48 protein-coding genes (1 of these 48 running past the window's edge) are annotated in these 57671 nt (G+C 71.3%); 27 read left to right on the top strand and 21 right to left on the bottom strand.

The features are described from left to right. A protein-coding gene (locus tag ABD481_RS37035) for a hypothetical protein (protein WP_344670528.1) crosses the window boundary here: on the top strand, positions 1 to 511 show its 3' portion. 203 nt of this gene lie to the left of the window's left edge; the window shows 511 of its 714 coding nt (coding positions 204–714); the start codon falls outside the window, past its left edge; it ends in the stop codon at positions 509 to 511. Positions 512 to 538: 27 nt separating this feature from the next. Here ABD481_RS37035 and ABD481_RS37030 read toward each other — a convergent pair whose 3' ends face one another. Continuing rightward, complete coding sequence (locus ABD481_RS37030; RefSeq protein ID WP_344670527.1) at positions 539 to 2032, bottom strand: threonine/serine exporter family protein; 1494 nt, start codon at positions 2030 to 2032, stop codon at positions 539 to 541. A 141-nt stretch (positions 2033 to 2173) separates the two neighbouring features. On the opposite strand from ABD481_RS37030, the gene aspT reads away from it, so the two are divergent. Then, on the top strand, positions 2174 to 3868 hold the full coding sequence (aspT, locus tag ABD481_RS37025; protein WP_344670547.1) for an aspartate-alanine antiporter: 1695 nt from the start codon (positions 2174 to 2176) through the stop codon (positions 3866 to 3868). 16 nt (positions 3869 to 3884) lie between these two features. On the opposite strand, the gene ABD481_RS37020 is transcribed toward aspT, so the two are convergent. Next, positions 3885 to 4598 carry a M50 family metallopeptidase gene (locus ABD481_RS37020; protein WP_344670526.1) on the bottom strand — a complete coding sequence of 238 codons (714 nt, stop codon included), beginning with the start codon at positions 4596 to 4598 and terminating at the stop codon, positions 3885 to 3887. A gap of 77 nt (positions 4599 to 4675) precedes the next feature. Here ABD481_RS37020 and ABD481_RS37015 point away from each other — a divergent pair, with 77 nt between their 5' ends. Beyond that, the gene (locus ABD481_RS37015) at positions 4676 to 5350 is read left to right on the top strand and encodes a rhomboid-like protein (RefSeq protein WP_344670525.1); all 675 of its coding nucleotides are present in this window, start codon (positions 4676 to 4678) and stop codon (positions 5348 to 5350) included. 10 nt (positions 5351 to 5360) lie between these two features. On the opposite strand, the gene ABD481_RS37010 is transcribed toward ABD481_RS37015, so the two are convergent. From ABD481_RS37010 to ABD481_RS36995, 4 genes are all read right to left on the bottom strand, one after another. Next, on the bottom strand, positions 5361 to 7370 hold the full coding sequence (locus tag ABD481_RS37010; protein WP_344670524.1) for a protein kinase domain-containing protein: 2010 nt from the start codon (positions 7368 to 7370) through the stop codon (positions 5361 to 5363). Positions 7371 to 7487: 117 nt separating this feature from the next. Then, complete coding sequence (locus tag ABD481_RS37005; protein ID WP_344670523.1) at positions 7488 to 8000, bottom strand: pyridoxamine 5'-phosphate oxidase family protein; 513 nt, start codon at positions 7998 to 8000, stop codon at positions 7488 to 7490. A 103-nt stretch (positions 8001 to 8103) separates the two neighbouring features. After that, the gene (locus ABD481_RS37000) at positions 8104 to 8763 is read right to left on the bottom strand and encodes a 4'-phosphopantetheinyl transferase family protein (RefSeq protein WP_344670522.1); all 660 of its coding nucleotides are present in this window, start codon (positions 8761 to 8763) and stop codon (positions 8104 to 8106) included. 69 nt (positions 8764 to 8832) lie between these two features. Next, on the bottom strand, positions 8833 to 10185 hold the full coding sequence (locus ABD481_RS36995; protein WP_344670521.1) for a chymotrypsin family serine protease: 1353 nt from the start codon (positions 10183 to 10185) through the stop codon (positions 8833 to 8835). Positions 10186 to 10338: 153 nt separating this feature from the next. On the opposite strand from ABD481_RS36995, the gene ABD481_RS36990 reads away from it, so the two are divergent. Continuing rightward, positions 10339 to 11523 (top strand): hypothetical protein, encoded by a 1185-nt coding sequence (locus ABD481_RS36990; protein WP_344670520.1) that lies wholly within the window; start codon positions 10339 to 10341, stop codon positions 11521 to 11523. 35 nt (positions 11524 to 11558) lie between these two features. On the opposite strand, the gene ABD481_RS36985 is transcribed toward ABD481_RS36990, so the two are convergent. From ABD481_RS36985 to ABD481_RS36975, 3 genes are read right to left on the bottom strand one after another with little or no spacing between them, the layout of a single operon-like run. After that, a complete protein-coding gene (locus ABD481_RS36985) occupies positions 11559 to 12560 on the bottom strand; it encodes an aldo/keto reductase family protein (protein WP_344670519.1) in 1002 nt (333 codons plus the stop codon). Positions 12561 to 12603: 43 nt separating this feature from the next. Continuing rightward, on the bottom strand, positions 12604 to 13236 hold the full coding sequence (locus tag ABD481_RS36980; RefSeq protein WP_344670518.1) for a response regulator: 633 nt from the start codon (positions 13234 to 13236) through the stop codon (positions 12604 to 12606). Continuing rightward, positions 13233 to 14534 carry a sensor histidine kinase gene (locus ABD481_RS36975; protein WP_344670517.1) on the bottom strand — a complete coding sequence of 434 codons (1302 nt, stop codon included), beginning with the start codon at positions 14532 to 14534 and terminating at the stop codon, positions 13233 to 13235. The genes ABD481_RS36980 and ABD481_RS36975 overlap by 4 nt, the downstream gene beginning before the upstream one ends. Before the next feature lie 86 nt (positions 14535 to 14620). On the opposite strand from ABD481_RS36975, the gene ABD481_RS36970 reads away from it, so the two are divergent. After that, a complete protein-coding gene (locus ABD481_RS36970) occupies positions 14621 to 15787 on the top strand; it encodes an ABC transporter permease (protein ID WP_425559383.1) in 1167 nt (388 codons plus the stop codon). After that, positions 15784 to 16539: an ABC transporter ATP-binding protein gene (locus ABD481_RS36965; RefSeq protein WP_344670516.1), complete on the top strand. Its 756-nt coding sequence runs from the start codon at positions 15784 to 15786 to the stop codon at positions 16537 to 16539. Before ABD481_RS36970 ends, ABD481_RS36965 begins: the two co-directional genes overlap by 4 nt. Here the strand turns inward: ABD481_RS36965 and ABD481_RS36960 are convergent. Then, on the bottom strand, positions 16469 to 17020 hold the full coding sequence (locus ABD481_RS36960) for a DUF3043 domain-containing protein (RefSeq protein ID WP_344670515.1): 552 nt from the start codon (positions 17018 to 17020) through the stop codon (positions 16469 to 16471). The genes ABD481_RS36965 and ABD481_RS36960 overlap by 71 nt on opposite strands. Before the next feature lie 182 nt (positions 17021 to 17202). Here ABD481_RS36960 and ABD481_RS36955 point away from each other — a divergent pair, with 182 nt between their 5' ends. From ABD481_RS36955 to ABD481_RS36935, 5 genes are all read left to right on the top strand, one after another. Beyond that, positions 17203 to 18018, top strand: a complete 816-nt coding sequence (locus tag ABD481_RS36955; RefSeq protein ID WP_425559382.1) for a PspA/IM30 family protein — start codon at positions 17203 to 17205, stop codon at positions 18016 to 18018. Beyond that, the gene (gene pspAA, locus ABD481_RS36950; protein WP_344670513.1) at positions 18015 to 18293 is read left to right on the top strand and encodes a PspA-associated protein PspAA; all 279 of its coding nucleotides are present in this window, start codon (positions 18015 to 18017) and stop codon (positions 18291 to 18293) included. Before ABD481_RS36955 ends, pspAA begins: the two co-directional genes overlap by 4 nt. A gap of 245 nt (positions 18294 to 18538) precedes the next feature. Continuing rightward, the gene (htpX, locus tag ABD481_RS36945) at positions 18539 to 19474 is read left to right on the top strand and encodes a zinc metalloprotease HtpX (protein ID WP_344670512.1); all 936 of its coding nucleotides are present in this window, start codon (positions 18539 to 18541) and stop codon (positions 19472 to 19474) included. 318 nt (positions 19475 to 19792) lie between these two features. After that, positions 19793 to 20362: a PspA-associated protein PspAB gene (gene pspAB, locus ABD481_RS36940; protein ID WP_344670511.1), complete on the top strand. Its 570-nt coding sequence runs from the start codon at positions 19793 to 19795 to the stop codon at positions 20360 to 20362. Between the two features lie 1346 nt (positions 20363 to 21708). Beyond that, on the top strand, positions 21709 to 22683 hold the full coding sequence (locus ABD481_RS36935) for an endonuclease/exonuclease/phosphatase family protein (RefSeq protein WP_344670510.1): 975 nt from the start codon (positions 21709 to 21711) through the stop codon (positions 22681 to 22683). Positions 22684 to 23517: 834 nt separating this feature from the next. Here the strand turns inward: ABD481_RS36935 and mihF are convergent. The 5 genes from mihF to ABD481_RS36910 form a co-directional block, all read right to left on the bottom strand. Further along, entirely contained in the window at positions 23518 to 23832 is a 315-nt protein-coding gene (gene mihF, locus ABD481_RS36930; RefSeq protein WP_012786078.1) for an integration host factor, actinobacterial type, read from the bottom strand. Between the two features lie 88 nt (positions 23833 to 23920). Continuing rightward, on the bottom strand, positions 23921 to 26287 hold the full coding sequence (locus ABD481_RS36925; protein WP_344670509.1) for a beta-propeller domain-containing protein: 2367 nt from the start codon (positions 26285 to 26287) through the stop codon (positions 23921 to 23923). 38 nt (positions 26288 to 26325) lie between these two features. Beyond that, on the bottom strand, positions 26326 to 27390 hold the full coding sequence (locus ABD481_RS36920) for an AEC family transporter (RefSeq protein WP_344670508.1): 1065 nt from the start codon (positions 27388 to 27390) through the stop codon (positions 26326 to 26328). A gap of 66 nt (positions 27391 to 27456) precedes the next feature. Continuing rightward, positions 27457 to 28944, bottom strand: a complete 1488-nt coding sequence (locus tag ABD481_RS36915; protein ID WP_344670507.1) for a YlbE family protein — start codon at positions 28942 to 28944, stop codon at positions 27457 to 27459. Between the two features lie 54 nt (positions 28945 to 28998). Beyond that, positions 28999 to 30573, bottom strand: a complete 1575-nt coding sequence (locus ABD481_RS36910; RefSeq protein WP_344670506.1) for an AllF/FdrA family protein — start codon at positions 30571 to 30573, stop codon at positions 28999 to 29001. 56 nt (positions 30574 to 30629) lie between these two features. Between ABD481_RS36910 and ABD481_RS36905 the strand changes: the two genes are divergently transcribed. The 13 genes from ABD481_RS36905 to ABD481_RS36845 all read left to right on the top strand — a co-directional run bounded on the left by ABD481_RS36905 (position 30630) and on the right by ABD481_RS36845 (position 47439). Beyond that, positions 30630 to 32789, top strand: coding sequence for a PucR family transcriptional regulator (locus tag ABD481_RS36905; protein ID WP_344670505.1), 2160 nt, complete (start codon positions 30630 to 30632; stop codon positions 32787 to 32789). A gap of 109 nt (positions 32790 to 32898) precedes the next feature. Then, positions 32899 to 34299: a uracil-xanthine permease family protein gene (locus tag ABD481_RS36900; protein ID WP_344670504.1), complete on the top strand. Its 1401-nt coding sequence runs from the start codon at positions 32899 to 32901 to the stop codon at positions 34297 to 34299. A gap of 92 nt (positions 34300 to 34391) precedes the next feature. Continuing rightward, positions 34392 to 35246, top strand: a complete 855-nt coding sequence (locus ABD481_RS36895) for an FAD binding domain-containing protein (protein WP_344670503.1) — start codon at positions 34392 to 34394, stop codon at positions 35244 to 35246. Next, complete coding sequence (locus ABD481_RS36890; protein ID WP_344670502.1) at positions 35243 to 35743, top strand: (2Fe-2S)-binding protein; 501 nt, start codon at positions 35243 to 35245, stop codon at positions 35741 to 35743. Before ABD481_RS36895 ends, ABD481_RS36890 begins: the two co-directional genes overlap by 4 nt. Then, positions 35736 to 38105, top strand: a complete 2370-nt coding sequence (gene cutA, locus ABD481_RS36885; RefSeq protein WP_344670501.1) for an aerobic carbon-monoxide dehydrogenase large subunit — start codon at positions 35736 to 35738, stop codon at positions 38103 to 38105. Before ABD481_RS36890 ends, cutA begins: the two co-directional genes overlap by 8 nt. Then, complete coding sequence (locus tag ABD481_RS36880) at positions 38102 to 38827, top strand: SRPBCC family protein (protein ID WP_344670500.1); 726 nt, start codon at positions 38102 to 38104, stop codon at positions 38825 to 38827. Before cutA ends, ABD481_RS36880 begins: the two co-directional genes overlap by 4 nt. Then, the gene (locus ABD481_RS36875) at positions 38827 to 39723 is read left to right on the top strand and encodes a carbon-nitrogen hydrolase family protein (RefSeq protein ID WP_344670499.1); all 897 of its coding nucleotides are present in this window, start codon (positions 38827 to 38829) and stop codon (positions 39721 to 39723) included. Before ABD481_RS36880 ends, ABD481_RS36875 begins: the two co-directional genes overlap by 1 nt. Continuing rightward, on the top strand, positions 39720 to 41792 hold the full coding sequence (locus ABD481_RS36870) for a hydantoinase/oxoprolinase family protein (RefSeq protein ID WP_344670498.1): 2073 nt from the start codon (positions 39720 to 39722) through the stop codon (positions 41790 to 41792). Before ABD481_RS36875 ends, ABD481_RS36870 begins: the two co-directional genes overlap by 4 nt. After that, a complete protein-coding gene (locus ABD481_RS36865) occupies positions 41786 to 43618 on the top strand; it encodes a hydantoinase B/oxoprolinase family protein (protein ID WP_344670497.1) in 1833 nt (610 codons plus the stop codon). Before ABD481_RS36870 ends, ABD481_RS36865 begins: the two co-directional genes overlap by 7 nt. 7 nt (positions 43619 to 43625) lie before the next feature. After that, positions 43626 to 44576 carry a carbamate kinase gene (locus tag ABD481_RS36860; RefSeq protein ID WP_344670496.1) on the top strand — a complete coding sequence of 317 codons (951 nt, stop codon included), beginning with the start codon at positions 43626 to 43628 and terminating at the stop codon, positions 44574 to 44576. Then, a complete protein-coding gene (gene bar / locus ABD481_RS36855; protein ID WP_344670495.1) occupies positions 44569 to 45675 on the top strand; it encodes a barbiturase in 1107 nt (368 codons plus the stop codon). Before ABD481_RS36860 ends, bar begins: the two co-directional genes overlap by 8 nt. Continuing rightward, positions 45668 to 46858, top strand: a complete 1191-nt coding sequence (locus ABD481_RS36850) for an XdhC family protein (RefSeq protein WP_344670494.1) — start codon at positions 45668 to 45670, stop codon at positions 46856 to 46858. Before bar ends, ABD481_RS36850 begins: the two co-directional genes overlap by 8 nt. Next, positions 46855 to 47439 (top strand): nucleotidyltransferase family protein, encoded by a 585-nt coding sequence (locus ABD481_RS36845; RefSeq protein WP_344670493.1) that lies wholly within the window; start codon positions 46855 to 46857, stop codon positions 47437 to 47439. The genes ABD481_RS36850 and ABD481_RS36845 overlap by 4 nt, the downstream gene beginning before the upstream one ends. A 14-nt stretch (positions 47440 to 47453) precedes the next feature. On the opposite strand, the gene ABD481_RS36840 is transcribed toward ABD481_RS36845, so the two are convergent. Beyond that, positions 47454 to 47993 (bottom strand): DUF1707 SHOCT-like domain-containing protein, encoded by a 540-nt coding sequence (locus ABD481_RS36840; protein WP_344670492.1) that lies wholly within the window; start codon positions 47991 to 47993, stop codon positions 47454 to 47456. 143 nt (positions 47994 to 48136) lie between these two features. Further along, positions 48137 to 49090 (bottom strand): ADP-ribosylglycohydrolase family protein, encoded by a 954-nt coding sequence (locus ABD481_RS36835; protein WP_344670491.1) that lies wholly within the window; start codon positions 49088 to 49090, stop codon positions 48137 to 48139. Positions 49091 to 49125: 35 nt separating this feature from the next. On the opposite strand from ABD481_RS36835, the gene ABD481_RS36830 reads away from it, so the two are divergent. Further along, entirely contained in the window at positions 49126 to 50304 is a 1179-nt protein-coding gene (locus ABD481_RS36830; RefSeq protein WP_344670490.1) for a M48 family metallopeptidase, read from the top strand. A 426-nt stretch (positions 50305 to 50730) separates the two neighbouring features. Here the strand turns inward: ABD481_RS36830 and ABD481_RS36825 are convergent, their stop codons facing one another. The 3 genes from ABD481_RS36825 to ABD481_RS36815 all read right to left on the bottom strand — a co-directional run bounded on the left by ABD481_RS36825 (position 50731) and on the right by ABD481_RS36815 (position 55435). Next, the gene (locus ABD481_RS36825) at positions 50731 to 51414 is read right to left on the bottom strand and encodes a nucleoside/nucleotide kinase family protein (protein ID WP_344670489.1); all 684 of its coding nucleotides are present in this window, start codon (positions 51412 to 51414) and stop codon (positions 50731 to 50733) included. Positions 51415 to 51502: 88 nt separating this feature from the next. Then, positions 51503 to 54085 (bottom strand): ABC transporter permease, encoded by a 2583-nt coding sequence (locus ABD481_RS36820; protein WP_344670488.1) that lies wholly within the window; start codon positions 54083 to 54085, stop codon positions 51503 to 51505. 144 nt (positions 54086 to 54229) lie between these two features. Further along, positions 54230 to 55435: a cation:proton antiporter gene (locus ABD481_RS36815; protein ID WP_344670487.1), complete on the bottom strand. Its 1206-nt coding sequence runs from the start codon at positions 55433 to 55435 to the stop codon at positions 54230 to 54232. Positions 55436 to 55596: 161 nt separating this feature from the next. Here ABD481_RS36815 and ABD481_RS36810 point away from each other — a divergent pair, with 161 nt between their 5' ends. Both ABD481_RS36810 and ABD481_RS36805 read left to right on the top strand, forming a co-directional pair. Next, positions 55597 to 56013 carry a DUF7144 family membrane protein gene (locus tag ABD481_RS36810; RefSeq protein WP_344670486.1) on the top strand — a complete coding sequence of 139 codons (417 nt, stop codon included), beginning with the start codon at positions 55597 to 55599 and terminating at the stop codon, positions 56011 to 56013. Positions 56014 to 56080: 67 nt separating this feature from the next. Further along, positions 56081 to 56551: a type II toxin-antitoxin system PemK/MazF family toxin gene (locus tag ABD481_RS36805; protein ID WP_344670485.1), complete on the top strand. Its 471-nt coding sequence runs from the start codon at positions 56081 to 56083 to the stop codon at positions 56549 to 56551. Between the two features lie 157 nt (positions 56552 to 56708). On the opposite strand, the gene ABD481_RS36800 is transcribed toward ABD481_RS36805, so the two are convergent. Further along, a partial coding sequence (locus ABD481_RS36800) for a LysM peptidoglycan-binding domain-containing protein (RefSeq protein WP_344670484.1) occupies positions 56709 to 57671 on the bottom strand: 963 nt, incomplete at its 5' end.

Raw genomic sequence — 57671 nt, 5'->3', positions numbered from 1 at the left:
CACAGTCCGGGTCGAGAACGACTCCGCGGCCTCCTACCCGCACCTGGAGGTCTTCCACCTGGTCCCGAACGGCTTCCAACTCGTCGACTCCAGCCCGAAGGCGACCCAGGAGGGCTCGAACGTCCGCTGGACCGCCGACGTCCCGGCCGGGCAGACCCTGGTCTTCACCGACCAGGTGATGGCCGGCACGGTCGAGGAGTCCGAACACCTCACCCCCCGCACCCGCGACGCCAAGCCCGCCGACCCCACCGGCGGCGGCCCCGGAACCAGCCCCGCGGCGGCCCGCCAATTCACCACCACCGCCTGCGCCCGCAGCTCGGCCTCCGGCCCGGCCCTGGCCTGCGCCACAGTCCGCGAACAGCTCACCGACGGCCCCGACGCCGCCTCGGCCACCGGCCCCGCCGCCAAGCACTGGCAGCCCGGCCTGCTCGGCATCGGCCTGATCGTGGCCCTGTTCGCAGCCTTCAGCGGCTTCTTCCGCAAGCGGCGGAACCGGATCGACGAGGGCTGAGGGGAAAGGGGCGCCGCCCCAACCCCCTCACTCCGCCGCGCCCGCCCCCGCCCCCTGCTCCGCCGGCAGCACCTCCAGCCGTGTGGTCCGCCGCAACGATGCCCCGGCGAGCACGCCGAGCGCGATCGCCGCCACCGTGACCAGCACGTTCAGCAGCGTCTGCCAGCCGGCCGGGCTGTGGTTCACCAGCAGCTGCTGCACTCCGGACAGGCCGTGGGCGCCGGGGACCAGCATCCAGAACGCGGGCAGGAAGAACACCTGGTCCGGGATGGCCGCGCGCTTGCCGATCCGGCTCGCGGTCAGCGGCAGTCCCATGCCGGCCACGAAGGCGCCCAGCACCTGCCCGCCGATCACCGTGCCGACCGTCTGCACCACGCGGGTCACCAGCAGCGCCGCGATCAGCCAGGTGACCGAGCGGCGCGGGGCGTCGCTGTTCAGCGTGAAGCCGATCGCCAGCAGCACCACCGCGGCCCAGCCGATCCAGGCGCCGAGTGTCTGCGGCGCCGGGCGGGCGACCGGCCGCGCGTGCACGGTGTCGGTGGCCACCAGGATGCCCAGCGCCAGCATCAGCAGCACGTTCGCGGCTCCGGCCAGCCGGGCCAGGCCGGACAGGGTGGACTCGGTCGCCAGCTCGATCGCGCCGAGGGTGAGCGCGGCGCCGGGCAGGAACCCGATCAGCGGCGGGATGAACAGGAAGTCCGGGTTCTCGTGCAGGACCGGCCCGGCGAAGCGCAGCGACAGCGCCGTCACCAGGATCGCGGCCGCCACCGGGAGCAGCGTCAGCAGCGGCGGGGCATAGCGCTGGACCAGGTATTGCAGTACGCCGACCGCGGTGCCGGCCACCAGGTAGCCGAGCGCCGAGGGTAGGGTCGGGTGCTGGAGCAGCCCGAGCGCCACGGTCAGCAGTGCGTAGCCGGAGATCACGGCCGACGGCCGGAACCGGCGCGGCATCGCCTGCTCGCCGCGCAGCGCCTCGCGCACGTCCCCGAACGGCACCACCTCGTCGCGCATCCGCTGCACCAGCTGTTGCAGCACCTCGACCTGGCCGAGCTGCATGACGCCGTCGGCGACCGGGGCGAAGTCCATCTCGCTGCCCGGGTCGGCGCCGGTCGCCGTCTCGACCCGGACGAAGATCCCGCTCGGCAGCGCGAAGCACCGGGCGTGCACGCCGTACCGGGCCGCGATGTCCACGACCTGCTTCTCGGTGTCGACGGTGTTCTCCCCGGAGCGCAGGATCTCCGCCCCGATCTTGCTCAGCAGCGCGGCGAGCTGCCGCAGCCACTCGGCGGTCGGCTCCTCGGCGGCCCGCACCCCCACCCGCCGCGGGTCGCGGAACGCCTCGCCGACGTTCTTCAGGCCCTGCCACGCCGCGTCGACGCTCTCGCCGAGGGTGTCCATCGACCCCGAGAAGGCGCCGCCGATCGCACTGCCCGACGGCCCCCGGTGCCTGCCCGACCCGTGGTCCCCCTCCGCGTCCTGATCCTGGTCCTTGCCGTCCTTGCGCCTCTTGAAGAAGGGCACCGCGCTCCTCCCGCTCGCTGCCGGCCGCTCACCGCCGACCCGCTGACTAACGACCGCGCGCCACACCGATCACGCGCGCCTCACCCGTTCGGGCGCGACCGCAGGCGGGGAGCGGCGGATCCGAGGTCAGATCCTCGTGTGCTGAAGTTGATGCAAGAGAACGCGGTCCTCGCGTTGTTCGCCTGCTTGGCGCTGGGCTACCTGGTCGGCAAGCTGCGGGTCGGCCCGATCACCCTGGGCGGTATCTGCGGCGTCCTGATCGTGTCGATGGTGATCGGCGCGCAGACCGTCAACGGCAAGCACATCACCGTGAACGCCGACGTCAAGAACGTCGCCTTCGCACTGTTCATCTTCTCCCTCGGCTACATCGCCGGGCCCGGGTTCGTGGCCAACCTGAACGCCAAGGGCCTGCGGTTCGGTGTGCTGTCGCTGATGGAGATGATCGTCGTCCTGCTGATGGCGACGGCGATCACCAAGGTTGCCGACCTGGACACCGGCACCGGTGCCGGCATCCTGGCCGGGTCCGCGACCGAGTCGGCGGTCGTCGGCACCGCGCAGGACGCCATCTCCAAGCTGCCCGGCATCACCCCGGAGCAGGTCCAGACCCTGTCCGCGCACGTCGCCACCGCCTACTCGGTCTGCTACCTGTTCGGCCTGATCTCGATCGTGCTGCTGACCAGCCAGATCTTCCCGCGGCTGCTGAGGATCGACCTGGCCGAGGCATCCCGCAAGCTCTGGGAGAAGATGCGCGGCGGCAACGCCACGCTGGACTCCGACCAGGAAGCCGCGATGCCGGCGCTGGTGGGCCGCACCTACCAGATCACCAAGGGCGACGGCCTGACGATCCAGGCGCTGGAGGAGTCGGTCGGGGTGCACGCCTCGGTCGAGGGCGTCAAGCGCGGCACCAAGGTGCTGACGGTCGACCCGCGGCTGCGGCTGGCGCTCGGCGACCGGGTCCTGGTGGTCGGGCAGCGCAACGCGGTGATGGCGGCCGGCAGGGAGCTCGGCCCGGAGACCAGCGCGATCCCCGGCCTGGACAGCCCGCTGGCGCAGCGCGAGCTGGTGGTGACCACCAAGGAGATCAACGGCCTGTCGGTCAACGAGATCAACCGCCGGTTCCCGGAGCCGAACGAGGGCGTCTACCTGACCGGCGTCAACCGGCTCGGCAACGACCTGCCGGCCACCGGCGAGACCGAGATCCACATCGGCGACACGCTGAACGTCGTCGGCACGAAGTCCAAGGTGGAGCGGTTCCAGAAGGCGTTCGGCGCCAAGGTCCGCACCGAGAGCGCGGACTGGATCTACATCGGCCTGGGCATCTGCCTGGGCGTGCTGCTCGGCGAGGTCGTGGTGCACCTCGGATCGGCGAACCTGACCCTGGGCACCGGCGGCGGCTGCCTGATCAGCGGCTTGATGTTCGGCTGGTTCCGCTCCACCAAGCCCACCTTCGGGGCCTACCCGCCGGTGGCCGCGGCCACCATGAAGGACCTGGGCCTGGCGGTGTTCATCGCGGTCACCGGCCTGTCCGCCGGGCCGGACGCCGGGCCGCTGCTGAAGAAGTACCCGCTGCTGCTGCCGCTGTCCGGCATCGCGATGGTGCTGATCCCGGCGTTCCTGGGGCTGTGGATCGGGCGCCGGTTCCTGAAGATCGAGAAACCGATCCTGATCGGCGCCATCGCCGGCCAGCAGTGCTCGACGCCGGCGATCACCGCGGTCACCAACACCGCGCAGAGCAGCGTGCCGATGATCGGCTACACGATCACGTACACGCTGTCGAACTTCCTGCTGCCGTTGACCGGGCCGATCTTCGTCGGCCTGATCGGGCTGCATTTATAGGGCTGCGAGTTATCCCCTACACGTGCAGCAGCCACCGGCCGCCGGCCACCGCGCACCCGAGCGCGACCAGCGCGAACACGAACAGCCAGCCGCCCGCCGGGAAGCCGGTCAGGCGGTGCAGCTGGTCGGCGTCGGAGTCCCGGGCCCCGGTCCGGGCCCGGGTCCGGCCCAGCTCCAGCACCGGCTTCACCCCGGCCAGCAGCAGGAACCACACCATCAGATAGGCGAAGCCGGCCTGCACGTCGGTGTTGTCGGTCCACGAGGCGGCGAACACCGCGCCGCCGGTGAGGACCACCGTGAGCCCGCCGTAGAAGTTCCGGATCGAGATCAGCAGCAGCGCCAGCAGCAGGACGCTGGCCCACAGCAGCAGCGTTATGTGCTTGGCCGCGAGCAGCCAGGCGCCGCCCAGGCCCACCAGGCTCGGCGTGATGTAGCCGGCCATCACCGTGAGCACCATGCCCAGGCCGCGCGGCTTGCCGTAGGAGACGGTGACGCCGGAGGTGTCGTGGTGCAGCCGCACTCCGGACAGCCGGCGGCCGCACAGCAGCGCCACGGCCGCGTGCCCGCCCTCGTGGGCGATGGTCACCGTGTTGCGGGCGATCCGCCACACCGGGCGCCACAGCACCGTGAGCAGGGCCGCCGCGCCCACCGCCAGCACCAGGTTGCGGGGCGGGTCGGGCTGGACGCCGGTCACCCGGTGCCACACGTCGTCGAGACTGGAGATGTCCACGGCGCAGCCTCCCACGATTCGCCCGTTCGGCGGTACCCGTACTGGCACGTCTGTGACCGGCCGGTGACGCTGTACCCATGGTGAAGCGGGCGGCGCGCGGGGTGTGGACGTATATCCGCAGCGCCCCCGGCACTTATCTCTGGCTGGTCATCCTGCTCGTCACCACGGTCGTCCTCCGGCACGCCGATCCCCACTCCGAGCAGTGGATCCTGGAGCGCCGCAGCACCAACATCAACTACTTGACCAAGGAGCCGGTGCGCGTGCTGATCCAGTCGGCGCTGTGGATCGACGGCAGCAGCTGGCTGTTCTACCTCGGGCTCTACACGATCTTCCACGCCCAGGCGGAGCGCTGGCTGGGCACGGCCCGCTGGCTGGCGGTGGCGTTCATCTCCCACGTGGCGGCGACGTACGCGAGCGAGGGGGTGCTGGCGCTGGCGATCCGCCACGGCCTGGCCCCGGAGTGGAAGCGCTACACGCTCGACTACGGCGTCAGCTACGCGCTGGCGGGGGTGGTGGCGGTGCTGGCGTACTGGTGGCCGCGCGGGTGGATGCGCTGGGTCTACGCGGCGGGCGTGGTGCTGTTCTACGGACAGGCCATGCTGCGGGGACGCACGTTCACGGACGTCGGCCACTTCACGGCCACGCTGGTCGGGCTGGCGTGCTACCCGATCGTGCGGTCGCGCCGGTCGCCGATGGCCTGGGGGTTCCGATGGCGGGCGCTGGTGGGGGAGCCGGCGCGGCTCGGGGCCTAGCCTCCTCGGTTCAGTTCGTGGTGTTCGGGCTGGGGCTGGAGGAATGCGACTCGCCGGGGCTGCTCGACGAGTGCGTCGGCGCGATCGAGCTGCTGCTGGGCGCCGACGTCGAACCGGCGGTGCTGGTCGGGGTGTCGGACGGCGCCGCGCTGGAACTCGACGAGCTGGACGTCGGCCCGTTGTCCGAACCCGACGACCGCGAGCTCGGCGGGGAGCTGGAGCTCGGCGACTTGCTCTTGGAAGTGGTGTGCGTCGAACGCCGCACGGGCAGGGCGTTCGACGACGACTGCGACGGCGTCGGGCTGTCAGTGCCGGTCGGCGCGGTGGGCGTCGCGCTCCCGGTCGGACTGCCGGACACCGCACCCCCGGTCGACGACTGCGCGGCCGGCGACGGCCCCGAGCCCCCCGACCCGCCCAGCACCACCGCCGCCGCGCCCGCCACCAGCAACACCGCGGCGGTCACCGCCCCGACCAGCGTCTTACGCCGCGGGCCACCCGGATCGCCGAACTCGTCGTCGTCCTCCTCGTCCGGCCCGGGCCCCTCGAACGCCGGCTCGAACCTGCGAGCGACCGTCTTCTCCTCGTCCGGCGGCTCAAGGAACGCCGTGGGCCGCGCCGGCCGAGGCGCCCGATCCGCCGGCCCGACCATCCCGGGCCGGAACCAGTCGTCCGGCGCGCTGGTGGCCACCGGCTCCGGTTCGGCCTCGGGCGTCCCCGGCCGCGGCAGACTCGGGAGGCTGTTCGCGTACGCCGACAACGAGCGCGGGGCCTGCGGAGTCGGCTTGTCCGGGATCACCCAGTCGTGATCGATGTCGGCCTGGATGCTCGGCGAGATCAGCGGGCGCGGGGATGGGGCGGCGGGTGGGGGAGCGGCTTCGGGCTCTGGCTCAGCTTCTGCCTCAGCTTCTGCCCCAGCCTCAGGTTCTGCCTCGGCCTCAGCCTCGGCTTCTGGCTCAGCTTCAGCCTCAGGTTCTGCTTCGGCTTCGGCCTCGGCTTTTGTCTCAGGTTTTGCTTCTGCTTCTGGTTCGGCTTCCGGCTCCGGAGCGGCGTCGGCTTCAGCTTCGATGTCGGCTTCGGCTTCGGTTTCACTGTCGGGTTCGGTATCGACCGGCTCGTCTTCGGAGACTTCTTCAGAAGCTTCCTCAGCAGACGCTGAGTGCGGAGCAAGCTCATCGAACGCACTCAGCAAGTCATCGACGGCAAGCTCGCTGTCTTCGGACTCGGCCAGGTCCTCGCCCAAGACCTCGTCTGCTTCCGCGTCGGCAACAAGCTCGCTGTCTTCGACCTCGGCCAGGTTCTCGCCCAACACCTCGGTCTTGTCTGCGTCGGCGGTCCCGGACTCGTCCTCCGCCCCGGCCTCCAACCCCAACAACTGCTCATCGATCGGCTCCCCGACCGGCGGCGGCTCCGGCATCGAGTCCGGCTCCGCCAGCTCCGCCCCGTCGGAGTCGGCCGTCGCCGCCGCCAGCGCGGCCAGCTGGGCGCGGCCGCGCGCCTGCCAGTCCGCACCGTAGGCCGCGCCGACGATGAGGTCGACCTCTTCCAGGAACTCGTGCGCGGTGGCGGGGCGGTCGGCCGGATCGGCGGACAGGCCGCGCTGGATCAGGGGGCGCAGTTCCTCGGGGGCGAATTCGGCGATGATCTGCGTGTATTCGTGGAGTGCGGCCAGGTCTTCCGGGGTGGCGGCGCGGAAGGGCGGCTCGGCGGTGAGGCATTCGAAGAAGACCGCGGTGGCCGAGAAGACGTCCGCGGCGGGTGTCGCCGGATCGCCGTCGATGCGTTCCGGGGCCAAATAGGTGGGTTCGTCGGGGTCGAACTCCGGGTCGGGGGCGTCGAAGCCGGTGACGGTCAGCCCGCCCTCGGCGTCCACCAACACGTTCTCGGGGCACACGTCACCGTGCACTCCCGCCAGCGTCAACAGCGTCCCGGCCAGCACCGAGGCCGCTGCCTCCGGCGCCATCGCTCCTGATTCCCGCAGCACCGCACGCAGGGACATGCCCTCGACCAGCCCGTTCCTCACGCACGCCTGTTTACCCGATTGCGGGCCGCAACCACAACGTCGGACAGAAACGGCACGTCATGGGGTCCCCCGTTCGACCACCCGCCGGACCTCGGGCGTCCGACCCGGCATCAGCGGTCAGCGCAGGACGGTCAAATCCAAGTAATTACGCCGCCCGAGGTTCGGCTCGTCGACCAGTCGCAGCCGCGCCACCCGGAATCGGTAGAGGCTCGCGGCCGCGCTGCCGTCCAGGAACGACTCCCGCACCGCGGGATCCGTCCCGAAACCGGGGAAACGGCCCTGATACGCCTCGAACGCCGCCAGCGCGTCCGCTCCGCGCGCGATGCCGCACTCCCCGGTCAGCTGCATCCCGCGCAGCCCCTCCCCGAACTCCGGCGGCGGCAGCCAGATCGCCGCCGACGCCTGCGCGCGCGCCTCGGCGTTGCGGCCGTGCAGCGTGCTCGGCTCGCTGACGAAAAAGAGGTCGAACTCCCGCCCCAGGGCGAAGAACGCCATGTTGGCGTGCGGCGTGCCGGCGGCGTCGGCGGTGGCCAGCGACAGGACCTGGGTCCCGGCGGCGATCGCCTCGACGCTGTGGCCGACCACGGCGGTGGGGGTGTCTGTGCCGTCGAACTTCACGGTGAGCGCCACTGCTGGAGCCTGCCCGGCCCGGCCGCCGGGCAAACCGCATCAGAACCCTGAGTCGCTGGTCCGGGCCGGCGGCCCGCCGGTCGGAGCCGGAGCGCGCTCGCCGTCAGAGCGTGATCGCCGTAAGTACGAATCCTGATTCCACGATCCACCGCCCGGTCATCCGGGTCACCGGCGCCCCGGCCTGGTGGATCCGCACCGTGTAGCCGCCGGCGACGGTCCCGTCCGGGCGGTCCTCGCCCGGCTCCAGATCCAGCGACGCGTCCCCGAACCCCAGCCACCGCTCGGCGACCGGGAACCAGGCCTTGTACACCGACTCCTTCGCGCTGAACATCAGCCGGTCCCACCACACGTGCGGCCGCGCCGCCGCCAGCTCGGCCAGCATCGGCACCTCGTCCGGCCGCGCGATGGTGTCGAACACGCCGTCCGGCAGCGGCGCGTGCGGCTCGGCGTCCACCCCGACGCCGCCCACCGACCCGGACCGGGCCACCGCCGCGGCCCGGTACCCGTCGCAGTGCGTCAGGCTCCCCACGACGCCCTCCGGCCACAGCGGCTCCCGGTTGCCGCCGCTGCCGACGGCCATCGGCGGCAGGCCGAGCCGGACCATCGCCAGGCGCGCGCAGTGCCGCGTCGTGATGTATTCGCGGCGCCGTTTGGCCACCGCCCGCGAGATCGCTGCCTCCTCGCCCGGGAAGAGGACCGCGTCCTCGGGATCGTCGAAGGCCTCTGCGACCGCCACTTCGGCGGGCAGCACTGAGGACAGCACGGCGTGCGTTCTCCGTTCCGGATACGGGGTCGAGGTCCGGCCCCGCCGGCCGGTCCGTCCACCAGAGGATCAGGTCTGCGGATTCAAGGTCAAGCCGAAGGCGTTGAAGATGTCCGTGGCCTCGGTCCAGAACACCCCCGGCGTCCCGTCCCCGGGCGTGCCGTCGGACAGCAGCCCGCGGGCCTGCCGCACCCCGCCGGACCCGACCGCGAAGATCGTCGCGCCGCTGTCCCCGCCGGCCGCGCCCCAGCCGTTGTTCACCGCGTTGCCCCACACGCCGCGCGCCGTGTACGACAGCCCTGGGCATCCGGTGCTCGGCCCGCAGTACATGTCCTGGTTGGAGACCTTGATGTTGCACGGTGTCGGGTGCCCCATGAAGAACGACCGCTGTCCGTCGTGGCAGACGTAGTCGCCGTTGTACGAATACGCGAAGCTGGTCAGCGGCAGCCATCCGGTGGTGTCGGACTCGTCGGCGTTGTTGTTCGCGCCGTCGATGGTCTCGGCGTCCCACTCCTGCACCCGCGCGGTGACGGTCCCGACGTAGTTGCCCTTCAGCCCGTTCGAGTAGTCCCCGGCGGTCCCGGCCCGGGTGTAGACGGCGGTGCCGACCCCGTAGCAGTGCGCCGCGGTGATCATGATCGGGTGCCCGTCGGATTTGCGGACGGCCGGCAGGCCGGCGGTGCAGCCGTGTCCCGAGCCGCTGCCGGTGATGGCGTCGCCGCCGATGAACGGGGTGCTGTCGTGCCACTTCACATCGGCCCACGACTTCACCTGGAGGGCGTGTCCGGGCTTGTAGACCAGCGGTACGCCGAGGGAGGCGGCCAGCGAGGTGGCCGTTGTGGTTGTCGTGGCCGTCGTGGCTGTCGCGGTCAGCGCCGACCTCGCCGCCACCGTGTCGTCCACGTCCAGCTCCAGCCCGGAGGCGTCGGCCGCCGGCCCGACCAGGTCGACGTGCACCGGCAGCTGCCCGGCGTCGGCCAGCGCCACGACGCGCCGCGCGGCGGCGTCCAGCGCGGCGTGGGTGGCGGCGGCCGGAAGGAACCGGATCAGGCCGCCGTCGATCGCCGGATCGACGGCTCGGGCCGCGGTCAGCACCCGCTTGGCCTGCGCCGGATCGGTGAGATAGACCGTCACCAGGTCGCTGCCGGCGTCGATCGCCAGGTTGCCGTAGACGTCGGCGACCGGGCCGCGCCCGGCGGCGCCGACGGCGTTCGCCACGGCCCGCAGCGGCGCCAGCCGCGCGGCCAGTGCCGCCGGGGTGAGCGCCGCGAGCTGTGCGTCGGTCAGCAGGCCGGCGGCCACGACCGCGGTTCCGGCCGCTCCGGTTCCAGCCTGGGCGCCGCCGGCCGGCAGCACGGCGACGGCCGCGAGCAACCCGGCGGCGAGGACGCCGCACCGCGCGACGAGGGCTTTTCTCCTCATGAGAGAACTCCAGGCGTGATCGAATCGGTGGTCACGCCGGAGCATAGCCGCGTTGTCAGGCTTCTGACAGGTGCCTCGAATCAACGTTCTGCGAATTCCGCCGACCGCGCAACGATCGGGCGCGGGCCGGGACTCTTCAGCGTTATGCTCGCCATGATCGCCGTCATACCCCTGCTGACGCTGCTGTCCCTGCTCCGGGTCAGGGGCACCGGCGCCACCGACACCGTCTGGGCCGAGGACGGGGCCCTGTTCTTCAAGGAGAGCCTGCACAGCGGGCCGTTACGACTCCTGATCACGCCGTACAACGGCTACCTGCACCTGGTCCCGCGCGTGGCCGTCGACGTCGCACGCCTGTTCCCGCTCGCGTACCTGGCCATCGTCCTGGCCGTGACCGGCGCGCTGATATCCAGCAGCCTGGCGGTCTTCGTCTACCGGGTCAGCCGGGCGCATCTGCGGTCGCGGCTCCTGTGCGCGACGGTCGCCGCGCCGCTGGCGCTGACCTGGGTGGCCCAGACCGAGGTGGGCAACAACATCGCCGACGCGCAGTGGTACTTCGTGTACGCCTCGTTCTGGGCCGCGCTGTACCGGGGGAGGAGCGTGCGCGGCCAGGTGCTGTCGGCGCTGGTGATCTTCCTGGCGGTGGCCAGCGACCCGTTCGCGGTCGTCTTCTTCCCGCTGCTGCGCCGGAACCGGCCGATGGTGGCCGGAATGGCCGCCGGCCTGCTGTATCAGGGCATCGGGGTCGTGTTCATGGGGGCCTTGTCGTCGCGTTCGCACCAGCGTGAATACGACATCCCCTTGTCGACCGGCGCGTATATCAGGCATGTCATAGGCCACGTGCTGTGGCCACCGGCGGAGTTCTGGCTGGTCGGCGTGGTACTGGTGGCCGGGCTGCTGGCGTGGATCCTGCGGGGGCAGACGCGGCATCCGCGCTTGCGTGCGTCTGATCCACGGGCGTATGTCATGAAGGCGGCCTTCGCCTACAGCGTCGTGTTCTACTTCGCACTGACCATCGAGGGCGGCTTCATCGCCGACCGTTACGCGTACCCGGCCACCGCGCTGCTGCTGGCCGGGATGGCCGCGGCCGCCGCCGAGACCGAGCGGGGGCGCGGCTTGCTCGCGGGCGCGGTGGCCGTCAGCGTCTGCTGGGGCTACTTCGGCCATGTGCCGGACGGGAATCTGCGGGCGGACAGTCCCTCGTGGCGCGGCCAGCTGCACCTGGCCGCCGCGCAGTGCGTCACCCTCCACGAGGACGCCGCCGATGTCGCCATCGCGCCGCACTCGTGGAAGGTGCGGGTTCCGTGCCGGCTGCTGCTGCGCGAGCTGCCGGCACAGTAGGGCCCCGCGGCCGCCTGCTCCTACGACCGACTGCCCTACGACCGCCGCGCGGGCGACACCGTCTTCGCCGGGTCGCGCTCGATGTGCGCGGCGAGGATCTCGTCGATCTGCTTGAGCACCTCGGCCGGCAGCTTCACGCCCGCCGCCTTGACGTTCTCCGTCACCTGCTCCGGCCGGGACGCGCCGATGATCGCCGCCGAGACGTTCGGGTTCTGCAACACCCACGCCACCGCCAGCTGCGCCATCGTCAGGTCCACCGACTCCGCCACCGGCTTGAGCTGCTGCACCGCCGTCAGCAGGTCGTGGTTGGCGACGAAGCCGCCGATCATCGCCGCGCCGGACGCCTCGTCGGTGGCCCGGCTGCCCGCGGGCAGCGGTGCGCCCGGCAGGTACTTGCCGGTCAGGATGCCCTGCGCGATCGGCGACCAGACGATCTGGCCGAGCCCCAGCTCCTCGGAGGTCGGGACGACCTCGGCCTCGATCACCCGCCACAGCATCGAGTACTGCGGCTGGCTGGAGATCAGCGGGACCCGCAGCTCGTCGGCCAGCGCCTTGGCGGCGCGGATCTCCGAGGCCTTCCACTCCGAGACGCCGATGTACAGGGCCTTGCCGGCGCGCACGATGTCGGCGAACGCCGTCATCGTCTCCTCCAGCGGCGTCGAGTAGTCGTAGCGGTGTGCCTGGTAGAGGTCCACGTAGTCGGTCTGGAGACGCTTCAGCGAGGCGTTGATCGACTCCATGACGTGCTTGCGGGACAGGCCGCGGTCGTTGCGGCCCGGGCCGGTCGGCCAGTACACCTTGGTGAAGATCTCCAGGCCCTCGCGCCGCTCCCCGGACAGGGCCCGGCCCATCACGGCCTCGGCCCGGGTCCCGGCGTAGACGTCGGCGGTGTCGAACGTCGTGATCCCGGCGTCCAGGGCGGCGCGCACGCACGCCAGCGCGGCGTCCTCCTCCACCTGGGAGCCGTGAGTGATCCAGTTGCCGTACGCGATCTCGCTGATGACCAGGCCCGAACGGCCGAGATGACGGAATTCCATAGTTGTCCACCCTACGACCGCCGCTCCGGCCGCCGAAACCGGGTCAAGCCCGCTGAAGCCGGATCAGCCCTGCTTGCACGGCTGCCGCCACCGCCGCGGTCCGGCTGTCCACGCCGAGCTTCCCGAAGATGTGCACCAGGTGCGTCTTGACGGTGGCCTCGCTGATGAACAGCCGCCGCGAGATCTGCCGGTTCGCCAATCCCTCGGCCACCAGCTCCAGGATCTCCGCCTCCCGCTGCGACAGCGTGGGCCGCTCGGCCCGCACGCGCCCGAGCAGCCGCGCCGCCACCGGAGGCGCCAGCACCGTCTCCCCTCGCGCCGCCGCCCGTACTGCCGTCGCCAACTCCTCCGGCGGGGCGTCCTTGAGCAGGTACCCGGCCGCCCCGGCCTCGACGGCGGCGAGGATGTCCGCGTCGGTGCTGTAGGTGGTGAGGATCAGCACCGCCGGCGCGTCCGCCCGCGCGGCGATCCGCCGGGTCGCCTCCACACCGTGCATCCCGGACCCCATCTGGAGGTCCATCAGCACGATGTCCGGCCGCTCGCGCTCCAGCAGGTCCAACGCCTCGGCCCCGTCCGCGGCCTCCCCGACCAGCTCGATCTCCGGGAGATCGGCCAGCAGGGCGCGCAGCCCGCGCCGCACGACGGGGTGGTCGTCGACGAGCAGGACGCGGATCATCCGATCGCCTCGCCGGGGACGGCGCCGAATCCGGCTCGGCCGCCGCCGACCTGGTCGGGATCGATCCGGGTTGGCGCCGCGTCTTCGCTCGGCGCCATGTCCCCGTCCGGCATCCCGAGCCGCTGCACCGGGAGCGCCACGGCCACCGCGGTGCCCTCGCCCCGCGCCGACTCGATCGTCAGCGTCCCGCCCAACTCGGCGATCCGTTCGCGCATGCCGTGCAGACCGAAGCGGGACCGGCCCGGTTCGCCGGCGAGGCCGCCGTGCTCTAAGGCCCCTTCGGCGAACGCGACCTCGTCGAAGCCCACCCCGTCGTCGAAGACGTCGAGCGTCACCTGGTCGTCGTGATAGGCCAAGGTCACCGCCGCGCGGTCGGCGTGCGCGTGCCGCTCCACGTTCGCCAGCGCCTCCTGCGTCGCCCGGAGCAGCGCCACCTCGGCCTCCATCGCCAGCGGATACGGCTCCCCGTCCACCCGGAACACCGCCCGCGGGTGCCCGGCCGCGATCCGCCGCAGGGCTTCGCCGAGGGTCGCGTCCTCCAGGGCCGGCGGCGTCAGCGCGGCGACGAACCGGCGGGCCTCGGCGAGGTTGGCGCTCGCCGTGTCGCGGATCTCGCGGACGCTCGCCGCCGCCGCTTCCGGCAGCCCCTTCTCGGCGCCCCGGGCCAGGAGCACGATGCTCGACAGGCCCTGCGCCAGCGTGTCGTGGATCTCCCGGGCCAGCCGCTGCCGCTCGGCCAGCCGCCCGGCCGCCCGCTGCGAGGCGGCCAGCTCGGCCTGGGCCCGCACCAGCTCGTCGATCAGCTGCTGGCGCCGCCGCCCCTCGCGGTACAGGCCCAGGTAGCCGTACGCGGTCAGCACCGCCACCACCGCTCCCGCGCACGGCCCGATCACCTTCGCCGCGGTCAGGCCGCCGCTGGTCGTGGCCTGGGTCGCGACCACCGTCGCGGTGATCGCCGCCACCGCCGCCGCCGACCACGCCCGCGGCAGCAGGTGCAGCACCACGAAGTACAGCGGGAACGCCACATAGGCCGCCGTCGGCGCGACCACGACCAGCGCCGCCCACAACCCGGCGACCGCCGCCAGCCACCCCAGCACCCGCCGCCGTTCCGCGGGACGCCGGAGGCCGAGCGCGTACACCAGGGCCAGCACCGCCCCGAGCACCCACGCCGCCGGCCGGCCGCTCCCGACCAGCCCGACGAGCAACAACGCGTAGAACAGCCCGTTCAGCCCGAGCAGCAGGACCCGCGCGGTCGGCACGCGGGGCTGGTGGTCGGCTATGCCCTCTGAGCTGCTCATATTCCGCCAGTTTACGGTCCGTCACGCCCCATTCCGGCCATCCCGGCATCCATCCTTCGGTTGATCCGCGACCAACCTTCTCCGCGATGGCAACCGCGTCCCCGCCCGCGAGGCTGGAACCCGTCCCCATATCCCCGACGGAAGGCGCCACCGTGTTCGTCGCCCTGCGTGACCTCCGCTTCGCCAAGGGCCGGTTCACCCTGATGGGCGCCGTCGTGGCCCTGCTCACCGGGCTGGTCCTGTTCCTCTACGGTCTCACCGGCGGCCTGGCCGCCGACTCGTCCTCGGCGCTGGCCGGGCTGCCCGCCCGCGCCGTGGTGTTCGGCGGACCGGCGGTGTCGTTCACCGACAGCGCGATCGACGCCGGCCAGCGGGCCGCCTGGCAGGCCGCGGCCGACGCCCGGCCGCTCGGCGTGTCGATGACCCGGCTCGGCACCGGGGCCGGGGGTGCCGCCTCCGGAACCGGTTCCGGCGGCGGGCGTGCGGCCTCCTCGGTGAGCGTCGTCGGCGTCGATCCGGCCCTCCAGCCGCGCGCGACGGTAGGTGATAACCCGCGCCCCGGCGAGGTGGCGGTCAGCGCCGGGGTCGCCGCCGAGCTCGGCCTGCACCCCGGCGACCCGGTCACCCTCGGCCCGGCGCGGCTCACGGTGTCCGGCATCACCCCCGACCGCTCCTGGGGCCACGCCCCGACGGTCTGGACCGACGAGCCGACCTGGGAGCGGATCGGCGGCGGCGCCCAGCCGTCGGCGCTGGTCGTGGCCGGTTCCGGCCCGGCCGGGAAGGAGTCCGCGAAAGCGCTCGACGCCGCGTCGCACACCCGGACCGTTACCCTGGACGCCTCCAAGTCCGGGATCGACGGCTTCTCCGCCGAACAAGGCAGCCTCACCCTGATCCAGGGCTTCCTGTTCGCGATCAGCGCCCTGGTCGCGGGTGCCTTCTTCACCGTCTGGACGGTGCAGCGCAAGGCCGACATCGCCGTCCTCAAAGCCATCGGCGCGGGCAGCGGCTACCTGGTCCGCGACGCGCTCGGCCAGGCCCTGGCCCTGCTGCTGCTCGGCGGCGCGGTCGGCGCCGCCGCCGGAGCTGTCGGCGGCGCGGTCCTGAAGGCCTCCGGCACCCCGTTCACCCTCGACGCCGCCACCGTCGCCGTCCCGCTGTCGGCGATGGTCGTGCTCGGCCTGGCCGGCGCCGCCCTCGCCGTCCGGCGCATCGTCGCCGTCGATCCGCTGACCGCTCTGGGAGCCGCGCGATGACCCTCGCCCTGACCGATGTCACCCTCACCTACCCGGACGGCGACACCCGCCTGACCGCCCTGGACCGGATCACGCTGACCGTCGCGCCCGGCGAGTTCGCGGCCGTCGTCGGCCCCTCCGGCTCGGGGAAGTCCACGCTGCTCGCCGTCGCCGCGACCCTGCTCACCCCGGACCGGGGGAGCGTCGTGATCGCCGGCCGGAACACCGCCGACCTGTCCCGCAGCGCCCGCACGCGGCTGCGCCGCGACCGGATCGGCATCGTGTTCCAGCAGGCCAACCTGATCCCGGCGCTGACCGCCGCCGAGCAGCTCGAAGCCGTCGGGCACCTGCGGGGCGACCGGCCGCGCGCGGCCCGGACCCGGGCCCGGACGCTCCTGGACGCCGTCGGCCTCGACGCCGCCAAGCAGCGGCGGCGTCCGCACCAGCTCTCCGGCGGCGAGCGTCAGCGGGTCAACATCGCCCGCGCGCTGTTCGCCGAGCCGGCGGTGCTGCTGGTCGACGAGCCCACCTCGGCGCTGGACCACGACCGCGGCGCCCGGGTGGTGGCGCTGCTGGCCGACGTCACCGCGCAGCACGGGACGGCCACCGTCATGGTCACCCACGACATCGCCCTGCTGGGCCGGACCGACCGGGTGCTGACGATGGCCGACGGCCGGCTGGAGCCGGCCTTGAGCGGTGAGCCTAGAACTTCTCGCCGCGCTTCAAGCGGGGCTTCGGCATCCGCCACTTGCGGAACTGCATCGAACGCATGAGCGCATACCAGCCGACGCGGCCCAGGTCCTCGTTGGGGAAGCGCTTGCGCGCCTCCTTCTTCAGCCCGCGGATCAGCAGCACCGAGTCGATCACGATCGCCACCAGCATCACCAGCCACAGCACCACCGACAGCAGCGCGATGGAAGGGACCGAGGCCACGACGAACAGCAGCACCGCGAAGATGATGAAGAACTCCGCGGTCCGGAAGCGCGAGTCGACGTAGTCGCGCGCGAACGCCTTCACCGGCCCGCCGTGCTGGCGTTCGGTGGCGGCCTCGAAGTCGCGTTGCCGCGCCTCCCGCTTGGCCAGCTTGGGATTCGCGTTGATCCCGCTCAGCCGCTGCTTGCGGGCGAGCTCGGCTTCGCGGCGGGTGGGCGTGGGACGGCCCTTGGCGGCCTGGGAGGCGTCCTGCGCAGGGATCACGTCCTGCGACTCGGCGGCCTCGTCAGCCTCGACGGTGGATTTCTGCTTCCGGAACACGGGAAGACTCTAAGGCCACGGGGGCGTCCCGACGAAGCCATGACCTTCGGTAGATGCCGGGACGGGGTCCCGCGCCGTATGGTAAGTCCTGACCAGGACACCATCGTTGGACGACATTCAGGGCGATCCGGAACAGGGTCGCGTCGGACACATGAAGACGTGAAGGGGGCGCGGCAGAGCCCATGAGTGGCGTCATGAAGCGCATGAAATTGATCTTCCAGGCCAAGGCCAACAAGGCGCTGGACAAGTACGAGGACCCGCGCGAGACGCTCGACCTGTCGTACCAGAAGCAGCTTGAGCTGCTGCAGAAGGTGCGGCGCGGCGTCGCCGACGTGGCCACCTCGCGCAAGCGTCTGGAACTGCAGATGAAGGGTCTGCAGGACCAGTCCGACAAGCACGAGACCCAGGCCCGGCGGGCCCTGGAGGTCGGCCGCGAGGACCTGGCCCGTGAGGCCCTGTCCCGGCGCGGCGGCATCCAGCAGCAGATCACCGACCTGCAGACCCAGTACACGGCCCTGCAGGCGGAGGAGGAGAAGCTCACCCGGGCCTCCCAGTCGCTGCAGGCCAAGGTCGACGCCTTCCGCACCAAGAAGGAGACCATCAAGGCCACCTACACCGCGGCCGAGGCCACCACCCGGATCGGCGAGGCCTTCTCCGGCATCTCCGAGGAGATGTCCGACGTCGGCATGGCGATCCAGCGGGCCGAGGACAAGACCCTGCAGCTCCAGGCCCGCGGTTCGGCCATCGACGAGCTGCTGGCCTCCGGCGCGCTCAACGACCCGACCGGCATGGCCAAGGACGACATCACCGCCGAGCTGGAGCGGCTGTCCTCCGGCTCGGACGTGGACAACCAGCTGGAGGCGATGAAGCGGGAGCTGGCCGGCGGCCCGTCCGCGAACGCCAACCGGCAGCTGGAGGCGGGCAACGCGGTCGGCAACGCCAGCAACACCGGCGTGTCCGACGCGGAGGAGATCCGCAAGGAGGGCGAGGCGCGATGATCGTCCGCATCCTCACCGAGGGCCAGCTGCGCGTGCCCGACAGCGCGATCGAGGAGCTCAACTCGCTCGACGAGAAGGTCCTGGAGACCTGCCAGGCCAAGGACGAGGCGGCCTTCCGCACCGCCCTGGACACCCTGCTGACCCGGGTCCGGGAGATCGGCGAGCCGCTGCCGCTGGACGAGATCGTCGAGAGCGACTTCGTGCTCCCGATGGCCGACTCCACGCTGGAGGAGGTCGAGGCGATGATGTCCGACGAGGGCCTCATCCCCGGCTGAGCTCCGGCTCGCCCCGCTCCTTCGCGCTGGTCCCACGCCGCCGCACCGGACGCCCGCCCCGCGGGCCCCGGTGTGGCGGCGGTCTCTTCCACCCCCCGGACGGCGGCCGACGGGAACCCTTCGGGCCGGTTCGGCGTTGCACCGAATGAACCGCCGGGTTGACACCCGCGGCGCACGCCACACCGGTGGCGCGCCGCCGGGCCGGGCCCGGACACCGTGACCGAGAGGACAGGGAGAGACCACCAGTGGCAAGGACCCGTTTCGCGCCGGACCGGCAGCTGACTTCGCGGATGGTGACCGTGATGTTCCTGCTCGGTGCGGTCTACGTCGCCGCGATCGGCGTGGCGGTGGCCTTCGCCCCGAAGGGCCTGCTGCCGATCCTGCTCATCGTCATCGCCGGCTTCTTCTTCGCGCAGTGGTACCTGTCGGACAAGATCGCGCTGTTCTCCATGAACGCCCGGGTGGTGCAGCCCGACGAGTCCGCCGAGGCGCACCGCCTGCACGCGGTCCTGGACCGGCTGTGCGCGCTGGCCGACATGCCCAAGCCGCGGGTCGGCCTGGTGGACACCGAGGTCCCCAACGCCTTCGCGGCCGGCCGCAGCTCCAAGAACACCGTGGTGGTGGCCACCACCGGCCTGATGCGCCGGGTGCCGGACGACCGCGAGCTGGAGGCGGTGCTGGCGCACGAGCTCTCGCACGTGGCGCACAAGGACGTCGCGGTGATGACCATCGCCTCGTTCCTGGGCGTGCTGGCCGGGCTGATCACCCGCGTCACCTTCGAGATCGGCCTGTGGGGCGGCTTCTCCGACCGGCGCGACCGCGACGACGAGGACAGCCCGGCGGCGGTGCTGTTCCTGGTGATGATCGTCTCGATGATCACCTACGCGCTGTCCTTCCTGCTGATCCGCAGCCTGTCCCGCTACCGCGAGCTGGCCGCCGACCGCTCCGGGGCGATGCTGACCGGCAACCCGACGGCGATGAGCAACGCGCTGGGCCGGATCACCGGCGAGATGGCCCAGATCCCGACCCAGGACCTGCGCAAGCAGGAGGCGTTCAACGCGTTCTTCTTCACCCCGGCGATCCGCGGCGGGGCGAGCGTGTCGAACCTGTTCTCCACCCACCCCTCGCTCCAGGTGCGGCAGGAGAAGCTGGCGCAGCTCGCCGTCGAGATGGGCCGCTGAGCACTGAACACGAGGGCCTGAGCACGAGGGCCTGAGCACGCGAGGGTCTGAGCACACGAGGGTCTGAGCACCGGCGGGCCGCCGAGCGCCGGGCCCCGAGCACCACCTGATCGACCACGTCCACATCTGACACCGTCGTCGCCTGTCGGACCCCCGAGCTTCCATCATGCGAGCCGAGCGCGTCCGACAGGCGTCACGCGTGCCGGCGCCGGGAACAAACCCGGTTAGTCACGGGGATCTGCACAAGACGATCACGAATAGCGAACGGACCGCGGGACCTCCCTCGCCGTCCCCCCGAGACAAGGCAAGCTGGTAGCCATGGGATTCCTGGACACGCTGCTCGGTCGGACCAAGCCGGTCAAGCCGGACCTCGACCAGCTTTTCGGACTGCCGTCGGCGGCCCTGACCTTGCAGGCGGCGACCAACTACCGTCCCACCGGCCTGGGCTCGGTCTGCTTCAGGCGGGCCGAGGGCCGAGCCTTCGACGACGTCGAGTCGGACATCACCACGCTCCTGGCGGCCGGCAACGGCCCCAAGGTCGAGGCCCGCGACGACTCCTACGGCTACACCTGGCTGGTGTCCCACCACGAACCCGACGACACCGCCGGCCTGGTGACCGACCTCCACGCGGTGAACAGCTCGCTCCAGGACACCGGCTTCGGCCCCCAACTGCTGTGCTCCCTGGTGTCCTTCACCGACGACAAGGACAACCGCCTGGCCCTGGTGTACCTCTACAAGCGAGGCACCTTCTACCCCTTCGCCCCCCTCCCCGGCGAACAGCGCGACAGCGGCACAGAGCTGAAGATCAAGGCCTTGCTGACCAACGACCTGCGCGTGGAGCAGGACCTGAGCCGCTGGTTCCCGGTCTGGGGCGCCCCCGGACTCTGACCCCGGTCTCAGCAAGTTGTGACACGGTTGTTGCGATGGACATCGGACCGTGACCGAAACGCTCATCGGTTGGTAGTAACGTTTGCCCGTGCGCGGCGGCCCAAGCCCCCCGCACGGAGCGGACGGGTCTGGCCACGCGGAGCAGCGGACGGGAAGCCTTGCGTTTCGATCAACTTCAGGCCGGGTCGGACGACGACGGGCCGATAGCCCCGAAAACGTCGCCCGAGCCGACCCCAGCCACGACCCCCAGCACGACCCCGAACGCGACCCCCGGAACGGCGCTGGCACGCGTCGAGGCAGTGGCGGTCCCGAACCGGCTGCCGCGAACCGACACCGCGGTCGCGGGGGACGGGGAGCCTTCGGGCACTGCGGTTCTGGCAGGACAATTTGATGTGGCCGAGAGCGCCGTTTCGAAGCCGAGCGGCTCGCTGGCGACTTCGCTCGCCGCTGCGGCGGAGACGGTTTCGGGGGCTGCTGGCTCGCTAGCGACGGTTGTCGAGACCGGAGCTTCGTCCGATTCGGCTGGTGCTGTCGCCGAGACGGCGCTGCGAGGTAGCGGCTTGGCCCGCGTTGACGCCGAGATGGCTCCGCGAGCCAGTGACTTGCTGGCGTTGGATGCTCCGAGCGGCCTGGCCCGCGTTGATGGCGAGATAGCACCGCCTGCTGGTGACTTGCTGGCGTTGGATGCTCCGGGTGGCTTGGTCGGCGTAGGTGCCGAGGTGCCTCCGCGAGCTGGTGACTTGCTGGCGTTGGACGCTCCAAGTGGCCTGGCCCGCGTTGATGGCGAGATGGCACCGCCTGCTGGTGGCTTGCTGGCCAGTGTCGGTGCCGAGGTGGCTCCGCAGGCAGGTGGGTTGCAGGCGTCGGATGCTTTGAATGGTTCGGTCGGCGGCGTTGCCGAGGCGGCTCCGCGAGCTGGTGACTTGTTGGCGCCGGCCGCTGTCGAGCAGTCCGCGGCGGTCACTGTCGCTGACAAGCCGGGGGCTCCGAATGAGCCGGACGCGCCTGTCGGCCCTGCGGTGTTCGCGGTCAGCGAGATTATCCGTACCGCTGCTGAGCAGGCCGCCGCCACGTGGCGTGTGGCGAGTGTCCCCGCGCAGCGGCGGGAGAGTCCGGTTGTGCCTTACCAGGCTGCTTCGGCGCCCGCGTTGGCTCCGCCGCTCCCGGCGCCCCGTGCTGCGGAGACCGTCGTTGAGCCTGTCGCGGAAGCGGTCGCTGAACCAGAGCTGGAATCTCCGGCTCCTGATGTCGTTGCGCCCGCCGCCCCCGCCAGTTCCTCTCCCGAGCCGGACTATGAGGACACTCACTGGCCCAACGCTCGTCGGCAGATATCGCTGCTGGTCCGCGTGATCAGTGCTCTGGTGCTTGTGGTGCTGGTCGGGCACCGCTTTCTGCCCGATGTCATGGGCTTCGGCTCGCTCATCGACACTTTCCTGCCCTGGACCTTCGTGCCGCTGGCCCTCGCGGTGCCGGCGGCGCTGCTGAGCCTGGACAAGTGGGCGATCGGTGTCACGGTGCTGGCCTGCGGGGTGTGGGGCGGCGTCTTTGGACCGCAGTTGGTGCGGCCCGGTGGGTCCGGGCCGGCCGATCTCAAGGTGCTCAGCCAGAACGTCTCTTCTCCGCCGGACATGGCCGCCGTCGCGCGGCTGGCCGAGCAGCGGCAGGCCGACATCGTTGTGTTGCAGGGCCTGTCCGCGCGTGACGCGCAGCTGGCCGATCAGGCTGTCCCGGCCCGGTATCGGTACCATCTGGCGCTCTACGAATTCGTGGTCTGGTCGCGCTTCCAGCTGGTCAATGGCAGCGTTCCGATGGACCTCGCGGCGCGGACCTCCGACCCGACCCAGTCCTCGGCTGCCGGCGGCTCCACGTCCGGCCAGTTCGGCGGGCTGCTGCGCTTCACGGTGCGCCTCGACCCGGCGCGCACGGCCACCGTCTACGCCGTCCATCTGCCCCAGCCGTCCCTGTCCCACGACGGCTTCGGCGTGGCGCGCGGCCAGGCCCTCGGCCAGCTGGTGGCGGCGGTGTCCGCGGAGCCGGCCCCGAACCTGGTCGTCGTCGGCGACCTGGACCTGGCCCAGACCGACCGGGGAATGAGCAAGCTGTTGAACTCCACCACCGGCCTGGTATCGGTCCAGGCCAAGGCGGGCGCGGGCTTCGGCTTCACCTGGCCGTCCAGCTTCCCGATGGTCCGCCTGGACGACGTGCTCACCCGCGGCCTGATCCCGGTGCGCAGCATCGTTTTGCCGGCCATCGGCGCCGCGCAGGCACACCGCCCGATCGAGGCGGATCTGCGCTTCCCGACGATCGCCCCGACGCACTGATGCTGAGGCTCTGCATACGCGGAAGCTCCGCATGCCCTGAACGCGTGCGAGGCTCGCAGCCTCAACGGGTCTGAGGTTTTCGCCGGCCCGATGTGGCTGCGCTCGTGAGCCGACGCTTTCCGGCCGTGACGCTCGTTTTCGGCCACCCTCGGCCGCGCCAGAACCAGCTTTTGGTCCGCGCGTCCCGAAGGGGCGGCGATGGGCACTCCAGAACCGGGATCCGGTGAGCCTGGCGGGCGAGAATCGGTGTCCGATCCCGGCCACCCCGACGGTTCTCAGCCAATCCGGCCGCGCTGAAGCGACTTCCGTGCCCGGCAACCAGCTTTGAGGGCTGTTCCGGCCGCTCAGGGCCGCGCCTGGCCATTCCGGGCCGCCATGGCCCGTTACGGGGCCGCCCTGGCCCGTCAGGGCCACGCCCGGGCAGCCTGTGGGCCGCCCTGGCTGCTCGACGTCCTGCCGAGCCGCTCAGCGCCGCTCCCACACGGCTTCGCATGGCTCGGCGCCACCGAGGGGCCGTTCCCGGCCTCTTCGAGCCGCTGTCGCCCGCTGCGAGGCGCTACGGGCCGTTTCCTGGCCTCTGCGGGCCGTTTCCTGGCCGCTCAGGCCGCTTCTGGCGGCTTGTCGGCCGCTTTCCGGTGGCATCGGGCCGCTCCGGGACGCTTTCAGCCCCGTTTCAGCCCTCTCCACCGTCGTCACGGCATCTGTGCAGACCGTGATCTGTGCAGACCGTGATTCGTGCAGACCGTGGTCCGTGCTGGCCGCGATCCGTCGCCACGGTCGTGCCGGCCGTCCCAGGGACGGCCGGCGTGCGCCGTGGCAGAGAGAGCGCCTCGATCAGGCGGTGGCGGCGAGCAGCGCCTGGCGCTGCCGGTCGCCGAGGCCGCCGATGCGACGGTTCTCGTCGATCTCCGCGTCGGCCATCAGCTTGGCCGCCTTGGCCGGGCCGTAGCCCGGCAGCGCCTTGATGAGGGCGGTCACCTTCGTCTTCTTGACCATCTCCTCGCCCTTGGCCGCCCGGTCGAGCACCGCCTTCAGAGACAGCTTCCCGGCCTTGACGTCGGCCAGCATCTCGGAACGGGCCCGGCGCACCTCCCCGGCCTTGGCCAGAGCGGCCGCGCGCTGCTCGGGGGTCAGTGTCGGAAGTGCCATGAAACTTCTCCTTGCCTAGTACGGTCACGGCCCGCGACGGCGCCGGAGCCGTCGCCCATCATGGCGGATCCGAGCGACAGATCACAGCTCAGGGGTAGGGGATCCACCCCATGTCTTCCAAGGTGAGGCCGTTCGAGGCCAGCAAACCGGCTCCCGAAACCGTCCAAAGCGTGTCATTGGCGACCAACGACCGGGTGATCTGCTCCACACTGGGGATTGACCCGAACGTGGCATCCCCGGTCCGCCCGGCGTGTTTCACGACCCCCTCCTCGGCGATCCGCCCGTCCGCGACACGCAGCACGAGCGCGCCGCTCGCAGAGCCGTCCAAACCATCCGAGCTTTGCGAAACGGGCACAACGAGCATTCCGGTCGGCTTCCAGTAGAGGAAAGCGTGCGGATCGCCCTCCGCGCCGGAGTACGCCGCCGGCAGCTCGTACCGGGCCGTCAGCCGCGGCGCTGAGGGGTCTGAGACGTCGAACAGCGACACCTGGGTCCCCAACCGCCGCCCCGCGGTCGTGGCGGCCTGCCCGAGCCCGATGAGCGTCTTGTCGTCCACCGGGTGCAGATACGACGAATATCCGGTGAGTTCCAGCTGTCCGGCCGTCTTCGGATGTGCTGGATCCCGCAGGTCGACGACGTACAGCGGATCCATCTGCCGGAAGGTGACGACATACCCGATAGGTCCGGCGAAGCGGACGGAGTAGATCTTCTCCCCTTGACCCAAACCGGTGACGGCCCCGATCCGCGCCAGCGCGTCGCCGCGCGGGGCGAGGACGTACACCGCACTACTGGAACTGAGGTCGGCATGGTCCTGGTAAGAGCCACTGGTGGTGGCTATGCGGAGGTTGCCCTGATATTCCGAGAGTGAGTACTGATTCAGCAACCATCCCGGAACGCTCCCGGACGCGACCGGCCGCGGCGCACCGCTCCCGGAGACGTCGAACTTGTAGACCTCGGTCCGCGAGGTCGGCGGCAGGTAGGGATCCGCCGGCGCGACAGCCGTCGAGCCCTCCAGCTGAAGCCCGGGCCGGATCAACGGGACGGCCTGCCAGGCGTGCAGATCGTTGGCGATGTAGAGGCTGGAACCGGTGGCGTAGACGGTGTCGCCGTCCGCGACCACGGACACCGGACTGCCGGTGCCGAGGCTGTAGCGGTTGGCGGCCGCGCCGAGGTCGAAGGTGGTCAGGGAGAGCAGCGAGGTACCGCTGTAGACGTCGGGATGACTGATGGCGGCACAGTCCACGGTGCCGTCGGTGATGCTCTGCGCACCACCGGCGCCGCCGATGTGCGACTGGAGTTCGTAGCCGGGGAGCCAGCCGGTCCCGGAGCCGGTCTCCGGCACGACGGGGTTGGTGCGGGTGATGGCGCGCACCGTGGTGCCCATCATGCGGGCATCGACGAAATCCCCGGTGAGACGCAGGGTGCTGACGACCTTCGGACGGGTCGGATCGCTGGTGTCGATGAGGGTGAATCGGGTCTGCGCGGCCGTGACCGGACGCGCGCCGGGGACGATCACGTCGCCGTCGGCGGCGGGATAGGCCGGCCCGGCCGGCGTGCGGCTGATGGCCAGGACGCGATCGCCGGCCATGAGGAGCTGGTCGGTGCCGTCGACACCGGGGTAGTAGGGGCGGCTGGACGTGGTGGTGCTGGATCCGGTGCCGGTATTGCCTGGGCTACCGGTACTACCTGAACTGCCTGAGCTACCGGTCTTACCGGAACTGCCGGTGTTTCCTGAGCTGCTGGTGTTGCCTGAACTGTCGGTGCTGCCGCCGTCCGGTCCGATGGCGATGGTGGACGGGAGCGGGACGCTCCCCAGGATGCGTTTGTCGGATGTGCTGACTATGTAGACGGTTCCGCGGGAGACGGAGACGATGGCCTTGCCGTCTGTTTTGACGGTGTCGGGCTCGTCGACACCGGGTTCGGCGGTGTTGGTGGTGGAGTGGTCGGGGCTCGCCGATTGGCTGCTGCCCGGCTTCGCTTCCGGGTTCGCTCCCGCATTGGGAGCCGCATTGGGAGCCACATTCGGAGCCGAACCCGGAGCCGAACCCGGAGCCGAATCCGCGCCCGGGTTGGCGCCCGGAGCCGGCGCGGCGGCCGCCGGCGCGTTGCCCGGGGCGGCTGTGTTTCCGGGCGCCAGGGAGCCATAGCGCTCCCGGCCTTGTGAGGGATCCGCGCCGTTGGATGTACGGCGCGCGGCGTTGACGGCCGCTTGGGCGAGGCGGAGCGTGGCCAGAGCCTCGTCGCAGGATGCGTAGTGCTTCAGGGGGACCGCGACGGACTCGGTGTCGGGCCGGAGACCCGGTGGGTCGGTGGTGAGGTCGGAGGCCTGCGAGTGCGTGGGCGGTGGGTGTTTGGTGGCGTCGCCCGAGCAGCCGGTGAGGGCGAGGCTCAGCGAGAGGCCAAGTGTGAGCGTGGCCCCGGTGAGGCCGCGGGAGGTGCGTGCCGTGGTTCCCATGGGGCTTCGACGCCGGCCGCGGGCATGCGGTTCCGGGCCTATTTCTTCAGCAGGGCGACGACCGTCCAGAGGCCCGCCATCGAGACGAGAGTCGAAACGACGACGGCATTGCGGGCGAAGGCGGTGTCGAGGGCGTATTCGCGGGCGTAGATGTAGACGTTTTGGGCGGTGGGCAGCGCGGCGCAGAGAGTGACGGCAAGGACATCGTAGGAATGGAGGTGGAGTGCGTAGCGGGCTAAAACATAAGCGAGAGCGGGTTGGAAGGCGGTCTTGAGGGCTGTCGATATCGCGGCTTCGAAGATTTCCTGTCTGCCATGTACACGAGATTGGTGCCCGGTTTGGTTGTCCTGGTTATCGCCGTTGTCCGCGAATTTTTGGGACGTCTCGTCGATGGCGGTGCGCTTGGGGCCGGCGTGAAGCGACATTCCCAGCGTGACCAGGGCGATCGGCACCGCGGCCCCGCCGAGCAGGCTAGCCGCGTGGTCGACGTCCACCGGTATATGCCAGTGCGTCCCGGCGACCAATGCCCCCAGCGCAGAGGCGATGATGATGGGATTCCGCACCGGGAGCAACGCGATGCCGCGTATTCGTCGCCGCCATGCGGTGGCTGCGATGGCTGCTGATTCCGGGTTCGGCTGCCCTGTTCCCGCCTCGTTGCCGAGGTCCATCAGCGCCAACGCCACCGGCGTGACCAGCACGGTATTGAACAGGATCACGGTCGACAGGAATCCCGCATTGCCCAGCACCTGCACCGCCACGGGAATCCCCAGATTGGCGGAGTTGACGTATCCCGACGCCATCCCCACCACCGCGCCGTCTCCGATGCCCCGGCGGAAGATCCGCGTGCTCATCACCAGCCCGAGCCCGCAGGCGGTCAGCGAGCTCAGGCCGAACGCGACGATCGAGGTGTTCGCCAAGGCATGCAGATCGCTCTTGGCCACCATGCCGAACAAGGCCGCAGGCATGGCGATGCGGAAGACGAAACGGCCCAGGATGCCTTCCACATCTGTGGTTTCGGCGTACTGGGAGCCGACGAGGTCGAATCGTGCGATGAGGTAGCCGAGGAGGGTGAGCAGCCAGATGGGGATGAAGGCGCTGAGCACGTCGCCACGGTACCGAGGGCCGGGGATCGGATCGGGGCTGGTGTGAGCGAGAACTCCTCGGGTGGGTCAGTCCTCGTGGTTTCCGGTGTCTCGTGCCGTGGCTCGCGCTGCCCCTCGCGCCTCGGCCTGCGCTGCCTCTCGTGCCAGTTCGGCCAAGGCCGCCAACGCCTGCGTGAAGCATTCGGCCGGCGGCGTCACCAGGCCGGCGCCGACTTGTCCGGTCCCGGCGACGCGCCCCGCCATCCCGGTGTTGATCTGCGGCAATACGCCGGTGCGCACCACGCGGGTGACGTCGATGCCGGTCGGTGTGCCGCGGAAATCGAGCGCGGGGATGGTGAAGGCCGGGTTCTCGGCGAGCGCGATCTCGTACATCAGGCCGGTGGTGGCGACCGCGCTCGCGGCGGTCCCGCCGACCAGGCGCGCGATCGCGGGCGCGGCAGCCATCGCGAAGCCGCCGACGCCCGCTGTCTCCGTGATCGCCGAGTCGCCGATGTCCGGGTTGGCGTCCTCGGGTCCGTAGCCGGCCAGGAAGAGGCCTTCGGGCGTGTGCGCCGGGGCGGTGAACCAGCGGTCGCCGGTTCCGGCGGTCTGGATGCCGAAGTCGGTGCCGTTGCGTGCCATGACGGTTACCACTGTGCTGCCCTCGATCCCTGCCGCCGCGCCGGCCGCCAACTTGCACGCGGGCATGACCAGGTTGAGGAAGAAGTGGTCGTTGCCGGAGACGAACCGTACGACGTCCGCCAACGGCCCGGCCTCCTCGCCGCCTTCGATCATCGCGGGCAGCAGTTCGCGGAGCAGCATGAGCGTTCCGGCCCGGTTGCGGTTGTGGCCTTCGTCGCCCATGTGCAGCATCTGCGCGATGATCGCCTTGATGTCGATCGGCCCGCGCCGTCGGACTGCGCGCTGCATCGTTGGGCCCAACACCTCGGCCATCCATTGCAGGCGTGCGATCACGTCGGGGCTGAACGCGCCGTAGCGCAGTACTTTGCCGAGGCCCTCGTTGAGGCTGCACCAGGAAGTTCGGCCGCTGCCCGGGTCTCGAAGCTCGAACAGCCACATGCCGGGCGAGACGACGCCGGCCATCGGTCCGACGCCGCCACGGCTGTGGCAGGGGGCGAGGTCGGGGCCGGCGGAGTTCGTGTCGTTGTCTTTGGCTGCCAGCCACGCCTCGGCGGCTTCCGGCGTGTCGGCGATTCCTTCGAGTAGCACCGCGCCGATCAGAGCGCCTCGCATCGGCCCGGACGCGCGGTCCCAGGTGATGGGTGGCCCGGCGTGGAGGAATTGGCCCGTCTCCAGCCCGAGGACTTCGCGCGCCGGCCGTACGTCGACCAGCTCCGCGCCCGCAGCCAGCATCCGTTGGAGCGCGAGGGCGTTGGCGTCGATGCGGCGCGCGTCGAGGGCGACGTCGGCCAGGTCGGCTTCGGTGCCGGGCATCGGCGGGCGCCAGTCGACTCGTGTTACCGGCACCCCTTGCGCGACGAGTTCGTCGGCGAAGGTTGCAACTCCTGCGGTCACGACGTGGGACACCGGTCCCAGCAGCTCAGACGACGACATGGCGACGCTCCTCTCTCGTGCCGGCGCGCGCCCCTGCCCGGGTTCGGCGCGCCATCAATGCACTGCCAAACGCGCCGCGGCCATCGCGGCCTCGGCATTCGACAGGTAGACCCACGCCCCTGCGTCGGCGAACGCACGCGCCTGCCGATCGAGCCCCTGCGGATCGCCGCTGGTGCCGCACATCGACACGACGACCTGCACCCCCTTTTCACACGCCGCCGCCACCGCCGGGACCAGCTCGGCGGCCGGATCGGGATGTGCGCCTCGGCCGAGCACGACGTCGAGGAGGAGCACGCCGACGCGGGGGTCGGCGACGGCCTCGGCGACGGCGCGCAGGCGGAGGGTGTTGTCGATCATCGGATGCGGGCGACCGCGGGTGTAGGCGTCGGCGCCGAAGTCGGTGAGGTGGGCAGTGGTGTGAGGTACGGCGGTGTGAGCTACGGCGGTGAGAGGTTCGGCGGTGTCGGCGGGAGTGGTTGGCGAGGCGGCGCCCGCACGTGTCATCACCGCTTCCGCCTCGGCGCAGAGCGTGCCGCCGCTGAAGAGTCCGCGGATGATGTGGCCGCGGACGGTGTGGCTGCGGATGGTGTGGCTGCGGGCAGGGCCCGGTTCGGTGGTGACGTGCGAGGTGGTGGTCGGGGGCCAGTGGGGCCAGGTGGGTGGGGGATGGTGGTCGAGGGTGGCGAGGATCCTTTCGGCGGTGGTGGTGAGGGTGGGGTGGTCGGGGCCGATGAAGGCGAGGAGGACGGGTTTGGCGAGGTGGGCGGCGTGGGTTCGGATGGCGGCGGCCACGGTGGGGTGAGGTGGTTTGGAGACCACCACGATCAGGGTGGTTTCTTCGTCTGCTGCCAGGGCGTCGAGGGCAGCGTGGGTGGAGCGGCCGGCTACGGCTTCGGAGAGGTCGCGACCGCCCACGCCGATGCAGTGACGGATGCCGGTCTGCGCGGCGTCGAGGAGGGAGATCAGCTGCTGGGCGCCGGTTCCGGAGGCGGCTACCAGGCTGATGGGGCCGGGGCGGGTGGTGTTGGCGAAGCCCAGGCCGATGCCGTGGAGGATGACGGTGCCGCAGTCGGGGCCCATGACCAGGAGGCCGCGGCGGCAGGCTTCGTCTTTGAGGCGGATCTCATGAGTGGTGGGGATGTTATCGCTGAAGATGACCACGGATGCGCCGTATTGCAATGCTTCCATGGCTTCTGGGACGGAGGCAAGGCCCGGGGTGGAGATCAGGGTGAGAAGTGCACCCGTTCGGCCTAGTGCGCCGGCTGTGGTGCGGGGGTGGGGAGTGGGGGCAGGGGTGGTGGGTCCGGGGGCTGTGATGGGGCCCCCGGGGCTCGGGGTGGGGGTCAGGGCACCGGTCAGGGTGCTGAGGGCGGTGGTCTCGGTCGCGGGGTCGGGGCAGGTGAAGGCGATCAGGAGGTCGGTGGGGCCGGCGTCGGGGCGGGGGTGGCCGAGGTCGGCCAGGAGGGCGAGGTTGAGGTCGGTGCCCATCGCGACCAGGACGTGGGCGACGCCGGGGACTGCCGCCACCGCGCGGGCGGCGAGCATGAGGGTGACAGAGTCGTGGTATTCGCCGCGCCTCACTTCGAGGTGGTCCACCGTTGGTCGTGCCTCGGCAACCGACACCGGCATCGATCCTTTCCGCTAGAGCCTGTCGCGACGCTAGACCGCGGGACTACTGTCCCGGCATGGGCAATCCTGCCAAGGACGGCGGCGAACCTTCGCAAATGTCGACACTGGAGGCGGAGATTTCGGTGAGCGCTGGGCCATTGGGTGACGGTGAGTCACCGGGCGAGGCAGGGCCCGGAGCGCCCGCGAGGGCCGGAGCGCCCGCGAGTTCCGGGACGCCCGCAGGGCCCGGAACAGCTGCTGGAGCCGGAACACTCGCCGAGCCCGGAGCACCTGCCAGAGCCGGAACAGCTGCCGAGCCCGGAGCGCCCGCCGGAGCCGGAACAGCCGCCGAGCCCGGAACACCCGCCGGAGCCGGAACACCCGCCCGAGCCGGAGCCGGATCCGGAACACCCACAAAACCCGGAGCGCCCACCCCCGCAGGCGCAGTAGCGCTCACCGTCGAACAAACCCTGGCGCTGCCCGCCCTCACCGGTGCCCGCATCGTCGCCGGCGCCGCCGGCCGCCACCGCGTCGTCGAGCGCGTCAACGTCATGGAGGTGCCCGACATCCTCCCGTGGGTCAAGCCCAAGGAGCTGCTGCTCACCACCGGCTACCCGCTGCGCCACTCGCCGACCCCGCTCGCCGAGCTGATCGCCGACCTCGACCGCGCCGGGCTGTCGGCCATCGCCATCAAGCCGCACCGTTACCTCGGCGGCCTGCCACCGGAGCTGCTGCTCGCCGCCGACGACCTCGGGTTCCCGGTCATCGAGCTCCCGGAGCGGGTGGCCTTCGACGACATCCTCACCGACGTGCTCTCCGACGTCCTCGACCGCCAGGCCGCCGTCCTGGCGCGCGCCGATCGTGTCCACCGCGCCCTGGCCCAGATCGCGCTCGAAGGCGGCGGCCTGGCCGAGCTCGCCGCCGAGCTGTCGCGCATCCTCGGCGGCCCGGTCCTGGTCACCACGCCCGACGGCCGCGTGCTGGCCGGGCACGGCGCCGCCGACGTGCACCACCTGCCGTGCTTCGAGGCCGAGCCCGGCGATCCGCGCCTGCGCACCGAGACCGAGCCGCCCGGGCTCGCCGACCATCACGGCGTCCAGCACGCCCTGGTCCCGATCGTCGCCGGCCGCGTCGACCATGGCCGCCTGGTCGCCTTCGCCGGCCGCCGGGCCTTCGACGCCGCCGACGTCGCCGCCCTCGAACGGGCCGCCACGGTCGCCGCCCTGGCCGTGGTCAAGGAGCTCGCGGTGGCGGCGGTCGAGGACAAGTACCGGGCCGATTTCCTCAGGGATCTGCTGACCGGCCGCCTGGACGACCCGCAGTCGGCCGCCGTCCACGCCGCGACCCTGGGCTGGGACATCGAGCTGGAGCCCGGGTCCGGCCACCGTCCGGCCCACTCGCCGGGGACCAAGAACCCCGGTGCCGGATCGCGGCAGCCGCTGAGAGGGCCGGGCCACAGCCAGACCCAAACCCTCGCCCAAGCCCAGACCCCGAACAAGACCCAAACCCAAACCCAAACCCCGACCCCGACCCCGAACAAGACCCGCCTCACCGTCCTCGTCGCCGAGCTCGATCCCGGCCAGTCCGTCCTCCCCGCCTCCCAGCACGCCCTGCGCCCGGCCCGCGAACGCTTTGCCGCCGCCTGGCAGACCGTCGTCGCCGTCCGGGACCGCAGCACCCCGGTGGCGGGCTTCAACCAGGAGGTGGTCGTCGTCCTGAAGTCCGGCGACGACCCCGATCCCCTGGTCAGAAGCCTGATCGCGGAGGTCTCCGGCACCGGCGGGGGCGGCCGCCGCACCTTCTCCACCGGCGTCTCCCGCCCGGTCTCCGCCGTCGCGGACCTCCCCGCCGCCTACGACGAGGCCCGCCGCGCCGTGCGCATGGGCCGCCGCCTCAACGGCCCGGCCTCCGTCGTCCACTTCGACGCCCTCGGCGTCTACCGCCTGCTCTCCCAGATTCCGGACCCGGCCGAGCTGCGCGACTTCGCCCGCCAGACGCTCAAGGGCCTGGCGGTCGACGGCGATCCGGAGGCCGAGGACCTGCGCACCACCCTGGAGGTGCTCCTCGACACCAATCTCAACGTCGCCGAGGCCGCCCGCCGCCTGCACTTCCACTACAACACCCTGCGATACCGCATCGGCAAGATCGAACGCCTGGTCGGACCGTTCATGGAACGGCCGGATCTGCGCCTGGACCTGTCCGTCGCGCTCCGCATCCTGCATATGCGAGGTCTGTGACGCAGAGGCGGGAACAGGCCCCCGCCGAACACCGCACCGGCGCCACCTGCAAATTTAGTAACGTCTCAGTGCTTGTGACGCCCGTCACACCGTCGCTACAGTCCGGCCCATGACATTGGGCTGGCGAGTCGCATACGAAGGCAAGACTCCACCACCGGGCTCGGTCGTCCGCCCCGACGAACGCCTGTCCTGGCCCCGCACCGTTGGCCTGGGCGCGCAGCACGTGGTCGCCATGTTCGGCGCCACGTTCGTGTTCCCCCTCGTCATGGGCCTGAATCCGCAGCTCGCCATCATGATGAGCGGCATCGCGACGGTCTGCTTCCTGCTGATCGTCAAGAACAAGGTCCCCAGCTACCTCGGCACCTCGGCGAGCTTCGTCGGCGGCGTGGCCGCCATCCGCGCGCAGGGCGGCGACGACCAGCACGTCACCGGCGCCATCCTGATCGCCGGGCTGGTCCTGCTGGCCGTCGGGGTCCTGATCCACTTCCTCGGCGCCCAGGTCATCCACGCCGTCCTGCCCCCGGTCGTGACCGGCGCCGTGGTCCTGCTGATCGGCTTCAACCTCGCGCCCGTGGTCGCGAACGTCTACTGGCCGCAGGACCAGTGGATCGCCCTGATCACCATGTTCCTCGCCATCGGCATCATGGTCGGCGTGCGGGGCTTCATCGGCCGGATAGCGATCTTCGTCGCGCTGGTGTTCGGCTACGTGCTGTCCTGGCTCGCCGACCGCGTCTTCGGCCAGATCACTTCCTACGACGCCGGCGCCGGGAAGGAGACCACGCACTGGCGTGTGAACTTCGACGGCGTGAAGTCCGCCAAGTGGATCGGCTTCCCGGACAAGACCACCGGCAGCGGCGCGCAGCAGATCGCCGGCTGGCACTTCCCCGAGTTCAAGTGGGCGTTCATCCTTCTGGTCCTGCCCGCCGTGATCGCCCTGATCGCGGAGAACACCGGCCACGTCAAGGCCGTCGCCGAGATGACCGGCGACAACCTCGACCCCTACATGGGCCGCGCCATCGCCGCCGACGGCTTCGGCACCGCGCTGGCCAGCACCTTCGGCGGCTCCCCGACCACCACCTACGCCGAGAACATCGGCGTCATGGCCGCCACCCGCGTCTACTCCACGGCCGCCTACTACGTCGCCGCGCTCGTGGCGATCCTGTTCGGTTTCTCACCCAAGTTCGGTGCCCTGGTCGCGGCGACGCCCGGCGGTGTCCTCGGCGGCATCACCGTCGTCCTCTACGGCATGATCGGCCTGCTCGGCGTGAAGATCTGGACCGAGAACCGGGTCGACTTCGGCAACCCGCTGAATCTGGTCCCGATCGCGGCCGGCGTCATCATCGGCATCGGGAACACCAGCCTCAAGTTCACCGACAACTTCTCCCTGTCCGGGATCGCGCTGGGCACGATCGTCACCATCGTGGCCTACCACGGCGCCCGGCTGATCGCCCCGGAGCACCTGAAACGGCCCGCGGCCGCGTCACCGACCGCCGACGGGGTAGAGCCCTGAGTGAGCCTTGGGCAAGTTGAACCAGCGTTCGCGGCGGCGTTCGGCACATGTCGACGTCGCCGCGACCCTTTTGGCGAGAAGAGGATTCGTTCATGAAGCCCCCGCCGGTGGTGTATCACAGCCCGGACACGGTCGAGGAAGCCGTGCGGTTGTTGGCGGAGCACGGCGCCGAGGCCAAGGTGCTGGCCGGCGGCCAGAGCCTGGTGCCGATGCTGAACATGCGGCTGACCGCGCCGGCCCGGCTGGTGGACGTCAACCGCCTCGACGACCTGGCCTACGTCCGCAGCGACCGGCACGGCGTGCACGTCGGCGCCCTGGCCCGGCACGCCGACGTGGAGCGCGCCACCCACGCCTTCGAGACCGTCCCGCTGCTGCGCCAGGCCGTCCGCACCGTCGCCCACCCGACCATCCGCAACCGCGGCACGACCGTCGGCAGCCTGGTGCACGCCGACCCCTGCGGCGAGATGCCCGCCGTCCTGGCGCTGCTCGACGGCGAGGTGCTGCTGCGCTCCGAGCGCGACGGCGAACGGACCGTGCCCGCCGCGGACTTCTTCGTCGGCCCCATGGAGTCGGCCTGCCGCGACGACGAGATCGCCGTCGAGGCCTACTTCCCCCGACCACCCGGCCGTACCGGCACCGACTGGCGTGAGCTGTCACGCCGCAACGGCGACTACGCCCTCTGCGGTGTCGGCACCCTCGTGCGCGTCGACGACACCGGCGCCGTGGCCGCCGCCAAAGCCGCCTTCATCGCCATGGGTCCGGTGCCGCAGGTCGTGGACCTGACCGAGGCGGCCATCGCCGGCGACTGGTCCGCCGCCGCCGAGCACGCCGCCGACCAGCTCGACCCCGAGGACGACATCCACGCGAGCGCCGAGTATCGCAGGCATCTGGCCCGCGTCCTCACCGCGCGCTCGCTCAAGGCCGCATACGAGGCGGTGGCGCCATGAGCGAACAACGACATCAGGTCACTGTCACCGTCAACGGCGTCACCCGGCGCGCCGAGGTCCCGGCCCGCCGCCTGCTCGCCGACTACCTCCGCATGGACCTCGGCCTGACCGGCACCCACCTCGGCTGCGAGCACGGCGTCTGCGGCGCCTGCACGGTGCTGCTGGACGGCGCACCGGTGCGCTCCTGCCTGATCTTCGCCGTCTCGGCCGACGGCCACGAGCTCACCACCGTCGAAGGATGCTGCGAGACCGGCGGCGCCCTCGGACCCGTCCAGCAGGCCTTCCTCGAATGCCACGGCCTGCAATGCGGCTTCTGCACCCCCGGCTTCATCACCACCATCACCGCCTACCTGGAGGAGAACCCCAAGCCGACCGAGGAGGAGGCCCGCGAAGCGATCGGCGGGAACCTGTGCCGCTGCACCGGCTACCAGAACATCGTCGCCGCGGTCCTGCGGGCGGCGGAGATCAAGCGGGAGCGGGAGACACCCCATGAGTGACAAACATGTGGGACAGCCACTGCTGCGCAAAGAGGATCCCAGACTCCTGCGAGGCGACGGCCGCTACCTCGACGACCTCGGCCGCACCGCCCTCGCCGCCGCCTTCGTCCGCAGCCCCGTCGCCCACGCCCGCGTCACCGACATCGACGTCAGTGAAGCGCTCGACGTCGAAGGCCTCGTCGCCATCTACACCTACGAGGACCTCCCGGACCGCATCGCCGAACCGCTGCCGCTGCTCATCCCGCACCCCGACCTCACCCACGCCCGCACGCCCCACTGCCTGGCCAACGGCGAGGTCAACCACGTCGGCGAAGCCGTCGTCATGGTCGTGGCCACCGACCGCTACATCGCCGAGGACGCCGCCGAACGCATCCTGGTCTCTTACGACGAACTGCCCCCGGTCGTCGGCATCGACCGGGCGCGCGCCGCCGAACGCCTCGTCCACGACGGCGTCCCGGGCAACGTCGCCGCGCACAGCGTGCAGACCAACAACCACGGCGACGCCCACGAAGCGATCGCCGCCGCTCCCCACCGTCTCACGCTCGATCTGGCCATCGAGCGCAGCGCCTCGATGCCGATGGAGGGTAAAGGCGTCCTGGCGCACTGGGACGCCGACGACAGAACCCTGCGAGTCCACAGCTCGACGCAGACCTCCACCAGCGTCCGCCTGGCCGTGGCCGCGAAGCTCGGCCTGCCGCCGGACCGCGTCGAGGTCATCACCCCGGACGTCGGCGGCGGCTTCGGCGTGAAGATCGTGCATCCCTGGCCCGAGGAGATCCTGGTGCCGTGGGCCGCGATAAAGCTCGGCCGGGACGTGAAATGGGTCGAGGACCGGCGCGAGCACTTCATCTCCGCCGCGCACGAACGCGGCCAGCAGCAGCGCGTCGAGGTCGGGTTCGACGGCTCGGGGCGCCTGCACGGCCTGAGCGTCGAGATCTGGCACGACAACGGCGCCTACGTGCCCTACGGGATCATCGTGCCGATCGTGACGTCCACGCAGCTGCTGGGCCCGTACAAGGTCGGCGCCTACCGGGTCGAGTTCACGTCGCTGTATACGAACACAGTCATCGTGACCCCGTACCGGGGCGCCGGACGGCCGCAAGGCGTCTTCGCGATGGAACGCACGATGGACGCCATCGCGGAGTACCTCGGCATGGACCGGCTGGCCGTGCGCGAAGTCAATCTGATCCAGCCCGAGGAGATGCCCTACGACCAAGGCCTGGTCTTCCAAGACGGTCGACCCCTGATTTACGACACCGGCGACTATCCGACGATGATGCGGATGATCCGCGATCTGGTCGGCTGGGACGGCTTCGAGGCCGAACGACAGGCCGCCGCCGCGGAGGGCCGCCGGATCGGCATCGGTGTGGCCGCCTATGTCGAAGGCACCGGCATGGGGCCGTATGAGGGTGCTCATGTGAAGGTCGAGACGACCGGCGAGGTCGTCGTCTCCACCGGCCTCACCACCCAAGGACAGGGGCACTACACGACTCTCGCGCAGATCGCCGCCGACGTCCTCGGCGTCGCGATCGTCGACGTCACGGTCATCACCGGCGACACCCGGCGCTTCAAATACGCGGTGGGGACGTTCGCCTCTCGCGCGATCGTCACCAGCGGCAACGCCGTCGCGGTCGCCGCCGGAAAGGTCGCGGAGAAGGCGAAACGCATCGCCGCGGCCGCGCTCGGCGAGGGAGTCGAAGCCGAGCAATTGGAGCTCGTCGACGGACTGGTGCGGCGCCGCGACGACCACGACGTCAGCATCGACCTGCGCACCGTCGCCGTCCTGTCGAACCCCCTGCGCTACGCCTTCGACGAAGCGGCGAAGGCGGCCACCCAGTTCGCCGCCGCGGCCAATACCGGCGACGAGCCCGGGCTGGAGGCGACCGGCTACTACATGCCGGAGCGGTCGACGTTCGCCGCCGGGGCGCACGGAGTCGTCATCGAGACCGACCCCGAGACCGCCGACATCAAGATTCTGCGGTACTGCGTCGTGCACGACTGCGGCGTGGTCGTGAACCCGCGCATCGTGGAAGGCCAGGTGCACGGCGGCGTCGCGCAGGGCGTCGGCGGCGCGTTGTACGAACGGATCGTCTACGACGAGGCCGGGCAGCTGGTCAATGCCTCCTACATGGACTTCCTGATCCCGTTCTCCACCGAGGTTCCGCGCATCCAGACAGCGCACATGGTCACGGCCTCGGGGCTCAACCCCCTGGGGCTCAAGGGCGCCGGCGAGGCCGGCGTCATCCCCACCTCGGCGGCGGTCGCCTCGGCGATCGAGGACGCCGAGGGGCTGGCGGTGCGGCGGATGCCGATCTCGCCGAGCGAGTTGTACGAGTTGCGGAAAGGTCGGGTACACGCGTGAAGGTTTCCGGCAACGCGGTTCTGCGCGCCGATGTGGGACGGGTCTACGACGCCCTGACCGATCCGGTCGCCCTGGCCGCCGCGATCCCCGGGTGCGAGCGGCTGGAGCTGGTCGCACCGGACGTCTACGACATGGTCGTCACGGTCGGCGTCGGATCGATCAAGGGTACTTATAAAGGACGCGTCGAGCTGGCCGATCGCGTCGCGCCGCACTCGTTCACGCTGCGGGCCTCGGGCGCCGGCGCGCCGGGGACGGTGTCCGCCGAGTGCCGCATGCTGCTGGTCGACGAGGCGGCCGGCCGCACGCGGGTCGAGTACGACGCCGACGCGGTGGTCGGGGGAGTGGTCGGCGGGGTCGGGCAGCGGATGCTGGGCGGCGTGGCGCGGAAGCTGGCAGGACAGTTCTTCACGGGCATGGACGGGGCGCTCGTGCGAGGGACGGCCGCGCAGGCACTGGCAGGGGCGACGGCGCTGGTGGCGCCGTCGGCAGCGGCCGGAGCTGCGGCTGGCAGCGCTGCCGCGCCGGACGCGTCCGGATACGGGTCGGCACAGCCGATCGCGAGCCCGGTGCCACCTGGAGGGCCCGGATTATCCGCAGGAGGGCCCGGATCGCCAGGCGCGGCAACGATTCTGGCCGCCGCCTTGGCCGGAGCGGCCGCCGCGCTCGGCGGCGTCGTCATCGGCTGGGCCATGGGACGCACCCGCGTGCGGCGGGGGCGTTGATGCGCCCACTGACCGCCGCCGCACTCCAGCTCGCTCCGCACCCCGGCCCCCTCACCGCCAACAGCGTCGCGGAGAACCTCAACCGCGCCGTCGAACTCATCGAGCGCTGCGTCAGCGCGACCGGCGCGGACCTGCTCGTCCTCCCCGAGGCGGTGACCACCGGGTTCACCCCTGGCATCTCCGCCGACGAACTCTGGGATCTGATGAGCCCGATCCCCGGCCCCACCACCGAGCCGGTGCAGGAAGCCGCGCGCCGGCACGGTGTCCACGTCGTGCACTGCACCTACGAGCGCGGCGCCGAACGCGGAGTCGTCCACAACTCGGCCGTGCTCATCGGGCCGACCGGCGACATCCTCGGCGTCTATCGCAAGACCCACCTCTTCCCCGGCGAGATGCAGTGGGTGACTCCGGGCGACCAGGTCGTCGTCGTCGAGACCGAGCTGGGCCGCATCGGCCTGTCGGTCTGCTTCGACGGTGACTTCCCCGAGCTGTTCCGCATCCAGGCGGTGCTCGGCGCGGAGATCATCTGCCGTCCGTCCGCGCTGCTGCGCTCGGCCGATATCTGGGAGCTGACGAGCCGCGCCCGCGCCTACGACAACCACGTCTACCTGATCGGGGCCAACGCCACCGGCACCGACCCGGCCGGCGTCCACTACTTCGGCAACTCGCTGATCGTCACCCCGATCGCCGAAGTCGTGGCCCGCGCGGCCTCGCACGAGGGCTGGGCCGCCGCGCGCCTGGATCCGGCCCAGGCCATGCGGACCCTGACACCCGGCTCGGACCGCCCGCAGACCTTCGACCACCTGGCGATCCGCAACCTGCGCCTGCTCAGCGCCTACCAGAACGAGCTCGTCAGCGAGGCCAAGACCCCGTTCCCGCTCGGGGGCGGTGCATGATCCGGATCGGGATCGACACCGGCGGCACCTTCACCGACGTCGTCGCGGTCGACGAGGCCGACGGCCGGGTCGTGGCCGCCAAGGTGCCCTCGACGCCCGCCGATCCGTCGGACGGGTTCCTCGCGGCCGTTCGCAAAGCCCTGACCTTGCTCGACGCCGCGCCCGACGGCCTCGCCGCCGTCGTCCACGGCACCACCGTCGCCACCAACCAGCTCCTCCAAGGCAAGGTCGCCGACCTCGGTTTCGTCACCACCGCGGGCTTCGAACACCTGCTGGAGATCGCCCGCCAGTCGGTCCCCGACGGCTACGGCAACAGCTACTTCTGGGTCAAACCGCCCCGCATCGTCCCGGCCGACCTGGTCCACGGCGTCGGCGGTCGGCTGGACGCCGACGGCGCCGAGGTCCGTCCTTTCGACGAGGCCGACGCCAAGGAAGCCGCACGCCTCCTCAAGGCCGCGGGCGTCCGATCGGTGGGAGTCTCGTTCCTCCACTCCTACACCAACCCAGAACACGAACGTGCCATGCGGGCCGTGCTCGAAGCCGAGTTCCCCGAAGCCGTCGTGTCGCTGTCGTCGGACGTGCTCCCGGAATACCGCGAATACGAGCGCTCGATGACCACCCTCGTCGACGCCGCCGTGAAGCCCACCGTCTCCACCTACGTCGGCCGCATCCGGGACCGGCTCGACGACCTCGCCGAACACCGGCGCCGCATCCCCTTCTACATCATGAAATCCAACGGCGGCGTCCTGTCCGCCGAGGAGGTGGCGCGGCAGCCGGTCACCACGGTCCTGTCCGGTCCGGCCGCCGGAGCGCTTGGCGCCGCCCTGGTCTCGGCGCATGCCGGCTTCGACAGGATCCTGACTCTGGACGGCGGCGGCACCTCCACCGACGTCGCCGTCGTCGAGCGCGGCGAACCGGCCGTGACCACCGAGGGCAGCGTCGGCGGCTACCCCTCGAAGATCCCGATGATCGACGTCGTGACCGTCGGCGCCGGCGGTGGCTCGGTGGCCTGGCTGACCCCCGAGGGCACGCTCAAGGTCGGCCCGCGCTCCGCCGGTGCGGATCCCGGACCGGTCTGCTACGGCCGCGGCGGCACCGAGATCACCGTCACCGACGCCCATCTCGTCCTCGGCCGCATCCCGGACGGCCTGCTCGGCGGCGAGGTGCCGCTGGACCGCAAAGCGGCGCACGCCGGCCTGGCCGAGCTCGGCAGCCGACTCGGCCTGTCCGCCGAGGCCGCCGCCGCCGGGATCCTGGAGATCTCGGCCTGGAACCAAGCCAATGCCCTGCGACAGGTCACCGTGAAGCGGGGTCTCGACGTGCGCGACTTCCAGCTCACAGCCTTCGGCGGCTCGGGCGCATTATTAGCTTGTCGGCTTGTCGATATTCTCGGCGTTCGCGGGGTGCTGGTGCCGCCGAACCCGGGGAACGTATCAGCGTTCGGACTCCTCACCGTCGACGTCCGTAACGACTACGTGCAAACCTACGTCCGACGCCACGACCGCATCGACCTGTCCCAGGTGCGCACGCTGTTCGAGGATCTCCGCACCGCGGCCGCCGCAGCGCTCGACGCCGAAGGATTCAGCGCCTCCGAACAGGTCTTCAAGCGCACCGCCGACCTGCGCTACTTCGGCCAAGCCTACGAAGTCCGAGTCCCCGTGCCCGAGGTCCACCTCGACGAGAAAGCCGCCGAAGAAGTCGTCCAAGCCTTCCACACCGGACACCAGAGCATGTACGGCTACTCATTCCGCGACGACGAACGCCAAACCGTGGAATGGGTCAACCTGCGGGTCACCGGCATCGGACCGATCCACCGTCCCCGGATCACCGAACTCCCCGCGCGCACCGAAGGACACCCGGAGCCCGTCGCGACCCGGACCGTCCGGTTCGACGACGAACCCCTCCCGACCCCGATCCACGACCGCAGCACCCTGCGACCCGGCGACCGCGTCACCGGACCGGCCGTGATCCAGGAATACGGATCGACCATCCCCGTCCACCCCGGCTTCGCCTGCGACGTCGACCGCTGGGGCAACCTGCTCCTCACCGCGCCGGAGACGCCGTGCTGAACCCCATCCTCCTGGAGATCGTCGAAGGCACCCTCACCTCCGTCGAACGCGAGGTCGAGACCGCGATCGCCCGCACCTCCCGCAGCCCGATGATCCGCGACGCCCACGACTTCCGCGTCGGCATCCACGACGCCAAGCTGCGCAAACTCACCGGCCGCTCCTACTCCGCGCTGGTGCACCCGGTGGTCCGCGACTATCCGATCACTGAGATGCGCCCCGGCGACGTCTTCTTCCACAACGACGTCTACCTCTCCGAAGGCGGCATCGGCCACCTCCCCGACCTCTGCGTCACCGTCCCGGTCTTCCACGACGGCGCCGTCGCCGCCTTCGTCCAGGCCTTCGGCCACCACGACGACATCGGCGGCGCCTGCCCCGGCTCCATGCCCTCCGGCGCGCGCAGCGTGTTCGAGGAAGGCCTGATGGTGCCGCCGATCCGGCTGTGGGACGCCGGCGTGCCGAACGAGGCCGCGCTGAAGATCATGACCCGCAACTCCCGGATGCCCGACTCGCTCGCCGCCGACCTGGACGCCGAATGCTCGGCCTGCCTCATGGGCGCGCGCCGCCTCGCCGAGCTGTTCGACCGCTACGGCCGTCCGGCCGTCGAAGAATGCTTCGACGCCATCATCGACCTCACCACCGAGACCTTCCGCCGCGAGATCCTCTCCAAGATCCCCGACGGCGAATACACCTGGGAGGACTACGCCGAGCACGACGGCGTCGACCCGCCGAAGCTGCACCGGCAGCGCATCACCCTCACCAAGGTGCCGGACGACGGCGGCCGGCTGATCATCGACTTCGACGGGACCGGGCCGCAGGCCAAGGGTCCGATCAACCACTGCGGCGACTACGCCGACGGCAACTTCCTCAAGAAGTGGCTGGCCCCGGTGCTGCGCAACCTCGCCGACAGCCCCGAACGGATGGCGGAACTCGACGTCAACGAAGGCGTGGTGCCGCTGATCGAGATGCGCTTCCCGCCGCCGGGCACGTTGCTGACCCCGGTGTTCCCGGCGCCCACGAACGCCCGGACCTTCGTCATCCTGCGCCTGCTCGGCGTCCTGAGCGGCGCGCTGGCCAAGGCCGTGGACGGTCGGATGCCCGCCGACCAGGAGACCATCCGCTACACCGGCGTCTACGGCCTCGACGCCTCCGGCCTGCCGTATCTCATGCGCGAGGTGCTCGGCGGCGGCTCCGGCGGCCGCTACTACGCCGACGGCGAGGACACCATCCACATCGTCCCGGACTCGCGGAACATCCCGGTCGAGTTCGCCGAGGCCCGCTGGCCGTTCCGGGTCGAGAAACTGGGCCTGGCCGTGGACTCCGGCGGCGCCGGGTACTTCCGGGGCGGCCTCGGCTACGAGAAGCACATCAGGATGCTGCGGGACGCCGAGTTCATGAGCATCGCCGACCGGTCGATCCTGGCCTGCTGGGGCGTGAACGGCGGTCGCGCGGGCCGTCCGTTCGAGGTCGTGATCGACCCCGGCGGCCCGGACGAGCGGGTCGTCGACGCGCTGGCCGACGCCGAGCCGGTGCGGGCCGGCGAGGTCATCCGGATCCGCACCACCGGGGGCGGCGGCTGGGGCGACCCGCTGGAGCGGCCGGTCGAAGCCGTCCTCCGGGACCTGCGGTGGGGCAAGATCTCCCGCGAAGGCGCGAAGGGGGACTACGGCGTCGTCCTCGACGCCGACGGCGCCGTCGATCCGGTGGCCACCGAGGTCATGAAGCAGGAGATGCGGATGTTCCGCGGGCACGAGGCCTTCTTCGACCGCGGACCCGGTTTCACCCGGCTGGCCCGCGGCGCCACCTCGGTCTACTGCGATTGGCTGTGACGCGCATATGCGGACTCTGATCGCCCTCGGCGGCAACGCCATGACCGCCCCCGACGGCCGGGCCCGGCCCGAGGACCAGATCGCCGCCGTCGGCCAGGCCATGGCGGGCGTCGCCGACCTGGTGGCCGTCGGCGTCGAGGTGGTGCTGACCCACGGCAACGGACCCCAGGTCGGCAACCTGCTGGTGAAGAACGAGCTGGCCGCGCACGTCGTCCCGCCGGTGCCGCTGGACTGGTGCGGCGCGCAGACCCAGGGCACGCTCGGCTTCGTGATCGTGAGCGCGCTGGAGGCCGCGCTGGCCGCGCGCGGCGTCACGAAGACGGTCGCGGCGCTGGTCACGCGGACCCTCGTCGACGCGCACGACCCCGGCTTCGACCGCCCGACCAAGCCGATCGGCCGCTACCTCCCGGCGGATCAGGCCACTGCGATGATTGCCCACGGCCAGACCTGGGAGGACCGCGGCGACCGCGGCTGGCGCCGGGTCGTGGCGTCGCCGGAACCGCTGGAGGTCCTGGACGCGCCCGCCGTCGCCGCGCTGGTGGAGGCCGGGTTCGTGGTGGTCGCCTGCGGCGGCGGCGGGATCCCGATGGTGCGCGACCCGTCGCGCAATGGGGTCCGCGGTGTCGAAGCCGTCATCGACAAGGACCTGTCCGCCGTCCTGCTGGCGCGCGCGGTCGGCGCCGACCAGCTGGTCATCGCCACCGACGTGGACCACATGTTCCTGCACTACGGCCACGCCGACGCGCGCGCCCTGAGCCGGGTCGGCGTCGCCGAGCTGCGCGGATACCTGGCGGCGGGCGAGGCGGCCGGCGGGAGCATGGCGCCGAAGGCGGAGGCTGCGTGCCGGTTCGTGGAGGGCGGCGGGCGGCGGGCCGTGATCACGGCGCTGGGACGTATTCGTGAGGCCGTTCTCGGGGAAACCGGAACCGTAGTGGAGAAGGAGAATGACCGTGCCTGAGGCCATCGAGGTCCGGAAGGTGCCGCTGCACCACGTAAGCGATGCGTCGGGGCTGGCCGAGCTGATCGCCGGCGGGGTCCTGGACGCCGACCGGGTGATCGCCGTCGTCGGCAAGACCGAGGGGAACGGCGGCGTCAACGACTACACGCGCATCATCGCCGACCGGGCGTTCCGGGAGACGCTGACCCGGCTCGGGACGCGGACCGAGGCGGAGGTCGCGCAGGTGCCGATCGTCTGGTCCGGCGGGACCGACGGCGTGCTGTCGCCGCACGCCACCATCTTCGCCACCACCGAGGCAGAGCCCTGCGACGACCCGCGGCTGACCGTCGGCTTCGCGATGAGCGAGCCGCTGCTGCCGGAGGAGATCGGCCGCTCGGCGATGATCACGAAGGTCGCCGCCGCGGTCGGCGAGGCGATGAAGCGGGCCGGCATCGACGACCCGGCCGACGTGCACTACGTGCAGACCAAGACGCCGCTGCTGACCATCCAGACCATCCGCGAGGCCAAGGCCCGCGGGGAGTCGGTGTGGACCGAGCAGACGCACGAGTCCATGGACCTGTCGAACGGCTGTACCGCGCTGGGCATCGCGGTGGCGCTGGGTGAGATCGCGATGCCTTCGGACGAAGCCGTGCTGCATGACAGGTCCCTGTATTCCTCCGTCGCCTCCTGCTCCTCGGGGGTCGAACTCGACCGCGCGCAGGTCGTGGTGGTCGGCAACGCGCGCGGCGTCGGAGGCCGCTACCGCATCGGGCACGGGGTCATGACCGACGCCCTGGACGCCGAGGGCATCTGGGACGCGATCCGTTCGGCCGGGCTGGAGCTGCCGGACCGGCCGCGGTCCTCGGATCTGGACGGCCGCCTGGTCAACGTCTTCCTGAAGTGCGAAGCGAGCACCGACGGCCTGGTGCGCGGGCGCCGCAACGCCATGCTCGACGACTCCGACGTGCACTGGCACCGGCAGATCAAGGCCTGCGTCGGCGGCGTCGCGGCCACGGTGACCGGCGACCCGGCGGTGTTCGTCTCGGTGTCCGCGGCGCATCAGGGCCCGGACGGCGGCGGACCGGTGGCGGCGATCGTGGATGTGGGGCCGGGTGCGTGATCTGCTGCCGACCCTGCTCGCCTGGCGGGCCGCCGGGGAGCGGTTCGTGCTGGCCACGGTCGTCGCCTCGGCCGGAGGGCCGCGCGAGCTCGGGGCGGCGATGGCGGTGCGGATGTCCGGCGACGGACCGCGCGAGGTGGTTGGCAGCGTGTCAGGGGGATGTGTCGAGGCCGCGGTGATCGAGGCGGCGGCGGAGGTGCTGGCGAGCGGTCGGCCCCGGCTGGAGACCTACGGCCTGGCCGACGCCGAGGCCGTCGGACTGACCTGCGGTGGGACCCTGTCGGTGTTCATCGAGCCGTCGACGCTCGGCACCGCGCACCTGGAGCGGGTCGGGGACGCGGTGGCGCGGGACGCCGGGGCGGCGGTGGTGACGGTGGTCGCCGGGCCGCCGGAGGTGGTGGGGCTGCACCGCGGCGACGGGTTGCGGGCCAACGGGTTCGAGGCCTTGGCCGACGCCGTGGCGCGGGATGCCGACGCGCTGGTCGACCTGGGGGAGTCGGGGCTGCGGCAGTATCGGCTGGACGGCTGCCCGGTGCCGGGAGTCGGGCTGGGACCGGGGGCCGGGGCGGCGGCGAGGTTGGCGGATTCATCGGTGTCGGGGATGGGGTCGGGGATCGGGTCGGGGCCGAACGAAACGTCTCCCGACCTCGTGACAGTGTTCTTCAACATCCTCTCGGCGCCGCCACGGCTGATCATCTTCGGTGCGCTGGACTACGCTGCGTCGCTGGCGAGCATCGGCCGTTTCCTCGGCTACCACGTCACCGTGTGCGACGCACGCGCCGTCTTCGCCACCGCCGAGCGTTTTCCCGACGCGCACGAGGTCGTCGTCGCCTGGCCGCACCGCTACCTCGCGGCGACCTCCCTCGACGCCCGCACCGCGATCTGCGTGCTCACCCACGATCCCAAGTTCGACGTGCCGGTCCTGGAGATCGCTCTGCGGTCCACGGCGGGCTATGTCGGCGCCATGGGATCGCGGCGGACCTGCGCGGACCGGATCGCGCGGCTGCGGGCGGCCGGAGTCGCAGAGCCCGAACTCGCGCGGCTGTCCTCGCCGATCGGGCTCGACCTCGGCGCCGTCACCCCGGCCGAGACCGCGGTGTCGATCGCCGCGGAGCTGGTCGCGGCCCGTCGGCGGGGCAGCGGGGAACCACTGCGGCGCACCGAGGGGCGGATCCATCGGTGAGAGGCGACGGGGTCGCGCCGGACGGAGTCGTCGGCGTCGTGCTGGCCGCGGGGGAGGGGAAGCGGTTCGGCGGGGCCAAGGCGGTCGCCCGCTTCCGGGGCGAGCGGCTCGTCGACCGGGCCGTCGCGACGCTCGTCGCAGGAGGCTGTGATCGGGTGCTGGTCGTGGTCGGAGCCCTGGACGTGGGCGCGGTGCGGCACGCGGTGCTGGTGCTCAACAGCGAGTGGCGCAGTGGAATGGGCAGTTCGCTCCGGGCCGGTCTGGAAGCGGCCGGGGACGCGGGCGCGGTCGTCGTCGCCCTCGTCGACCAGCCGCTGATCGGCGCCGACGCCGTCCGTCGGCTGATCGACGCGTGGCTCGACGGCGCCCCGATCGCCGTCGCCGTCTACGAGGGGCAGCGCGCGCATCCCGTGCTGTTCGGCAGTGAAGCCGTCGCCGACCTCTTGCCGACCCTGACCGGCGACGCCGGAGCCCGCGCGTTCCTCGCGGCGCGCCCCGACGTCGTCCCGGTGGACTGCACAGGCACCGGCCGTCCCGACGATGTCGACACGGTCGAGGCCTTACGGCATCTGGATTCTTAGTCGTCCTGGTCGGCTCAGCCCCGCTTCTGCTTCTTCGGCGGCAGACCCTGCCGTCGGCGCTTGGCCTCCCGGGCCCGCTTGGCCTGCAACGTCGGCGCCGAAATGCCCCACAATGCCGCACCGGCCGGGCCGGCGACCCACAACGGCCACGGATAAGGGAAGCTCATGCTGGTCAGGCCGACGAGCAGCCACACCACGACGTTGATCGACACCGCCGCGAACCATACGGTCCACAGCACCTTCAGCCCGCCGGGCAACTCCGCGTACGCGCCCCGGATCCCGGTCGCGGGGACCGGCGGCGGCCCGAGTGGCACCGGAGCGGGCTCCGAATACATCGGCGCGGGGGCCACCGGCATCTCCGGCGCGGGCGTCCGCTTCAGCGGCACCAGTTCATGCGGCAGATCGTCATGCAGCAACGCCAGATCGCCGACGGTGACGGCCTCATAAGCCTTCTCCATCCGATCGACGTACTCGTCCATCCTCAGCCGGCCGTCGTCGAGGGCCACCTTCAGCACCTCGACCACCTCCTGCCGCTCCGAGTCCGAAGCTCGCATGCGCTGTCTCTTGTCGCTGTCCACGCGGCTTTCGCCGTTGTCGTCCACGGACTCTCCCAAACGGGCCCGGCCCTGAGTAAGGCTGCGTGATTCGTGTGAAGCCGAGCCTAGTACCGCAAGGGTGACGAGCGGGCGGCCAAGGCTCATCGGGCAGGCGTGTTCGGGGCGGCCCACCCCGGCAGATCCTCCGCGAGTTCCAGCCAGCGGGCCGGCACGGCCGCCATTCCGGTCCGCGCCGCGACGATTCCGCCGGTGATGGCGCACGTCGTGTCCACGTCGCCGAGTCCCTCGGCGGTGCACCACAGGGCGTCGATCAGATTGTCGAGGTGATGCGCCGCGCTCCAGACGGCGAACGGGACGGTGTCACCGGCGCGGACCTTCTGGCCGTTGCCGAGCAGGTCGGCAGCCTTCCACGCCGGCGTGGTCGACGGCACTTCGGCGGCCCGCAGGAGGCCGTCGCGGATCAGGCCGGACGGCGTCAACGCCGCGGTCTGGTCGAGGAACCCTTGCGGATCCGGGGCGAGCGCGAGGCCGGTCGCTGCCAGGGCGGCCGCCACCGCCACCGCCACGCCGCCCGCGATCCCCTCCGGGTGCGCGTGCGTCACTTCGGCGGCGAGCACTGCCTGCGCCGCCGCCAACTCCGGATCGCGATGGAACCACGCGCCGAGCGGAGCAGCGCGCATCGCCGCTCCGTTTCCGAGGCTGCCTTCGCCCCTGAACAGCGTCCGGGCGTAGGTGGACCAGTTGCCGGGGTCCTCGCCGAGCATCGGGAGCAACTGACGCATGCCCTGGCCGTAACCCCGCATCGGATCGGCGGCGAAGAACTCTGCGAAGGTCGCGGCCAGGTCCTGCTGATCGACCTCGCCGTGCCGAATCAGCACCCGCAGTACCGCCAGGGCCATCGCCGTGTCGTCGGTCCAATGCCATGGCTGGTCGCCGGGGATCGTCCGGTGCTCGATCATCTCGATCGCCTCGGCGTTGCCCCGGAAGAACCAGCGCTCGCCGAAGCTGTCCCCCAATGCCAGACCCCGCAGGCTCGCGAACGCGGCGGCACTCTCAGGGCTGGCGGCATCAGCACGCGTCCAGGCGTCAGACATGCCATCAACCTACCGACGCGGCGCACACTGGACACGTGGATTACGCCGCCCAAGACTTCACCCCCGAGCAGATCGAACGCTCCCGCGCCTACAAGCGCGACGTCCGACCGCTGTACATCGCCTCCACCCTCCTCGGACTCGCCGTACCGCTGGTCCTCGGCCTGACCCCGCTCGGCGCCGGTCTGGTCCGGGTCGCCGGGGACCTGGCCGGCGGCGGATGGGTCGCCCGGGCCCTGCTCGGCAGCCTCGCCATCTCCGTGCTCGGGCTGGTGATCGGGCTCCCGCTGCGGATGCGCGGCGAGGTCGTCAGCCGCCGCTGGGGCCTGTCCCGGCGTGGCTGGGGGCTGTTCGCCGCCGACGTCGCGAAGGGTTTCGTCATCGGCGCGCTGCTCACCGCCGGCGCGGTCGGCGGGCTGTACCTCCTGCTGCGGCACGGCGGCGACGGCTGGTGGGTGTGGGCGGCCGGGGCCGCGGCCGCTCTGGCGGTGCTCGCCTCGTTCATCATGCCGGTGCTGATCGAACCGCTGTTCAACAAGTTCCGTCCGCTGCCCGAGGGCCCGCTGCGCGACCGTCTCATGGCGCTGGTCGCCGAATCCGGAGTCGCGGTGCGGGACATCCTGGTCAGCGACAGCTCCAGGCGGACCACCGCCGCCAACGCCTACGTGTCCGGCTTCGGCAGGACCCGCCGCCTCGTGGTGTGGGACACCACCACCGACAGCCTCGACACCGACGAGGTCGCCGCCATCGCCGCGCACGAGCTCGGACACGCGGCCCGGCGCGACGTCCTGGTCGGCACGCTGCTCGGCGCCGTGGGCGCCGCGTTCGGCGTGCTGGTCCTGGCCGCCGCGCTGCACTGGACGCCGCTGCTCGACGCGGCGGGCGTCGCGCACGCCGACGACCCCCGGTCCCAGGCGCTGGTCCGGGCGATCCTGACGGTGATCGGACTGGTCGGCGAGCCGTGGGGACTGGCCTACAGCCGCTATATCGAGGCCCGCGCCGACGGCTACGCGCTGGACCTGTTCCGCGACCCGGACACCATCGTGCGCATGGAGCGGGCCCTGGCTGTACAGAACATCGCCGACCTGCGGCCGCGCCGACACGAGATCCTGCTCCGCTACACCCACCCGCCGATCCACGAACGCATCGCGCACGCCCGCCGCTGGGCGGCCGAACAAGGTATGGCTATTCCTAAGCCCCTTTCAGCGACGTCTTAGGAACCGACGGCACCTTGGGTGGTGGGACAAGAGGGAAGCAGTGCATTTCCAAGTGGCTGAGTGATACCGACCGAAAAGGAGGCGGACGCCGACCGAGGACCTCGACGCAGGTCCCGGTGCTGGCCGCACAGCTTGTGCGAGGGCTGGACGACCAGGGACGCGGGCGCGGATTGGGACCGGCGCCGGCGGCCACCGGGACGGCGACCTCGACCCAGCGCGAGAGGCCGGCGGCGGTCTTGGGACCCCCGCCGCCGGGAAGGCCGAGGTCCGCAAGAACAGCGCCGTTCAACAGAACAGCACGACAGAACAGTTCGGTAGAACAACGCAACAGAGCAGTTCGGCAGAACAACGCAACGGGACAGTTCGGAACTGTTCCAAAAGAGCAGCTCAAAAGAGCACCTCAAAGGAACAGCTCGAAGGAACAGCTCAAAAGAACAGCAATGCCGGATGCCGAGGGTCGTCCATCCGCGCCGTCAGGGACGCGGCGCGCGATGGATCGACCTCGGCGTCGTAGCGTGCGTACGCGGGCAGCGTCCACGCCATCGCCTCCGGCGTCCGCCGCGCCAAAGCGCCGCGCGACAGCGACAAGTGCACCGACACGTCGAACGGGAAGCCCACCCCGAACAGCAGCGGGCCCTCCATGACCAGCACGCCGCCGGGCGGCAGCTCGACGTACTGTGCCCGGCTGGCCCGGTCGCGTTCGGCGTCCCACAACGTCGGCAGCACCCGGCCCGAACCGCCGGCCGCCAGCGGATCGAACACCTCCCGCATCAGGCCTTTGACGTCCAGCCACTCGGCGTAGAACACGTCGGGATCCTCGCGGCCGTACTCCAGCCGCAGCGAACGAGGCCGCAGGAAATCCCCCGCCGAGATCCGGAGCACCGGACGTCCGGCGGCGGCCAGCAACGCCTCTACTGCTGCGGCGAGCTCTGCCGTCCCCGATCCCGGGGCGCCGTCGATCGCCACTCGGGTCCACGAGTCGGCACCGGCATTCGCTTCGGCATTGATGTCGGCGGCCCCGTTCGCCTCGGCGGCCGACGCTCCCGCCGCGACCACCAGCTCGGCGACCCGCTCGGCCAGCCGTTCCGGCGAAATGGGCTCCGCGCGCATCACTCAATCACTCCATTGCCCAGCACTCTGTCGCCCAGCACTCTGTCGCCCCAGCGCTCCATCCCCCGGAACTCCGTCGCCGACCGCCTCACGAGTCCACGATCGCCGCGACGATCGACACCGACGCCGCCCGCCGCCCCGGCAGCACCGCCGCCAGCAGCCCGGCCACCGACGCCAGCACCACGTACCCGCCCAACGTCACGATCGGCACCGACAACACCGCGCCGCCCTCGACGTTGCCGATCAGCTCCTCCAACGCCCACGCCACCCCGACCCCGAGCGCCACCCCCATCAGCGCGCCGACCGCCGACATCAGCACCGCCTCCACCGACAGCATCCGCCGCATCTGCCCCCGGGACAGCCCCAACGCCCGCAACAGCGCCGACTCCCGCGTCCGCTCCACCACCGACAGCGACAGCGTGTTGGCGATGCCCAGCACCGCGATCACCACCGCCAGCCCCAGCATCGCCGTGAACAGCGACAGCGTCGCGTCCGCCGAGCCGGCCAGCGAATCCTTCTTCTCCGCCAGGCTCCCGGTGTGCAGGAACGAGTACTGCGACACCACCGAGTCCACCGCGGCCCGCGAGTCCGGCAGGCTCACTCCCGGCGCCGCCAGGATCCGGACCTGCGTGTCCCCGGCCGGCTTGAACACCGCCAGGAACTGCTCCCGCGGCAGCAGCACGTCGTACCAGTCGACGCCGTGGCCGGTCGCGACCTGGTAGATCATCGCCACCCGCGCGGTGATCGGGGCGCCGGACGGCGGGTCCACCGTGATCGAGTCCCCGACCTTCAGGTGCTTGCTGTCGGCCATCTCGTTCGACAGCGCCACCGTGCCCGGCCCGAGATCGGTCACCGACCCGGACTTCACCACCGGCTTGAACAGCGTCCCGTACGCCGAGGACTCCACCGCGCCGATGTCGATCAGGCTCCCGGACAGCGTCGCCCGGGCGCCGTCCACCGCCGCCACGTGCGCCAGCTCCGGCTTGGCCCGCAGCTGGTCGGCGACCTGGAACGGCACCGTCTGGTCCCGCCCCGGATCCACCGAGTAGTCATAGGGATTGTGGAACTCGATCCACTGCGACTGCGTCACCTGCACCGAGTCCTGCGTCACCGTGAACAGCGACATCAGCGTCACGCCGATGGTCAGCGCCGCCGTGGTGGCCGCCACCCGGCCCGGGTTGCGGCGCGCGTTGGACCCGGCCAGCCGGGTCGGCGTGCCGAAGAACCGCCCCGGCAGCCAGCCCAGGGCCCAGATCATCGGCCCGACGATCAGCGGCCCGGCCACGATCAGCGCCACGAACACCAGCGCCCCGCCGGCGCCGATCAGCTCCACGCCGGCGATCAGGTCGTTGCGCCCGGTGCCCAGCACCGCCAGCACGATCCCGGCGACCCCCAGCACCGCCGCGACGACCACCCGGGCACGGCCGATCCGGCCGTGCGTGGTCTTCACCTCCTGCTGGGCCCGCAGCGCCTCGATCGGCGACACCGCGGTCGCCATCCGGGCCGGCAGCAGGGCCGAGACGATGGTGACCACGAACCCGACCGACACGCCCAGCAGCACCACACCGCCGGACACCACGATCCCGCCCGGAGGCAGCTTGGTCGTGGTCAGCACCCCGACCAGGGCGTGCAGCCCCTTCGCCACGCCGATCCCGGCCACCACCCCGATCGCCGACCCGACCAGCCCGACCAGCGCCGCCTCGGCGACCGTGGCCCCGAAGATCTGCCGCTTGTTCGCGCCGATGCACCGCAGCAGCGCCACCTGCCGGATCCGCTGCGCCACCAGGATGGTGAAGGTGTTGTAGATGACGAACGCCGCCACCAGCAGCGCGACCGCCCCGAAGACCTCCAGGATCTGCGTGACGTGCCCGGCCACCGGCGCCCGGTGCTCCAGCACCGCCGTCGTGTACTGCGCGCCGGTCAGGACCGTGAACTCCGGGCCGCCGCCCACCGCCGCGCTCGCCTCGGAGGCCAGGTGCTGCTGCGAGACGCCGCCGGTCGCGTGCAGGTCGATCTGGTCGTAGCCGGCCCGGCCGACGACGTCCAGCGCCACCGGCGGCAGCAGCCCGACCAGCGTCCAGCCGTTGGCCCGGTTGTCCACGCCGTACTCGGCGATGCCGGCCAGCCGGAACTCCCGCACCGTCAGGTCGTGCGCCACGACCTTGATCGTCTGCCCGACCCGCAGCTTGTGCTCGGCCGCGGTGTCCTTGTCGACCACCGCGTCCCCGGGGCCCTTCGGGCCGGTGCCGGCCACGATGGTGCCGGGGAACAGCGCCGGATCGGCCGAGAACGCGACGGCGTTGCCGGTCAGGCCGTCGGTGCGCATCGGCTGCCCGTTCGTGTCCAGCAGCGGGGCCGAGCCCCTGACCTGGCCGGAGACCACCGCGTCGGTGCCCACCCGGGTCTGGATCCGCTGGGCCACGTCCGGGGTCAGCAAGGTCGGCGGCGCCGGCAGCGCGGTGGTGTTCGCGTACACCGCCGCCCCGGTCTGCTGCACCGCCGCGTCCACGTTCTGCGCGGCGCGCGCGTAGCCGTAGCTGAAGGCGCGGTCGATCGAGCCGGTGAGCAGGAAGGTCCCGGTGACGAAAGCGATGCCCAGCACGATGGACAGGCAGGTCAGGGCCAGGCGGACGGCGTCGGCGCGCAGCCCGGCCAGCACTACCTTCGGCATCGCACATCCTCCGTGGTCCCCGCGGGCCGCCCGGCGCGGTCGGCGCGGCGGGTCAGTCCGATCATCGTAACTATCCTGGCGGCGTGCGGCGGGGCCCGCATCGTCCGAGGGGAGGGGGCGGCGTCACCCTGGAGGGTGACGGCGTCACCAGCTCTCGGCGGCCTCCTCCCGGCCCTGCGGGGTCCGCACCGCACCGCTCGTCCGCAGCGCCAGGAACGGATAGAGCAGCACCGACAGCATCCCGGCGCCGACCATCGCGGCCGCGTCCGAGGACCGCATCGTGCCCCGGTCCACGCCGATCGAGGTGATGGCCACGATCAGCGGCAGCGCGGTCGACGCGTACAGCGCGACGGCCCGGCGCTCCCGCCCGGTCGAGCCCCGGGGCGCGGTCAGGAAGCTGGGCAGGCCGCGGGTCAGCAGGAACAGCACCAGGAACAGGGGGACCAGCGCGAGCGTGCCCCAGTCGCTGGTGAGGGCCTTGAGGTCGTAGCCGATCCCGGTGTCGATGAAGAAGACCGGGATCAGGAACCCGAAGCCGACGGCCTCCAGCTTGGCGGTGACCCGTTCGGTGCGCTCCGGGTTCCCGCTGTGGAACAGGATCCGCATGATCACCCCGGCCGCGAACGCGCCGAGCAGCATGTCCACGCCGAGCACGGCGGTGGCCGCCACCATCGCCATCAGCAGCGCCATGACCAGGCGGACCGCGAACTGCCCGGAGGTCTCCATGGTGGCGTCGGCCAGCCGGTTCAGCGTGGTGTGGCGGCCGCGTACGGCCAGGAAGATGCCGGCCCCGGCGATCGCCGCGAACGCCGTCAGGTAGATCATCGCCTCGCCGGGCCGGCGGCCGTCCAGGAACAGCGTCATGGCCACGATCGGCGCGAACTCCCCGACCGCGCCGACGGCCATCACCGCGTCGCCGAGCGCGGTGCCGAGCTGCCCGGCGTCGCGCAGCACCGGCAGGATGGTGCCCAGGGCGGTGGTGGTCAGCGCGATGCCGACGATCGCGCCGCTGTCCGCGGTGGGCGCCAGCAGCAGGCCCAGGCCGACGCCGATCACCACCGACATGGCCCAGCCCCGGACGGCGCGGGCCAGCGGGCCGCCGCGCAGCCGGTCGAAGTCGATCTCGTAGCCGGCCATGAAGAACAGCATCGCCAGGCCGAACTGGGACAGGGTGTGGACCAGGTCGTCCTGCACGGCCCAGCCCAGCACGTCCGGACCGACCAGGATCCCCAGCACGATCTCGAAGACCACCATCGGGACCGGGGCCGCGCGCCCGACCAGGTCGGCCAGCGGCGGCGACAGCACGGCGATCAGCGCGACCAGCAGCAAGGTCGACAGCGAGCGGTCCATACCAGGGATTGTCGAGGCGGCTCCGGCCCAGGTCGCGAAGGCCGAGCGGGACCGTCCGGCGTTCACTCCGACGGCGTAGCGCCAGGGTCCTGCCGGGGCGGCCGGGACGAACGGGGGTTGCAATGGTGCTGTGGGGGACCCTGAAGAAGGAAGGCACAACCATGGCGCAGTACACCGCGGACTCCGGTTCGAAGCGCACCAACCCGTGGGCCTACGGATTGAGCCTGTTCGCGGGCATCATGATGGTGATCAGCGGCATCATGGATCTGCTCTACGGGATCACCGCCGCGGCCCACAACGACATCATCGTCACCACCCCGAACTACGCGTTCAAGCTGAACACCAGCAGCTGGGGCTGGGTGCACATCATCCTCGGGGCGCTGCTGATCCTGGTCGGCGCCTGCGTGCTGATGGGCCAGACCTGGGCCCGCTACGCCGGTATCGTCGTCGTCGGCCTGGCGGCGATCGGGAACTTCATGAGCCTGCCGTACCAGCCCTGGTGGTCGCTGGCGCTGCTGGCCATCGACGTCTTCGTCATCTGGGGCCTGGCGACGGCCGATCCCGACCAGGTGATCTGAGCGGTCGGCGGCACGGTCGGCGGCCTGGTTGGCGGCCCGGTTCACTCGTTTGGCATAGTCGGGCGGCATGGCAGAGCATGAGCACGACGAGTGGGGCGAGTCGCCGGGGCGCTTCCCACCGTTCGACACCGTGGAGATCGACCCGCACGACATCGGCCCGGTCCACACGGTCTACGCACCGAAGCACGACGGGCTGCCGGACCCCGGCGAGATCGTCTGGACCTGGGTCCCCTACGAGGAGCACGACGGCCGCGGCAAGGACCGGCCGGTGCTCCTCGTGGCGCGCGGCAGGCACACCGGAATGCTGCTGGGGATCAAGTTGACCAGCAAGTGGCACCCCGACGCCGAGAACTGGGTCAGCATCGGTACCGGCGGCTGGGACCGGGACGCGCGGGAGTCGTGGGCGGTCATCGACCGGGTCGTGCGCGTGCACCCCGAGGGGATCCGGCGCGAGGGGCACGAGTTGGAGCGCGGTGACTACGACAACGTGATCGCGCACCTGCACAAGCGCTATGGGTGGACCGGCGAGGGGTACTGAGAGGTGCTGGGCGGTACTGAGAGGTACTGAGAGGTACTGAGCTCCGGGGTCTGTGACCAGCGGATGAACGGCGGCGGCCGAGGGACCATCGATGGTCCCTCGGCCGCCGCCGTCGTGCGAACGCTCGGTCGCTACCGGGTTACTCGGGCTACCGGTATTAGTAGCCGTACCAGCAGGAGCCGCCGCAGCGGGCCGAGACGACGGAGTCGAGCGAGCCGTAGCGGGCGGCGGCGTAGCGGACGCCGGCGATGATGTTGTCCACCGGGTTGTAGATGTTGTTGTGCCCGGCCAGCGCGTAGGCGTTGAAGGTCGGGGCGATCGTCTGCATCAGGCCGATCGACGGGGTGCCGGCGGCGGCGTTGGAGTCCCAGCCGTTGGTGGCGCTCGGGTTGCCGGCCGACTCGTGCATCACGGTCTGGTAGATCGCGTTGTAGGAGACGTAGTAGCCGTTGGCGTTCAGGATCGAGATGGCCTGCTTGATCCAGCCGTCCAGGTTGTTGGCGTAGCTGCCCGAGGACTGGGTGGCCGTCGTGGTGGACGTGGTCGAGGACTTGGTCGTCGACGGGGTCTGGGTCGAGCTGTTCGACTTGGTGGTCGACTTCGAGGTCGAGCCGGTGGTCGAGCCGGTGGTCGCGGTGCCCGACTTCGTGCTCTGGGTCTGAGTCTGAGTCTGGGTCTGCGTCTGGGTCGGCTTGGCCGGGGCCTTCTCGGCCTGGGACTGGATCACCGGCTGGTCCGCGGTGGCGGTGGTGGCGGCGGCCGGGGCCGAGGCGCCCTGGGCGCCGGGCAGCGTCAGCACCCAGCCGATCAGGATCAGGTTGGGGTCCTGGAGGCGGTGGCCGTCGTTCTGGGCCTTGCCGGCGTTGATCTTGAAGATCTCCGGGTACCGGTTGCCGTCGCCGAGGGTGGCCTGGGCGATGCCGGACAGCGTGTCGCCGGCGTGCACCTTGTAGGTGGCCGGCTTGGTCTCGGCGGCCTTGGGGGCGGAGGCGGCGACCGGGGCGACGGCCGCGACCGGGGCGGCGGCGGCGGCCGCGCCCGGGGCGACGGCCTGCGCCGACACGGCCTGGGCGACCTGCGCGACGGCGGCGGCGACGGCGGAGGCCGGAGCGGCCTCCAG

It is taken from the genome of Catenulispora yoronensis (genome assembly GCF_039531695.1).
Lineage (GTDB): Bacteria > Actinomycetota > Actinomycetes > Streptomycetales > Catenulisporaceae > Catenulispora > Catenulispora yoronensis.
Note: the sequence above shows the minus strand (reverse complement) of the source record. Positions and strands in the feature narration are given on the sequence as shown.

Excerpts from the sequence above, each read along its gene's own strand:
- ABD481_RS37015 (WP_344670525.1), top strand. The coding sequence starts at position 4,676 with ATGGTGAAGCGGGCGGCGCGCGGGGTGTGGACGTATATCCGCAGCGCC.
- ABD481_RS36995 (WP_344670521.1), bottom strand. The coding sequence starts at position 10,185 with ATGAGGAGAAAAGCCCTCGTCGCGCGGTGCGGCGTCCTCGCCGCCGGG.
- ABD481_RS36990 (WP_344670520.1), top strand. The coding sequence starts at position 10,339 with ATGATCGCCGTCATACCCCTGCTGACGCTGCTGTCCCTGCTCCGGGTC.
- ABD481_RS36985 (WP_344670519.1), bottom strand. The coding sequence starts at position 12,560 with ATGGAATTCCGTCATCTCGGCCGTTCGGGCCTGGTCATCAGCGAGATC.
- ABD481_RS36980 (WP_344670518.1), bottom strand. The coding sequence starts at position 13,236 with ATGATCCGCGTCCTGCTCGTCGACGACCACCCCGTCGTGCGGCGCGGG.
- ABD481_RS36975 (WP_344670517.1), bottom strand. The coding sequence starts at position 14,534 with ATGAGCAGCTCAGAGGGCATAGCCGACCACCAGCCCCGCGTGCCGACC.
- ABD481_RS36970 (WP_425559383.1), top strand. The coding sequence starts at position 14,621 with ATGGCAACCGCGTCCCCGCCCGCGAGGCTGGAACCCGTCCCCATATCC.
- ABD481_RS36965 (WP_344670516.1), top strand. The coding sequence starts at position 15,784 with ATGACCCTCGCCCTGACCGATGTCACCCTCACCTACCCGGACGGCGAC.
- ABD481_RS36955 (WP_425559382.1), top strand. The coding sequence starts at position 17,203 with ATGAGTGGCGTCATGAAGCGCATGAAATTGATCTTCCAGGCCAAGGCC.
- pspAA (WP_344670513.1), top strand. The coding sequence starts at position 18,015 with ATGATCGTCCGCATCCTCACCGAGGGCCAGCTGCGCGTGCCCGACAGC.
- pspAB (WP_344670511.1), top strand. The coding sequence starts at position 19,793 with ATGGGATTCCTGGACACGCTGCTCGGTCGGACCAAGCCGGTCAAGCCG.
- mihF (WP_012786078.1), bottom strand. The coding sequence starts at position 23,832 with ATGGCACTTCCGACACTGACCCCCGAGCAGCGCGCGGCCGCTCTGGCC.
- ABD481_RS36925 (WP_344670509.1), bottom strand. The coding sequence starts at position 26,287 with ATGGGAACCACGGCACGCACCTCCCGCGGCCTCACCGGGGCCACGCTC.
- ABD481_RS36915 (WP_344670507.1), bottom strand. The coding sequence starts at position 28,944 with ATGTCGTCGTCTGAGCTGCTGGGACCGGTGTCCCACGTCGTGACCGCA.
- ABD481_RS36910 (WP_344670506.1), bottom strand. The coding sequence starts at position 30,573 with ATGCCGGTGTCGGTTGCCGAGGCACGACCAACGGTGGACCACCTCGAA.
- ABD481_RS36905 (WP_344670505.1), top strand. The coding sequence starts at position 30,630 with ATGGGCAATCCTGCCAAGGACGGCGGCGAACCTTCGCAAATGTCGACA.
- ABD481_RS36900 (WP_344670504.1), top strand. The coding sequence starts at position 32,899 with ATGACATTGGGCTGGCGAGTCGCATACGAAGGCAAGACTCCACCACCG.
- ABD481_RS36895 (WP_344670503.1), top strand. The coding sequence starts at position 34,392 with ATGAAGCCCCCGCCGGTGGTGTATCACAGCCCGGACACGGTCGAGGAA.
- ABD481_RS36890 (WP_344670502.1), top strand. The coding sequence starts at position 35,243 with ATGAGCGAACAACGACATCAGGTCACTGTCACCGTCAACGGCGTCACC.
- cutA (WP_344670501.1), top strand. The coding sequence starts at position 35,736 with ATGAGTGACAAACATGTGGGACAGCCACTGCTGCGCAAAGAGGATCCC.
- ABD481_RS36875 (WP_344670499.1), top strand. The coding sequence starts at position 38,827 with ATGCGCCCACTGACCGCCGCCGCACTCCAGCTCGCTCCGCACCCCGGC.
- ABD481_RS36870 (WP_344670498.1), top strand. The coding sequence starts at position 39,720 with ATGATCCGGATCGGGATCGACACCGGCGGCACCTTCACCGACGTCGTC.
- ABD481_RS36860 (WP_344670496.1), top strand. The coding sequence starts at position 43,626 with ATGCGGACTCTGATCGCCCTCGGCGGCAACGCCATGACCGCCCCCGAC.
- ABD481_RS36840 (WP_344670492.1), bottom strand. The coding sequence starts at position 47,993 with ATGCGAGCTTCGGACTCGGAGCGGCAGGAGGTGGTCGAGGTGCTGAAG.
- ABD481_RS36835 (WP_344670491.1), bottom strand. The coding sequence starts at position 49,090 with ATGTCTGACGCCTGGACGCGTGCTGATGCCGCCAGCCCTGAGAGTGCC.
- ABD481_RS36825 (WP_344670489.1), bottom strand. The coding sequence starts at position 51,414 with ATGCGCGCGGAGCCCATTTCGCCGGAACGGCTGGCCGAGCGGGTCGCC.
- ABD481_RS36820 (WP_344670488.1), bottom strand. The coding sequence starts at position 54,085 with ATGCCGAAGGTAGTGCTGGCCGGGCTGCGCGCCGACGCCGTCCGCCTG.
- ABD481_RS36815 (WP_344670487.1), bottom strand. The coding sequence starts at position 55,435 with ATGGACCGCTCGCTGTCGACCTTGCTGCTGGTCGCGCTGATCGCCGTG.
- ABD481_RS36810 (WP_344670486.1), top strand. The coding sequence starts at position 55,597 with ATGGCGCAGTACACCGCGGACTCCGGTTCGAAGCGCACCAACCCGTGG.
- ABD481_RS36805 (WP_344670485.1), top strand. The coding sequence starts at position 56,081 with ATGGCAGAGCATGAGCACGACGAGTGGGGCGAGTCGCCGGGGCGCTTC.